A 57,671-nucleotide genomic window follows, 5' to 3' on the forward strand; every position below is an offset into this window, starting at 1 on the left:
GGTTTGCTTGATGTAATTTCTATTAAACATAACGCTCAGGGCCTCGATGTAGCTTGCTCCTTTAGCTACTTTCGAAGAATCCATGTCTTCTGGATTGATGATCAGATCTTTTCCGGTAAGAAGCTTGAAATTCTTCTTCGCCTTATCATACTTTCCATGGGCGACAAGCCATCTTGGCGATTCGATCAGAAAAATGCATCCCAGAATAAAAACGATGAACCCTGCCCCCCCGAGGAAGAAAATGATTCTCCAACCATAATCGAACATGGGGATGATAATTTTTGAAACCCATGCCGTTATCGGCGCACCGAGCAAGCCCACACCCAGCACGATCGAAAACCATTTGCCGCGTTGATTGGAAGGGGTAATTTCCGTGACATAACCAATTTCAGTCGAGATTAGCATGGCTATGCCGAAACCTGTAATTGTGCGGAAGATCAAGAAGGAATAATAATTCCAGGCCAGGCCATTGCAGATTGAAAAGATGGAAAAGATGAGGCAACCAGTCAACAGGGCGGTCTTGCGTCCGAAACGATCTGAGGCATACCCCCCGAAGAGACCGCCGAAGAGCATGGTGAAAATCATGATCGAGTTGATTGAGGCGAGTTCCCCCATGGTCATGCCCCAATTTTTCAGGAGTGCCGGGCCGACGAACGACATATTGTACAGGTCCATCTGATCGAAGAAAGTCCCCAAAACGATCAGAAAAAACATGAATTTATGCCTGCGGCTGAGCTTTAACCCGTCAAAATAGGTGGCGGTCGAAGGCTCTATGCCAACTGTCGCGGCGCAAGCTGGTCCGCAGCTAGAAGATGGAAAATCATTGTGGATGGGCATTGGATCGTTCTCCTTTTTGGTCGTGACAGCAAATAAGAATATGCGCTCTTTTCTTATGAAGATTTCTTCCTATATCTCTGATGTACTCCGAATGAATGGTGCGCCTCCCTCCCTTGCGTGGAGAGGGAAGCGCACCATTTTTGAGCAAGACAGGCCAACCAGTTTAGAATTCTTCCTCAAAAATCTGGTAGACCGGCGCACCTTCGCAGTGCTTGGGGAATCGTACTCCGCCCAAGGCGGCCGCGGTGGCAGCCACGTCGATTTGACGGATTATGCGATCGGTTTTGAAATTCTTCTTGATGCCCTTTCCTGCGGCGACAAAGAAGGGCGAGACAGAGGTGTCACTTTCACCCCAGGAGGTTGAGAGGCTATCGGCATGGTCCCACTGATAGCCTTCGGCCATAAAATAGACGATGTCGCCGCATTCAGGCCCGCCAAGACCGAAGTGAATGGCATCCTTGTTGCGAACGGCAAGGGCGATGACCCGCTTGCCAGTCTTGGGATGCCGGTAGCCGTAGAGCCGGCTCATGATCTCTTCCTCTACTTCGTACTTATCCTCGGGATCGACGATTCCGTGTTCATCGCGCCCCTTCAAATTGACGTAGATGTTCGTCTCTCTTTGGGCGATGGCGAGGGTGTTTTCCCAATCGATCTCGGGCAGACGATTGCCGTTTTCATCCCGCTTGCAGCGAGTGAGGCCGACTTCCTCCATCAAACCGACGTTGATGCCGAGTACATCGCCCATCAGGATGAAATCGTGCTTCGAACATACTTGCGCATGGTCGGAAACAAGCAGGATGCTCCAACCCTCGTCCAAATATTTCAGGAATTGTCCAAAATACCAGTCGGTCTGGATATAGATATCCTCCATGAATTTGTGGTATTCCTCGGGCGGCAGCTTGTTGTAGCCCTTGTCGGTCATGTAGCGAATGAACATATGCTCCTGAAGATCGATGGCATGGAAGTGCGAGAACACCACTTCAACCCCTTCATCGTCGATCAGGTGCTTGATTGCCTTGGCCTGCCAGTCGGCATTGACATACCAGCTGTTGAGCATGGCATCGTTGATCAGTTCCTTGCTCTGCTGCCCCAACATGGCGGTGGGCGGCGCATAGCCGGCCTGCTCGACAATTCCATCATAGATGCCGGCAGGATGGATACACTTGCGGATATCCTTCTCCATGGAGGCGGAAATCCAAATGCGCAGATTGGATCCGTCCGGTGCCAGCTCCAGCAGCTTCATGTTGCGAACGACCTCGACCCGCTTATCGTCCCGGATGCCCTCATCCTCGATACGATCGACGAATTTTCCCACAGGCAGAACCGCGACGGGCTCGGTTTCCTTCTTGGACTTATAGATGGCGACCCGGTCATAGTCGCCATTTTCGCTTTGAAGAACGAGGCAGGGGCGACGGAGCAAGCCGCCGGACAGCAACATGGTGATTTCCTTGGCACCCGCAGGAGCATTAGCCCAGCCGAAAGCATCGACAATGGGCGATTGGGCGATATTGATCGGCGCATCGGGAGTGGCCTGCGATCCATGAAATTTATCGATAATGATATTGTGATTTTCCATGGCCGCTGTTTTTTCCAGGATGTTATAGACATCCGCGTCGGGGATATCCATGCCCGTGATTGAACAGGGGGTGATGGCGCCTTCACTGACATTATTGAAGAACGTTGCCTCCGTGACCTTGGTATCGGCCCCAAGCACGGTATCGCCATCGAACTGGGCGAAACTCATGCCAACGGAACCGGGGCTGGTCCCATCGACAACAAGGAGATTCGGGCTGTCCGAAGATGGCGGCCAGGAAGAACCGGGCCAGTGCCAGACCAGGGTCTTTTTCCCTTCCTCGGCAAAGACGTTCCAGAGCTGTTCCGCCTTGCAGTTGCTTGAATCCAGACTGTAGCGAATCCAGTCGAGTCCCTTGGGAGAGGAAATGTCGAAACCGGTGATGCCATGCACGTTGGAGTAACAACCCGTGGCAAGGGTGGTCCACATCGGCGGGGTAACGGTGGGATGTCCACCCAGGAGCATCAGATCTTCGCGACAAGCTCCAGCATCGATAAATTTTTTAAGATTAGGCAACTTGCCTTCATCGATATATTTTTTTGCAAGCCGAGGATCGAATCCATCGCTACCAAGAACTAAAATTTTTTCAGAAACAGCAGGTCTTTTTACCTTTGACATGACAACTACTCCTGTAGTTTTTATTTTATGGATACATGATTACGATTCACACACCAGCTATTTTATTTTCTATTAAATTCTCCAGTTAAAACATTCCTCCTTCATTTTGTACTACTCGCAATTAACAAACAATTTTGTAGCAAATTCCTCGTTTATATCGGCATCAGTAACGATATTCTCGCCAGCGTTGACCTGCCCAAGCAAAGGGCGTGCCATTTTATATTTTGCAAAATTTATACGAAAGAACAGACAAAACGGACGGAACAACCCCAGGAGAATGCCGATTCGCTACCCTCCCGGCCCCAGCAGTTGATCAAATTCTGTACACGCTGTTCAGTTATTGATCAGACAAGTGGCCAATTTACGAGCACTCGACCAGTCGAATGTCGCAGGGAAAGCAGCTCGCGGGAACTTCCAGCCCGGCAGGCCGGAACAAGTGAAAGGAGAAAACAGCAACAAGAGACGTCTTCGCGCAAACAACGAGACGATGACGACACAAAGAGGAAAAGGGAAAAACAGGAGGTTGCGAACTAGATTGGCACCCTGAGAATGGCTGTCGGCAAGGACAGGCTCTCCGCGCGAACCATCCAACCAGGTACGGTTTATGCTAAAAACACATTGTCCGCCTCGCGCGTACCAAGGAGTCACCAGCAGCGCATACCGACGGCCATGGGCCGCAAGAACGGCACGATGCGCAAGGCGTGGGCGTGCATCGCAGGGTGCCGCACCGAAAGAAGAACGACCCGGGCTGCCCCCCTGCCGACAGGGAAGCAGCCCGTTGCACCCAAGGGCCACAGGGGCAACCCGAACCAGCATTGCCTCCTAATCCGATTAGGTATACTTTATCTTGAAAATCACGTGAAACTTTCCCGCGCCGCCTTGCCCGAAGGCAAATCTCGCGCGCGGCACCTTGACACAACAGCGACGATTGCCCCTTTGAGCCAGCGCCTATCACCACATATTTGCCCAACGACCCGGACACACCCTCCCTCTGGATGCACGAATGCCGCATAGAATAACCAACGAGTCACCCTGGCGTCGCAACCTCTGGTTGGCGCGCCTGATCCTGCTCCTATTGCTCCTGACACACGGTGCATGCACGACCCATGCGACTGAACACGAACACCTTGTGGTTGCCGGCCTGATCAAGGCTTATCCCTATTCGTACCTTGATGAAGATGGCGAACCGGCGGGCATCCATGTCGAACTCGCACAAGCTGTCGCCGAAGCTGCGGGGGTAAAGATAGAGATACGGCTGATGGAGTGGGACCAAGCCCTTCAGGCTCTTGAAAATGACCAGGCAGACGTTCTTTTAAGTGCGCTGTATGGCGAGAGTAAATCCTGGGAGTTGCTTTTTTCCGATGCGCATTCCACCATGGATATTTCTTTTTTTTCAAAGAAACAATCCACTTTTGCATATGAAAACATGACCCGAAGCCCGCATGACATGATTCAGGGCATATATTCTTTTATTTCTGATTACGAATCACTTAATTACATTCCGACATCATCGCGACTAAAAATATTAAAAATCAATGAACTTTTTAACAACCTAGAAGAAGATAAAATAGATGTTGCCATATGCCCTCGAGAGATAGGATTGGAATACATAAAAAATAACAAATTATCAGATATCAATATAAATAATTACCCCATAATAAGTAGAAAAGTTTGCTTCGCGTCAAAGAAAAATAATCAACAATTTATCGATAAATTAAATAATGGAATAAGAAAAATACAAAATACAAAAAAATATTACGATATAATAAAAACAAAATCAAAACCGATAGAATCGGAACACAAGTACGTATTCTCTGTTGGTAACTTTTTATTTCCTTTATTTTTGACTATTTTCCTCGTAACAGGTTCAATTTTTATAGAGAAGAAAAGGAAAATATTCGGCAGAGGACCTGGAGCAATCCTGCTAATAGTTTGTTTTTTTACTCAAATAGCCTTTATTATTTCAACATATTACAATGAAAGAAACGCAACGATTGAAAAAACATCCGACCAGATCCATACCATGGCCAATTTAAATGCAATGCTGCTTGTCAACCGCATTGACAGGGCCAAGGAAGGTGTCAAACACATACTCGCCGACCCCCTCTTCATCAATACGATTGCCTCACTCAAGGAAAACAACACCTTGCCGTTTGCCACGGATGATCAAATCGGAGGGCAGACCATTTATGCAATGAGACTCCGGCTCGTCGAACTAACAAGAGGATGGAGACGCAGCGAAGCCTCTCTCCTGGATAATGCCGGCCTGGTCTTGCTTTCTTCCAATCCAACGCAGGACGGCAGCGAATTGGGAGGCTTTACCGCACCACCGCAGAACAAGGGGGCCAAAGAGGGGCGGGTGCATGTCGACATCTATCGGCCCACTACAATAAAAGAGGCGTTTATCCAGCTCTATATGCCGCTGGACATGGGCGAGCAGGATTTCCCAGAGGAGAAAAGCCTCAACTTCGTGGTGCTGCGCATTCCGCTCAATGAATTTCTGGTGCCATTGCAATGGGAACTGCAGAGCATGGGCGGGTCGGGCGAGATCCTTTTGTTCCAGAATAACAAGGAAAAGCAGCGCTACGAGTGCATGAACGATGCCCGCTTGATCCCCGACGCACTTTCAGCTCTGCAGTATCCCTACCAGCCTTTGGCCGGGCTAAGCGCCCTGATCCAGAAGGCATTCCTCGGCAAAACCGGAGTCTCGCTGGCCGAGGATTACAGAGGCACCGAAGTGGTATGTGCATACCAACCCATCTCCTTCAATCAAAACGAGATACTCTGGGCGATGCTGGTGAAGCGGGATAAGCAGGAAATTCTTTTCCAGGAAAAACAATCGCTCCGGAACAGCATTATCCAAATCTTTTCTTTTGCACTGGCCGTTTCCCTTGTCGGCGTCCTGGTTGCCCGCTCCATGAACAGGAGGATCCAGAAGCTCGATGAGGTGGTGGCAAAAATAACCAAGGGAAACATCGAACTGGAGCCCACGATAGAAAAAAATGATGATTTGGCCCGCTTGGCGCGGTCGCTGAAGGAGTTGAACGCATACTGGAAAAAACGGTTTTCGTTCGCCAGCCACCTGTCCGGAATGGGGCAGTTTGCAGCCGGCATGGCCCATGAGGTGCGCACGCCATTGACATCGATAAAGGTGATTCTCCAATCACTTGAAATGCAGCTTTCGCTCGATGAGGACCAGAAAGAAGATTTCATTATCATGCAAAAAGAGATCAAACGGCTCAACGATTTGGTGACAAAATTTCTTATCCTGTCAAAACCTCCAGAATTACAGATAGGAACACTCGACCTGAACGCTTTGATGCAAAAAATAGTCAAGCTCATATATTCGAGAGCTGACAAAAATATTCATATTATTTTTAATCCATACCGTGAATCCATATTGATCAATGGTGATGAATCCCAGCTTTCCCAAGTTTTTTTGAATATATGCACCAATGCATTAGAGGCGATGGAAAATGGCGGCGTACTCAAGATTGATGTTATAGACTATACCAATGTCTGTGCCGAATTCAATCCGGAAAGAAGCGAGTCCGAACAGGATCAATTTATATTCCAAGGTTTCTGCGAGGTAGCAATTTCAGATACCGGATACGGTGTTCCCGAAGAAAATCAACTTGAGATTTTCAAACCTTTTTTTACCAACAAAAGAGGGGGAACCGGATTAGGGCTTGCCATTGCTTCGAATATAACAGAACGGCATGGCGGATTAATTCATGTTGAAAATAACCAGGATGGCGGGTGCACATTTAAAATAATGCTTCCATCGCAAACCAGGACAAAAGATGAGAAAAATATTAATCGTTGACGATGACAACATCTTGGCAAATTCACTGCGTAAGGCATTGTCCAAGCTGCATTATGACGCTGTCATCAGGGAAGGCGGCGAAGAGGCCTTGTCTTTTATTAAAAGCCAAGAGACCGATTTCATTCTTCTTGACAATAAATTGCCTGACATGACCGGACTTGAAGTTCTTTCGCATTTAAAAGAACTGAACGTGAAAGTTCCTGTTGTGATGATGACAGCATACGGCACCGAGGATACCGCGATTGAATCCATGAAGTTGGGAGCATATGATTACATAACCAAACCTTTCGACCTGAAAGAATTGGAAGGTATCATGGAAAGCGGATTCAACACCTATCGTCTCATGCAGAATATCGACGAAACGATCCCTTGCCTGGAAAAAGAATTTTGCGACGATCAACGAATGATCAGTGTCAGCAAAAAAATGCAAAAAATTTGCAAAATGATCGGCCAGATTGCAGAGACCGATCTCACTGTACTCATTCGCGGAGAGAGCGGGACGGGCAAGGAGTTGATAGCACAGTCGATTTATCAACACAGCCTGAGGAAAGATAAATATTTTCTTGCCGTCAACAGTGCGGCCATTCCGGAAGCACTACTGGAAAGCGAATTGTTGGGCCACGAGCAGGGAGCTTTCACGGGTGCCGTCAAAAGGAAAATCGGCAAATTCGAGCAATGCGACCAGGGGACACTCTTCCTGGACGAAATTGGCGACATGCCGCTTCCAATCCAGGCAAAGATTCTACGTGTTTTACAGTATGGTGAATTTGAACGCGTAGGCGGGACCGAGAAAATCAAAGTCGACGTAAGAATTATTGCCGCAACCAACAAACCCCTGGAAGAGTACATCCAGAAAGGCCTGTTCAGGGAAGATTTGTACTACCGGCTGGAAGCAGTAACAATCAACGTGCCACCACTCAGAGACAGAACCGAGGACATCAGACCTCTTACAGAATATTTTTTCAAGAAACATTCACAAAAAATAAATAACGGAGTAAAAAATATCCACAATACTGTTTTTAAGAAGCTGGAATCATACGGTTGGCCTGGAAATATAAGGGAACTTTCAAATACAATAAACAGAGCGGTTGCATTAACAAAAGGAGATATTTTAACAGATGAAAACATCATCCTTGGCGGATTAAAGTTAAACGATGACCATGTTGACTCGTCAACAAAATGGATAAATGAAATTGAAAACAAGATCAAACATGCCGTGGAAGCTGAGTTAAAATTATCAGAACACGATATAATGAATAAAATTCTACTCCCAATAGAAAAAATAATAATATACTTTGTGCTCGAAAAGTGTAACTGGAATCAGGTTCAAGCTGCAAAAATACTCGGGATGAGCAGAACAACCCTTCGAGAAAAAATTAAATTTTTTAAAAATTAGATTCTGATTTCAAAAGCAAATTATTCCTATGTCGATCTCGCCAATCGAACCCTGACGCAGCGACTATATTTGGTTTCTCTCATTTACTGTGCATTTGACATCCATGGCGCTCAACTTCATGCCTGCCAACAGGAACTGCATTGTCTCGTATCGATTTTTCCTTGTGGACACCTTCCCCCCGACAGATGAACGCTCTCGGCTTTGTGTTCGCTTTTGCCGTATCAGGCTTGAGACGTAATCCGAGGCACCCGCATTCACTGTTCGGCCGCCTCGAAGCGGCAGATCATGCCGGCCATGCCGGGACGGCAGCGCTTGCCGAACGCCCGGCGAAGGGCTTCGATCGCCGCCTCTCCGGTGCAGTGGCAGGGGACGATCCGGTCGGGCGCCAGCCGGTGCAGGGCGTCGGCGGTCTGTTCCAGCCGGTCGGAGCTCGCATTGAGCAGATGGAAACCGCCGATCACCGCCTGGATGCGCATGCCGTCGTTGAGGTGCTGTACCTGGCGCAGGGTATTGATCAGGCCGGCGTGGGCACAGCCGACGCAGACGATCAATCCGTCCCTGGCCCGCACCCACAGGGCCAGGTCGTCCTCGACCGGGTCGGGTCGGTGCCCGGCTCGATCGAGAAAAAAGGGGCCGCCGGCATCCTCGAAGATCGTTTCGCGGCCGATGGGACCGGTCAGACCCACGGTGGCACCGAGCCGCACGGGCTGCTGGACCCAGCGCAATTGCCCACGGGGAAAACGATCCAGGGCTTTCAGGGCCTCGGCGGGCATTTGCAGGGATTTGACCGTGCGGTTGCGGATGGAATAGCGAGGAGAGACCACGCCGGGATGGCAGTGGAGCGTACATCCCGGCCCCTGCTGCAGCAGCGACGCCAAACCGCCGCTGTGGTCGTAGTGGCCGTGGCTGAGCACGAGGTGATCCGCCCGGGTCGGCTCGATCCCCAGGATATGGGCGTTGGCCGGTAAAACCCCGCCCTGGCCGGTATCGAACAGGATGCGCCGGCCGTCGGTTTCCAGCCACAGGGCAAAACCGTGTTCGGCCTCAAGGCCCGCGCCGGCCTCGTTATCGACCAGGATGGTAATCCTGGTTTCCCCACCCACCGCATCCGAGTGCATATCCGCCTCCCGCCGCATGCCGCGCGTGTTGCCTTCGGCCTGAAGTTCCGGTGAAACGCCGCGGGCGGACCTGGGGAGGCAAGACAGGCGCTCCATCGGCCACAGCCCGGGCTCATGGCGAAGCGGCCGGTGCCCGGCACCGGCCTTGCCGTGGTACCCGATATCCTACCGCCACGATTTTATGCCTGCCACAAAAATGTCAGCATTTCGGTGGGTTCGCATTTTTTGCGGCAACGAACCGGCGGGCACTGGCGCGGCCGGTTCCGACCGGGCCGCCATACACGCGGTCAACGCGGCTTGATGTCGTAGGACCGACGGCCGAGGCGGCCGGCCGTGGCGTCGTCGACCTCGTCCTGCCAGCCGTTGCGGGTCGTGGCGACCCGATCGAACCGGGCGGTGTACGGCTTGATGTCCAACAGCGGCGTGCGGTCGAGGATGTCGACCCCGTTGAGGTGGAGAACAAGGCCCTCGACCGCGAGCAGTTCGACGATGCTCAAACCGATGGGGTTGGGCCGGCACGGGGCGCGGGTGGCAAAAACCCCGCGCTCGACATCCTGCAAGAAAGGCTTGACGCGCAGCCGCGCCGGTGCCGCCCGGTCGAAATGAAACAGCAGATAGAGATGGGAAAAACCCGCCAGGTCGCGCAACCCTTCGGCGAACTGGGGAAACAGCTCGACCCGCCCCGGACAGTCCCCGGCGTAGATCGGCTGGATCGGCGTCCGTCCGGCCTCTTGGTGTTCGCTGCGGATCATGCCGATGGGGGAAAAGACGATGCCCTGTTCCGCGATGTCCTTGTTGTCCCGCTCCACTGTCCCGTTGTCCCTGGTAGTCATTTCGTGCTCCCGATGATGCGGCTGGCGCGGCCAGACGTTGTGCAGCAAGGCCTGGCTCGCCTCTGCCCGCCCTTACCCGCCCTTGTCGGCCTTGAGCGCCGGCCGCGGCTGTTATTGATCCTTGTTCTTGCCATGCAGCATCGGCACCATTGCACCGCCTCCGCAACCGGGACGACAATTGCCCGCCCGCGTACCGGCCGATTGCCGGTCCATGGCACGTACGCCGATTGAAAAATCGCTGGAAAGACTTGAGCCCCAAGGCAAACTCTGGCAAGATGCGCAATCTTCTCGCACCTGATCCGACAGCCGCCGCCCAAGCCGGCGAAGACGGTTTCTGCCGCACGCTGCCGGGTTGCACCCTTGGTCGACACCGCAGGCCGCCATGATTCCATTCGATGTCCTTTTGCTGTTTACCACTGCCTCCGTGGCGCTGGCAATCGCGCCGGGCCCCGACAACATTTTCGTGCTCGCCCAGTCGGCCCTGCATGGCCGCAAGACCGGCTTGCTGATCACCTTGGGCCTGTGCACCGGGCTGCTGGTCCACATCGGCGCCGTGGCCCTGGGCGTGGCCGCCATCCTGCAAAAATCTGCGCTGGCCTTCAATGTGCTCAAGATGGTCGGCGCCGGCTATCTCCTCTATCTCGCCTGGCAGGCCTTCCGGGCCGGCGGCATCGAGCCGGACGGACGGGAAAATGGGCCCATGGGCAATTGGGCCCTGTATGCCCGAGGCATCGTCATGAACGTCACCAACCCCAAGGTGGCGATCTTCTTCCTGGCCTTCCTGCCTCAGTTCGCCGACCCGGCCCGTGGTCCGGTACCCTTGCAGATCGTCCTACTGGGCGCGGTCTTCATGGTCAGCGCCCTGGTGGTCTTCGGTTGCATCGCCTGGGCAGCGAGCCGCATTGGCGCATGGCTCCGGCGTTCGCAGCGCGCCCAACTGGCGATGAACCGGATCGCCGGCTCGGTGTTCCTGCTCCTGGCCGGCCGCCTGGCGCTGAGCAGGCAGTGAAGCTGCCGCGCCGCCGGGGAAGACGCTCGCCCACCAAATCGCCCATGCCGTCGGCCAAGGCGTGAGCGGCAACATCCATCCACTGAAACGCCATGTCCACCCCACTGTCGCAGAAATCCACCCTGGCTGAAATCGAACAACGCTTCGACCACGATGTCGACCGCTTTTCCAACCTGGACACCGGCCAAGTGGCGACCATCGACGCGCCCCTGGCCATGGAGCTGATCACCGCCGCCGCCCTGGCGGCCACGCCGGTTGTCACCCGCATCCTCGATATCGGCTGCGGCGCGGGCAACAATACGATCAAGCTGCTCCGCTGCCATGGCGGCAGTTTCGACTGCGACTTGAACGACCTCAGCATGCCCATGCTCATTCGGGCGCAACAAAGGGTCGGACGAGAGACCAGCGGCCGGGTCAACATCTTCCAGGGGGATTTCCGCACAGCTCCTTTTGCCGGCGAGGGCTACGACATCATCCTGGCAGCAGCGGTGCTCCACCATCTACGCGACGAACAGGACTGGCTGGCGGCTTTCGCCAGGATTCACAGCCTGCTCAGGCCGAAGGGTTCGTTCTGGGTGACCGATCTGGTCAGTCACGAAATCGAACCGGTGCAGCGGCTCATGTGGCGCCGTTACGGCGATTATCTCGAGGCCACCGGCGGCGAGGCGTATCGGGAAAAGGTGGTTCGCTATATCGACAGGGAAGATTCGCCCCGGCCAATCACCTTCCAGTTGGACCTGATGCGGCGTGTGGGATTCAGGTCCGTTGATCTTTTGCACAAAAATTCCTGCTTCGCGGCCTTCGGCGGCGTCAGGGAATAAGCCACGAAAAAAAAGCAAGCCGCTCCCCGGACCGTCCGGTACCGGGGAACTCCATCGACAATTATCACCATCCATGGCTATGCACAACCAAGCATCCGACAGCAAATACCTGGAAGCCGCCCGGCGGATTTTCACCCATGTAGCCGAAACAGCGGACGCTCGCATCAGTGTCCGCCTGTGGGACGGCTCCTTTGTCCGCCTGGGAGACAACGCCACCGAACAATGGCATATCGCGATCAAGGGCCCGGAGGTGCTGGGGACGATACTGCGGAAACCAACCCTGGAAAACCTGATCCGCCAGTACGCCTCGGGCAATATCGATTTCAATGGCGGCCCGCTCATCGATTTTTATGAAATGCTGCGCAGCCGCGGCCCGAGAACGCAGGGCGTGAGTTCCAGTCGGATCAAGAAACGCTTGAACAAATGGTACCTGTTTAAGCAGGCCCTGCCCCTCCTGCTCGCGCGCCAAGGCGACACCGCCATTACCCATCAATTCCGGGGCAACGACAGCGGGCGCGTCCAATCCGCCAGGGACGAGAAATCGTTCATCCAGTTCCATTACGACCTATCCAACGAGTTCTACCAGCTCTTCCTGGATCCTGAAATGCAATATTCCTGCGCCTACTTCACCTCCTGGACCGAGGAACTGGAGCAGGCCCAGCAGCACAAGCTGGACATGATCTGCCGCAAACTCCGCCTGCAGCCGGGCGACCGCTTCCTCGACATCGGCTGCGGCTGGGGCGGTTTGCTCTGCCACGCGGTTCAGCATTTCGACGTCGTCGGCCACGGGGTCACCCTGTCCCAAAAACAGTACGATTTCGCCGTGGAAAAAATACGACGACTGGGACTGGCAAATCGCATCACCGTTGAACTCCGCGACTATCGCGAGCTGAGCGGCGAGTACGACAAAATAGCCAGCATCGGCATGTACGAGCATATCGGTATCGCCAATTATACCGCCTATTTCAACAAGCTCTCTTCCCTGCTCCGCGACCGGGGCATCCTGCTCAACCATGGCATCACCCGGCGGGCCAAGCACAGCAAGTGGCAATTTGCGCGTATCACCCCGGGCAGGCGATTTATTCTCAAGTACATTTTCCCCGGCTCGGAGCTGGACCACATCGGACACACCCTCGCCAAGATGGAGGCCTGCGACTTTGAAGTACACGATGTCGAGGCATGGCGGGAACATTATGCCCTCACCACCAGACTGTGGTGCCAGCGCCTGGAGGCCAGGAAGGAGGAAGCGGTGCGGCTGGTGGGCGAGGAGCGCTTCCGGATGTGGATCGCCTATCTCGCCGGGGTTTCCTTCGCGTTCCAGGACGGCTCGCTGCGGATCTTCCAGACCGTGGCCACCAAGCACGACCGAAAAGGCCCCTCGACCATGCCGCTGACGCGGGAGCATCTCTACCTGTCCGCCCCCTGAACGCGCATCGCCCGCGGACCACTTTCTTCATGCCGGCCCACGGTTGCGGCCGAGGCCAAAAGCCGGGACAATCAACCGGAAAAAGTGGTTTTTTTGGTGGAAAGAGCCGGGAAAACACCGTCGCCCCGATCAAAAGTAATATCGAAATTGCACATCCTTACATGGAACCATCCGGAACTGCGGCGCACTCCGGCCCACCGCTTGGCACACCCCTGACATATAAATCGTTGCCCAATGAATCGATATTCAATAAAATCAAGAAAAATGACGCAGTTATAATGCGTCTTCGTCCGAAACAGACCAACCATCCCACACCGGGGCCGGGCCGGTATTGCCATGAAGGTCAAATCAACCATTTGCCTCAAGCTCTTTTTAAGCCATGTGCTCGCGGTGCTCATGGTATCGGGCAGTATTGGCACCTATTTCTACACCAGCGCGGCCAATACTTTAATGCACGGACTGAAAGAACGCCTTCAATCGAGCGCCGCCCTGATCAGCCAGATGATCGATGCCGAGGCCCTCGGCACCGTTGCCTCCCCGGCGGACGTGTCGCAGCGGGGATATATCGACACTCTGGAGAAATTGCGCTCCTTGAAGCGAATGAATCCGGACATCTCTTTTCTGTATGTCATGCGGCAGGCGGGCGAAGAAGTGTATTTCGTGGTCGATTCGGACGAAACCGCCAAACAGGCCCTGCCCGGCCAAAAATACGATCATACCTTCCCCAACCTGGTCGAGGGATTTACCAGCGTCACCGTCGACGAGGAGATCACCCTGGACGAATGGGGCGCCTTCTTGTCCGGCTATGCGCCCATCAAGAACGGCGGCAGCAGATATTTGGTGGGCATCGACATGCGGGCCGACCAGGTCTACGAAAAATACAAGGGCTTGCGCGTATCGGGGCTCATTTCCCTGCTCGCTTCGATTGCCCTGGCCTTTCTCTTTGCCAGATTTCTCTCGGCGAAATTCATTGCGCCCATCCGCTTGGCCATTGACCGGTGCACCGCCATTGCCGCGGGCAAGTTCGGCGAGCAGATCACCCTGCACACCCATGATGAACTCGATCAATTGCTCAAGGCCTTCAACGACATGTCGGCCGCGCTCGCCCACACCGAGTGCAAGCGCCGCGAGGCCTTCGTCGCCCTGCAGCGCGCCAAGGACGAACTCGAGATCCGGGTCAGGCAGCGGACCGCCGACTTGAAAGAAGTAAACAACCGGCTGAGCAATGAAATCGCCCAGCGCATCATTGCCCAGACCGCGCTCCAGGAAGCGGCAACCATCGACCCCCTGACCCGGCTCTACAACCGGCGGGCGATGATGGAGCATTTCGATCACGAGATTGGCCGCAACAAGCGCAATCATCTGCCGTTTTCAATTTTGTTCATCGATCTCGACCATTTCAAGAGGATCAACGATGCCAAGGGGCACGAAGCCGGCGACTGCGTGTTGATCGAGATCAGCATCCGCATGAAGAACATGCTTCGCAGCCAGGATTCCATCGCCCGCTGGGGCGGCGAGGAATTCGTGGTGCTCCTGCCGGAGGCCACCCTCGCCGAGGGCAAGATCGTGGCCGAAAAAATCCGGCGGGCCGTCGCCGACACCCCGTTTTATGCGCATGGCGAGGAGCTTTTTCTCACCGCGAGCTTTGGCGTGGCGGAATTCAGGCCGGGGTTGGACATCAGCCAGACCATCAAGGCGGCCGACGCGGCCGTCTATGCCGCCAAAATGAACGGCCGCAACCGGGTGGAGGTCGAGGGGGCGATCGCAAGGGGCAATCACCAGGATTAAGGGTGGATGCGGCCTGCCGTTTGGCTCTCCCCGTATGTTCCTCTCCGCGCTCCGCATCGTGCCGGTCTTTCGCGGCCGCCCCTGCTTCCGGCTGCGCGGCGCAAGCGACAGGTGTCCCGACCAGGCATTTGCAAAGTAAAGGTTACGGAAGTACCGTCCAGGAAGACAACCCGTTCAAGGAGGAGAGCCATGCCCAATCCCAACACGCCGTTTCATCCCATCATCTACGTGCGCGGCTATGCCATGACGGCCGAGGAAATCGAGGAGACGACCGCCGATCCCTTCTGTGGCTTCAACCTGGGTTCCACGGTGTTCCGGGCGGTGCCGGACAAAAAGCGGCCGCCCCGCAAGTTCATTTTCCAGTCGCCCGTGGTGCGACTCGCCTCGGATTTCAAGTACGAGAACGTCTACCAGAACGGATGCGACATCCTGGACGAGGAATGGGAAACCGATGCCACCGGCAAGCCCACCGGCAACCAGCTTTCCAGCCGCTCCATCATCATCTTCCGCTATTACGACCAGGCCTCGATGATGCTGGGGACCGGCAAGACGCCGCCCATCGAGGATTTTGCCCGCCAGTTGGGCGAGCTGATCCTGCGCGTGCGGGAGCTGGTCTGCAAAAACCCGGCAAACGGCGTGGGCGAAGAGGATTTCCGCTGCTACCTGGTGGCTCATTCCATGGGCGGCCTGGTCTGCCGGGCGTTCCTCCAGAATCCGGCCAACGACCCCAGGAAGGCCAGCCGCTACGTCGACAAGTTCTTCACCTACGCCACCCCCCACAACGGCATCGACATGGCCGGGGTGAACGTCCCCAAATGGTTCGGCGTGGACGACATCAACAACTTCAATCGCCAGCGGATGTCTCAATACCTGGGCTTGGCGGCGCTCAAAAACAAACTGCCGGACGACCGGGTGGACTGGCTGCCGGAAAACCGTTTTTCCCCGGACCGGGTCTTTTGCATGGTGGGGACCAACCGCATGGACTACGAGGTCGCCATGGGCCTGTCGCGGACCTTTGCCGGCCATGGCAGCGACGGGCTGGTGAAAATCGACAACGCCACCCTGCGCGGGCTCAAAAGCAACGGTCAGCCGGGCCAACCCTGCGCCAAGGCCTTTGCCTACCGCTCCCATTCGGGGCATTACGGGATCGTGAACAGCGAGGAGGCCTACCAGAACCTCACCCGCTTCCTGTTCGGCGACGTGCGTGCGGACATCTGGCTGGACATCGCGGACATCCGCCTGCCCGTCGAGGTGCAGAAGCAGCAGGACGCGGGCAAGCAGATCAACGCGCTCTATCAGTTCGAGATCCTGGCGTCCCCCCGGGGCAAGCTCTGGTATCTCACCCGGCGCACCGCCGTGGAGGATTCGGTCGCGTGCATGAGCCACGCCAACTGGCTGGCCTCGCCCAAGGAGAACGGCAGCCTGTACGTGTCCTCGGTGTTCCTTGCCAACCGGGCCAAGGTGAATCCCAATCGCGCCACCCTGGCCTACTGCCTGTCGCTCAACGTGCGCGTTCCGGACTATGAAGTCGAGAAAAAGCTCTGGATCAACGAGCATTACGAGGGAAGCTACCTGTTCCGCAACCAGATCCTGGTGGAACTGGCTCCGCCGGCCACCCCCGGCGCCAAATGGAAGATCAACTATGCCTGGCAGGGAACGTCCCTCAACCGCGAAACCACCGAGTTGGACGCCAAGGCCCTCAGGACTGGCAAGGTGGAAGTGAAGATTCCGCTCCCCTCCGACGGCATGACTCTTCCCCGCGTCGAGGGGCAGCTCCGCTTTGTGGTGTCGGCCTGGAACCCCGACGCAGAGATGGAGGAGTAGCGAACTGTTCGGATGTCCGGGCTCTTCGCCATGGGGCGCGGAGTCCGGACAATATACCCTTTTCCGGCGTGGCTGGCGGCCGGTTACAGGGCGGGGCCGGGGTCGCCGTCGATTTCGTTCATCAGGCGGACCGCCTCGGTCATCGCGTCGCCATCGTTGGCGGCGTCGAAATCGACGTTGAACCCATCGCGATGGATCAGGAGATATTCTTCCTCGGCAATGCAGACCAACTGCCAGTCAGCCCATCGCCGTACAATTCGTTGGCTGTTTTTCATCGCTCCTCCACCGGCAGTGAAGCCGGGTGTTACCGGGAACCGATTCGTTTCATGCCGGCAGGCACCATAGAAATTCCTCAGTATATCCCAGCGTAGAGTTACATCAAGCCTGCAAGCCTGTTGCCCGGCTTGTCCGCACCGCTGTCTTCTCGGCCACGCCCCCAGCGCTTTTCGCACCTGCCATACCGGGTGCGGCCCGGCCGCGATCAGGATCGGCAACGTTCCCCGAAGCGAGTGCTCCCGGTTTCAACAGAGCATTTCTCCGCATATACCAAGGCGTACACGTTCGCTTTCGTCGATCCCCGGGCGCGATTCCCATCCATCGGCCAGCACCTTGACGGACCGTCGGCAACTGGCTTTGTGATCGTTTTTTGCCTCGAAATCGCCGCAATGGAGGATAAATTACTTGCAAGCAAGAATCATTCTCTGTTTAGTAATGCGTACACCAGCACCCGCAAAACAACGCAGACCAACCCAATTTGGATCAGGAGGAGAGTTATGAAAAAGACCTATCTTGTCGCCCTCGTTTGTACCCTCGCCGGCAGCGTTGCCGGATATGCCGCGGAAAAGGAAGACACCCTGCTCAAGGATGCCCAGGCCACCTTCCGCCCCATTCCGGACAAAGCGCCGGCCATCAAGGACAACGAAGCCACCCCGGACAAGATCGAACTGGGCAAGATGCTCTATTTTGACCCCCGACTCTCCAAAAGCGGCCTGATCAGCTGCAACACCTGTCACAATGTCGGCCTCGGCGGCGCGGACTATCAACAGACCTCCACCGGCCACGGCTGGAAACGCGGCCCGCGCAACGCCCCCACCGTGCTCAACTCGGTGTTCAATGTTGCCCAGTTCTGGGATGGCCGCGCCAAGGACCTGGCCGAGCAGGCCAAGGGGCCGGTCCAGGCCGGAGTGGAGATGAACAACACCCCGGACAACGTGGTCAAAACCCTCAACAGCATGCCCGAGTACGTGGAGTTGTTCAAGAAAACCTTTCCCGGCCAGGCCACCCCGGTGACCTTCGACAATATGGCCAAGGCTATCGAGGTCTTCGAGGCCACCCTTATCACCCCGGACTCCAAATTCGACCTCTTTCTCAAGGGCAACGCCCAGGCAATGAACCAGCAGGAAAAAGAGGGACTGAAGCTGTTCATGGAACACGGCTGCGTCTCCTGTCACGGCGGCACCAACATGGGCGGGGACGGCTACTACGAGCTGGGCGTGGTCAAGAAACCGAGCGATGCCATCCTGGCCGGCGACAAGGGCCGTTTCGCCGTCACCCAGGCCAAGAATGACGAATTTTCCTTTAAATCTCCGTCGCTGCGCAATATCGAACTCACCCCGCCCTACTTCCATTCCGGTGTGGTCTGGGATCTGAAGGAAGCGGTCTCGGTGATGAACGACTCGCAGCTCGGCGCCGACCTGAAGGCGGGCGATATCGACAAGATCGTCACCTTCCTCAAATCGACCACCGGCAAGCAACCGCAGGTGTTGTACCCGATTCTCCCGGCGCCCACCAACGCAACCCTCAAGCCGTCCCTAGAATGATCCGTTAGCGTCGACCGGCTGCCCTCGTTCCCGCCCAAACCGTTCCTCGCCGGGACGGGCCGCCGGTCGATGCCCCTTCCTCAAGACCCGCACAAATCGCCTGCCTCGCGTGCAGGAGTCCGACATGCTGATCCGTGAATTTGCATGTGCGATGCGCAATGATCAAGGGCTTGCAAAACACCATCTGCAAGCCCTTGATCTTTTTGCTCCTTGTCATTTGAGACGGATTTGATGGCATATGGGGGCTAAATCCTCCCCAAATGACTAGAGAATACAGTTTTCGATCAAAACGATTATCCGTGAAGTACCGCAACCAGTTGCGCTGAAATGGAAGAAAAAAGAGAAACTCGTCCCGAGATGAACTTGAACATTGGGAGAAAGAAATAGACCAAATCCAATGCACCCAATGGATACGGAGCCAGATTTAGAGCTTTGTCTCAATCTTTACGATGTGAAAAAAATACATCTAGACACCCATTGTCAAAAGTAGCATAATTTTATCTAAACACAAAAATATCAGAATTTTTTAACAAATTTTCTGAAGTGGAAATCTCTCCTGTTTCGCCACACCAAAATTGTAATAGAAAATCCGTACTCATAGTTCCGAAAAAGAATAGCGATGAATGACAATAAGGTTATTCTCACCTATTCACCAGGGAAAGATTTTCAGGTTTACACAGTACAAAAAAATATCGATCAGAAATAGAACTCACAGCAGCTTATTTATCGAGCCACAACGGAGCAAAGTCGACACATGGAAGCAATTCGTTTTTTGAAAAAATTGATCAACGAGAATGGCAACTCCGAGACACTCAAGGAGCACCTCGAAATCCTATCTGCTCAATTATCTAAAATCGAAAGTAAAGTACGAGATCTTGAAACTGAAAATGCGGAACTCAAAAAACATCTTGATGAACAAAAAGACCGTGCCGAATCGTTTTCGAGCAATCAGCATCATTCAAGCCATTGTGGTCATTGCGGAAGCGCTTTGCTCAAAAAGATCGAAAATTCGGGCAGCCCGGCCTTCAGCGAAGCGGGCATAAAGGATACCACATACCAGTGCTCAGCTTGTGGTGAAAAAGTCGCCTTTTAACTGAAAATTGAGCGATTATACAATAAAAGCGGAAGAAGACTATGAATATGTAAAACCGAGGAGATAACAAAAGTTACCATGCAAATACAAGTAAACTACACAATTTAACACTTCAACACAGCGAATGAAAATATAACATGAACATTCCATTATATATCATATGGAGCGAAGAAAACAATTTAGGAATACCAATAGTAGACGAACAGCACAGAGCGATCATATCAACCATTAATACATTACATTATTTCATGCGCAATAAAAATGGAACGATGATCACATCATCAACAGTTACAATTTTAAATGAATACACAAAATTTCATTTTATTACAGAGGAAGGGATAATTAAAAATTGGAAATATCCAGAAGCCGAATCCCATATAAAATTACACAATGAATTGTACATAAAGACTATTGACATGACTTCAAAGTTAAGAATTCACAACGACAACAGTGAATTGTTGCAATTTTTAAAAAATTGGTGGATCAGGCATATATGCATCGAAGATAAAAAATACGCCTCATTCATATTGAGACGCTCGTTAACTGACGTTGATGCCGATCGCAATGAATAACCTGAAACGTGGTCTTGCCGGGACCGAGTGGAACCGGCAAGACGCACCTGGCGATTGCCTTGGGCTACCGGGCGACACAAACCGGGGTCAAGGTCCAATTCATCTCGGCGGCCGACCTGATGCTGCATCTGGAAAGCGCCCAGCGCCAGGGACGCTACAAAGAGGTCCTGCGGCGGAGCGTGCTTGGCCCGAGATTGTTGATCATCGATGAGATCGGCTACCTGCCGTTCAGCGACACCCAGGCCAATCTCTTTTTCCAGGTGATCGCCAAACGCTATGAATCCGGCTCGGTGATTTTGACCTCGAACCTGAGCTTTGGTGAATGGGAGCAGGCTTTCGGCGGCAACACCGCCCTGACCTCGGCCATGCTCGACCGGCTGTTGCACCATGCCCATGTGGTCCAGATCAGAGGCGACAGCTATGATAATGCAAGTTCATGCAAGCGAACAAAAAAAGGGTTTACAGGGGTGAACCTGTAAACCCTTGTTTTTACTGGTGCCGGAGGTCGGAATCGAACCGACATGGGGTTGCCCCCGCTGGATTTTGAGTCCAGTGCGTCTACCAGTTTCACCACTCCGGCGTGATGAGGGTTCCTTTTACCGTATCGTCCTTTTTGCTGTCAAGGGGAAAGCAAGGGCCAGGAGAGCGCCACCATTCGAAAAAAACGTTGCAATTGATGGCAGGCATGGCAGAGTGCGGCCAGGATGGCGATTGCCTCGAGTCCTTTTATTTCGCCAAAGATTCCGCGATATTTCCCGCCAAACCGTCACCGCATCGCCATGGCCCCCTCCCCGCCGCATCCCACGCCCCGCGCCGCCGCAGTCGAAATCCTCTGCTTGTGGGCCACGACTCACAACTCCGTCGATATCCTTTTTCATGCGGCAATCGAGCGTCTAGCCGACCTCGACCGAGGCTTGGTCAAGACCCTGGTCTACGGGGTGCTGCGACAGAAAGACTATCTCGACCATATCCTCCGGTCCTTTGCCCAGCATCCGTTGCGCAAGATGAAGCCGCGCACCCTGATGACCCTGCGGATCGGGGTGTACCAGTTGCTCTTCCTCAGCCGCATGCCCGAATCCGCGGCGGTCAACGCCACGGTCAACACCCTCAAGGAGGCCGGCCAGCCCCCCTGGCTGATCGGCTTTGTCAACGGCATCCTCAGGGCCGTGGCCCGCGGCCGGGCGTCGCTGCCCACGGCGGACCAACTGGCCGCGGCCGAACCGCCGCTACTCAATCACCCGGCCTGGATGATCGAGCGCTGGCAGGCCCGTTTCGGCCGGGAAACGGCCCGAGCAATCTGCCGGATCAACAATGACGAACCATCGCTCACCCTGCGGGTCAACACCCGCCGCACCGGCCGCGCCCTGTTACTCGAGGCCCTGGCCAAAACCGGTATCGCCGCCCGCAAGGGGGTGTACGCCCCGGCGAGTCTGGTCGTCGACGCCTTCCCCGGCTCCATCGCCTCCCTGCCCGGCTACGAGGCGGGCCATTTCCAGGTCCAGGACGAGGCGGCCCAATTGGCCTCCCTGCTGACCGGCCCGCTGCCAAGCCGCTGCCGAGTGCTTGACGGCTGCGCCGGCCTGGGCGGCAAGACCTCGCATCTGGCCGAAATGCTGCCGCCGGACGGGAGCATCGTCGCCGTCGAGCCGGACCCGCGCCGCTACCGCCTGCTCCGCGACAACCTCCGCCGCCTGGGCCACGGTCAGGCCGTGCTGCCGGTGCGGACCGATCTGCGCGGCTATGCCGCCGGACGGCCCCAGTCGTTCGATGTCATCCTTATCGACGCCCCCTGCTCGGGAACCGGCGTCATCCGCCGCCAGCCGGACATCCGCTGGAACCGCCGGCCCGAGGATCTGGCAACCTATCGGCAAACCCAGGTCCACCTGCTGGAAATCGGCGCCACCCTGCTCAAACCGGGCGGCGTGCTCATCTACGCCACCTGTTCACTGGAACCCGAGGAAAACCAGGAGGCGATCCGGCTGTTTATCGAACGCTGCCCCCGTTTTGCCGTGGAAAACGCCGCCCCCTTCCTTCCCGAAGCCGCGCGCCGGCTGGTCGACGGCTCGGGATATTTCAGTCCCAACCCGGCCGACGGCCTCGACGGCTTCTTCGCCGCCCGCCTGATCGATGGCCGCGGCTTGTAGTTTGCGTCGACAATGTTTATAGTCGCAAGCCACAGCGATCATCCCAACCCACCAAGGAGAACCCGTTCATGGCAGGAATCAAGTCAACCATGGATCTGGTCATGGAGCGTGCCGCCCGCATGGGCGTTGCCACCCCGGACGAGATGCGCCACGAGGAAAACCTGAAAAAAGGCATGCACTGCACCGCCGCATTTCTCAACGGCACCCAACCTTCCCTGCTTGCCCTGCTGGAAGAACAGGAGCCGGCGCAGCGGGCCGCCATCCGCAAGGGCATGCTGGCCTCCCTGCTGCGCAACCTCTTCCTGCCCCGCGACGAAGACGGCACCGGCCGGCTGGGCAAGGCCGTCCAGGGCATCGTCGAGCTCAACCGGGATTCCGCCGACATCTCCGCCCTGTGCCGAGAACTGCAAACCATTGCCTCCCAATACGGCCAGCACCGCACCCAGCTGTACGAACAGCTCAAGGAACAGATGCGGATGCAGATCGAGCAGGTGCTCATGCGCAAGGGCATGAAGGCCGACGGGATGAGGATCGACCCCACCATGGAGCCCCAGTTTAAGGACCAATGGGCCCGGCTGGAAATGGACCTTGACCGCCAGTACGGTCAGGCCCTGGAGCAATTTAAGGCCCAATTGCAGGAATGGACCGAGGCCTGACCATGGGCGGGGATTTTTATGCCGACCGGCTTGCCCGTCTCCAGGCCTATCTGCGCCGGAAAAAAATCGAGGCCCTGTTGGTTTCGCAGCCGCACAACCGCCGCTACCTGAGCGGCTACACCGCCCCGGACCACGGCATCCAAGAAACCAGCGGCTTTCTGCTCATCCCCTGCGAAGGCCAGCCCTATCTCCTCACCGATTCCCGCTTCACCCTGCAGGCCGAGGACGAGGCGCCGCTGTACCGGGTGGAGCTGTATGCCAAGGGCCTCATCAACCTGCTGGAGCGGCTGCAGAAAAAAATCGGTTTCCGCACCCTGGCCTTTGAAAGCGACTATTTGCTCCATTCGACCTTCATCCGCCTGGCCGGCTTCTGTGCCGGCAACGATTTGGTCCTCCACCCGGTCAGCGGACTGGTCGAACAGATGCGGGTGATCAAGGACGAGCACGAACTCCGCCTGCTGCGCCAATCGACCGCCCTGAACGAAAAAGTCTTCCAGTCGGTGCACCGGACCATCGAGCCGGGCATGACCGAGCGGGAAATCGCCCTGGCCATCGACCTGACCATGCGGGAAATGGGCGCCGAGGGACCGAGTTTCGACACCATCGTCGCCTTCGGCACCAATGCCGCCCGGCCGCACGCCGTGCCCACCGACCGCGAACTGCAGGCCGGCGACCTGGTGATGATCGACATGGGGCTGGTTTTCCGGGGATACTGCTCCGACATGACCCGCACCTTCGTGTTCGGCAAGCCGGACCAAACCTATATCGACCGCCACCGGCTGGTGCGACAAGCCATGCTGGCCGGCATCGGCGCCATCCGCGCCGGCGTGACCGGGGCGGCGGTCGACCGGGCCGCACGCCAGGTGCTGGCCGACGGAGGATACGGCAATGCCTTCGGTCACGGCTTGGGTCACGGGGTGGGCATCGCCGTCCACGAGGAACCCCGCCTGTCGCCGCGCTGGCGCAAGCAATTGCACGCCGGCATGGTGGTAACCGTGGAACCGGGGCTCTATCTGGCCGATTGGGGCGGCATCCGCCTAGAAAACATGGTGGTGGTCACCGAAGAGGGCTGCGAAGTCCTCAACCGCGACACCACCGGTCTCGATCTCTGATCTCCCGCATCCCAGCAAACCCAACCTGCAAAAAAACGCATGTCCGACAAGTTCTTCGTTCTCGACACCAACGTTCTTCTCCATAACAGCGAGTCCATCACCAGTTTTGGCGACAACACCGTAGTCCTGCCGATGACGGTGATCGAGGAATTGGACAAATTCAAAAAGAACAACGACGAGTTGGGCCGCAACGCCCGCGGGGTCATCCGCAACCTCGACCGGCTGCGCGGCCAGGGCAGCCTCGGCCAGGGGGTGCGGACCGACGACGGCGGCGTGGTGTGGATCACCATGGAAAAGGAAGGGGATTGCGGCACCTGCATCGACCTGGACATTCCGGACAACCGCATCATTGCCACCGCCTTCCGGCTTTTTCGCGAAGGCAAACGGGTGATCTTCGTCTCCAAGGACATCAACGCCCGCCTCAAGGCCGATGCCCTGGGCATCGAAGTCCAGGACTTTGAGAGAGAAAAGGCCGACTTCGACCAGCTGTACACCGGTTGGCGAACCATGATGGTCGAGCGTGCCGTGATCGACAGCCTGCACCGGGACAAGGAGGTGGAACTGGCGGACGAGTCCTTCCAGCCCAACGAATTCGTCCTGCTGAGGGAGCTCGGCAACGAGCGGCACACCAAGGTCGGCCGAGCGGTGGGCGCCTCTCGGCTGCGCGCCCTCGATCCCCGCTACGACAGCGCCTTCAAGCTCCGCCCCCGCAGCCTGGAACAGCGAGCCGCTCTGGAGCTGCTGCTCAACCCGGACATCTCCCTGGTATCGCTCATCGGCCAGGCCGGAACCGGCAAGACCCTGCTGGCTCTGGCCGCCGGCATGGCCACCACCCTGAAGTCCGATCAGTACGAAAAACTGCTGGTTTCCCGCCCGATCATCCCCCTGGGACGAGACATCGGCTATCTGCCCGGCACCAAGGACGAAAAGATGAAGCTGTGGATGCAGCCGATCTTCGACAACCTTTCCTATTTGATGGGCCTGACCAACGGCGGCAAGCAGGACGCGGCCGCCGAGCTGGGCATCAAGCGGCTGCTCCGCGAAGACCGGATCGAACTCGAAGCCCTCACCTACATCCGCGGCCGCTCGATCTCGCGCCAGTACGTCATTGTCGACGAAGCCCAGAACCTGACCCCGCACGAGGTCAAGACCATCGTCAGCCGGGCCGGCGAGGGCACCAAGATGATTCTCACCGGCGATCCGGAACAGATCGACAACCCGTACCTCGACGCCAGCAGCAACGGCTTGAGCTACACGGTGGAACGGCTCAAGGGCCAGGAGGCCTGCGGCCACATCACCCTGACCCGCTCCGAACGCAGCCATCTGGCCTCGCTTGCCGCCGAATACCTGTAAGCCAGCTGTTTTTGCGCCACACCAAGGATCACGCCCATGCGCCAATACCTGATCGACGAGATCTCCTTTCTCGAACGCGACAATCTCGACAGCTACCTCAAGCGGACCCTCAAACCGGGCGGCCTGGAAGGGGTGTTCTTCCTGACCATCCCGCCGGATCTGCTCGGCGCCGAGCAGTTGGGGCACGAGGACTGCGGACCCTTCTATGGCACGGTGCTGCTGGAACCGACCTCGATCCGCTTTGAATTTCTGATCCGCAGCGCCAGCAACATGCACTGCTCCTGCATTGCCCAGGCCACTCCGGCCCAGCGCCAGTTCATCCTCGATTTCGCCGACCGCATGCTGGCCGAGGAGATGATCAGGGCATGAAAACGCATCCCATTCCCTTGGCAGAGCGCATCATCTTCGCCCTCGACCTAGCCGATCCCCGCCAGGCCCTGGAGCTGGTGGACCGGCTGGCCGGCCGCATCCGCTTCTTCAAGGTCGGGTTGCAGTTGTTTTTTGCCGGTGGCTGGCCGGTGGTGGACGCCATTGTGGCCAAGGACTGCAAGGTGATGCTCGACCTCAAACTCCACGACATTCCGGCCACGGTGCGGCTGGCGGTCCGCCAGTTCGCCGACCGGGGCGTCACCTTTGCCACGGTGCACGGCTACGGCCCGGTGGTGGAAGCGGCACTGGCAGCCGATACCGGCGTGCGGATTCTGGCGGTGACCGTGCTCACCAGTTTTGGCCCGGAACAGGTCAGCGAGTTGAATTTCCAAGGCTCGGTGGACGATCTGGTGCTGCAGCGGGCCACGACCTCGCTGCAGGCCGGCGCCCATGGCGTGGTATGCTCGGCCCGGGAAGCGGGCCTGCTCCGCAGCCGCCTGGGCAAGGACTTCGTCGTGGTCACCCCCGGCATCCGTCCGGCGGGCGGCGACCCCGGCGACCAACAACGCGTGGCCACCCCCGGCCGGGCCATCGCCGACGGGGCCGATTATCTGGTCGTCGGCCGTCCCATCCGCGACGCAGCCGATCCCGATGCCGTCATCGCCGCCATGCACCGGGAAATAGCCACGGCCCTGACCTGAACGAACCCTTTTACCCCAAGGAGGCCTTGCATGCTGATCGATCTCTTGCGTACCCGCCGAAGCATCCGCAAATTCACCGCCCAGCCGATCGAACCGAAAACCGTCGATCTTCTCCTGGAGGCGGCACTGCGCTCGCCTTCGTCCAAGGGCACCAATCCCTGGGAACTGATCGTGGTCACCGCCCCGGAGACGATACAGCAACTGGCGGTGGCCAAGGCCCACGGCGCCACCTTCCTCAAGGGCGCGCCGCTGGCGATCGTGGTCTGCGCCGACCCGGCCAAGAGCGACGTCTGGGTGGAGGATGCCTCCATCGTCGCCACCCTCCTCCACCTGGAAGCCGCCGATCTCGGCCTGGGCAGCTGCTGGGTCCAGATTCGCCTGCGGCAACGCGGCGACGGCAGCGATTCGCAGGCTTTTCTCGCCGATCTCCTCGGCCTGCCCGAAGGCCTGGAGGTGCTGGCCATCGTCGGCATCGGCCATCCGGCGGACACCAAGAGCGGACATCCTCACGCATCCCTGCCATTTGATCGGGTCAGCTACGAACGGTTCGGCCGGCGCGAGTAGCCCCATAACCTCCGTCCGTCTTTGACGATCGAGCCGTTCGCCGACGCGGGAATTTTGAGGTTGCTGCGATATTTTTGGTTCGCATCTTGATTTTCTCTTTTTTTCTATGCGATAATGGGTGCACCCTTCGAGCGCCGCACCTATTTTGCGCGCCCGGTATTGTTCGACTTTCTTTACGAATAAGGCGAAAATTATGCGTTGCCCCAAATGCGGCTTTACCTCCTTCGACCACCTGGAAACGTGCAAAAAGTGCCACAAATATCTCGGCGACCTCTGCACCGAACTCAACGGCACGGCGTATGACGCTTCTCCTCCCCTGTTTTTGACCTTTGCGGTCAACGAGGAAGAAGAGATTCCCGTTTCCGACCAGTTCGCCGGGGAACAGGACGAATCTTCCCTGTCCGAGAGCGCGACCTTGTTTTCCATGGAAGAGGTGGAGGCGGGCGAGAAAGCATCGGAAGAAGAGGAAGAGCAGCCGCAGGAGGCCGAACGGTACGAAATCGAGTTTGCCGGCTTTGGCGATGAAATGGAGGAGATGGACGAGGAAAAGGCCGCCGAAACGCCGGGTGACGAGGAATTCATGCTCGAAGAGGAGGAGCCGGCCGAAGAACCTCGGTCCGTCATGCCTTCCGTGGATTTCGGTGAACTCGATATTTCCGATCTGGCGCCGCCGGTAACAGAACAAGCCGAGCCCATCCGCTTCGAGCAGCAGCCGACGCTGGCCGATCTGGACCCCGTGGCCGCCCTTTCCTCCACTCCGCCGCCAACACCACCGGCGCCTTCCGCCGGCAAGGGGCAGGGAGGTCTTGAAGACCTCAACATCAGTGGCCTGGACCTCGAGGCCCCGGCCAAGCTGGTCACCGGCAGCGCCGCTGGCAAGCGGTTTCTCCCCTCGGTGAAAACCGGAACCGCCCTCGACAAGTTCGACATCGATCTCGGAGATCTTTTCACCGACAACAAAAAATAAAAAAATGTTGACAATAAACCTGCATTTTTGCTAAGTATGCAGGCCTTCAAATTTGGGTGCCGAGATAGCTCAGTCGGTAGAGCAACGGACTGAAAATCCGTGTGTCCCTGGTTCAAATCCTGGTCTCGGCACCAACACAAGCAAAGGGTTGCGGCGTATCGCTGCAACCCTTTTTTTGTGCGCCGGCAGCGGCGGCCACGCCCATCTTTTGATGAAGGAGCGTTCGGCATGATGACCGGATATACATGGCTGATCGTCATGGCCGGCGGCGGCCTGGGAGCGGCCAGCCGCTACGGCGTCGGCCTGCTCACCGCCCGGCTGTGGGGAACCTCGTTCCCCTACGGCACCCTGGTGGTGAACCTGGCGGGCTGCTTTGTCATCGGCCTGCTCTTCGGCTTGGCCGACCGCTCCCGCCTGCTCACCCCCGAGATGCGGTTGTTTTTGATCACCGGCTACCTGGGCGCCCTGACCACCTTTTCCTCCTTTTCCCTGGAAACTGTCACTGCCGGCAGAGTCGGCCTGATCCAGCAGGCCGTGGCCAATATCCTGCTCAACAACCTGGGGGGCCTGGCGCTCACCTATCTGGGCCTGCGCCTGGGCGGACTGCGCTAGAAAGCCGCGATGCTCGACTACAAAACGATAGAGATTTTCACCAACGAGGAGGCCCGCCACCAAGGTCGGCCGAGCGCCGACGCGGTGATCCAGTACGTTCGCGGCCTGAAAATCGCCGCCCGCTGCATGGTCTTTCGGGGCATCGCCGGCTGCGATGAAAGCGGGGAGGTCGCCACCAGCCGGCTGGAATTGCTCTCGTTCAATCTGCCGATCCGCATCGCCATCGTCCTGCCGGCCGCTGGCGCCGCCCAGGTGCTGGCCGGATTGACCCCCTTGATCGACAGTGGCATCGTTGCCGTCCACGATCTCACCGTGGCCAGCCACAAGGCCGCCACCGCCTTTTTCCCCCGGCAGCTCGCGGTGCGGCACGTGATGACCGCATCACCGGCCAGCATCACCGCCGAACGCCCCGCCAGCGAAGCCGCCCGCCTGCTCCTTTCCTCGATCTTCACCGGCCTGCCGGTGATGGACGACAACGGCCGTTTCCAAGGGATGATCAGCCGGGATTCGCTGCTCCGGACCGGATTCGGGCAGATGCGCCACCGGACCTGAACGCGCGCGCCTTGCTCCTTGCTATTGTTGTGCACCTGGTTTTTCCCTGGGCAAAAAAACAAAAAAATGCTTGACCCCAAAATATTGCCGCATTATAAAGATAAGATTTACTAAATTCTGGCACAATTAAGCTTATCCGCTTCACCTGACGACCCGAGAAAAGGATGCGGACAAGCTTTTTCCGAGCAAGAAGATTCCCTTTCCTTGCCACCCGTTGCCAGCTCACAGCATAACGCATGGAGTTGCAGAATCTGCTGTAACTCCTTTTTTTATTTACAGTTGAAAAGAGGCTCCGCGTCACAGTGCAACACGGGGCGGGCGACCAGCAAGCGGTTCGAGGAACGCGTCATGAAAAAAGATTTGACCAAAGTGCGGAATATCGGCATCAGCGCCCATATCGATTCGGGCAAGACCACACTGACGGAACGTATTCTGTTCTTCACCCAACGGATTCACGCCATCCATGAGGTCCGGGGCAAGGACGGCGTCGGCGCCACCATGGATTCCATGGATCTGGAGAGAGAGCGCGGCATCACCATCCAATCGGCCGCCACCTACTGCACCTGGAAGGATTACGATGTCAACATCATCGACACGCCCGGCCACGTCGACTTCACCATCGAGGTCGAGCGTGCCCTGCGCGTGCTGGACGGGGCGGTGCTGATCCTCTGCTCGGTGGGCGGCGTCCAATCGCAGTCGATCACGGTCAACCGGCAGATGACCCGCTACAAGGTCCCACGCATCGCCTTTGTCAACAAATGCGACCGCACCGGCGCCAACCCCTTTCGGGTGACCCAGCAGTTGCGCGACAAGCTCGACCTCAACGCGATCATGCTCCAGCTCCCCATCGGCCTGGAAAGCGACCTGCAGGGCATGATCGACCTGGTCAGCATGAAGGCGATCTATTTCGAAGGCGACCAGGGCAACGATATGCGGCAGACCGAGATTCCGCCAGAATTGAGGGAAGAGGCCGACGCCAAGCGGGAAGAGCTGCTGGATGCGGTTTCGATGTTTTCCGACGAGTTGATGGAAGCCATGCTGGAGGAAGGCGAGATTCCGGAAGCCATGATCCACGACGCCATTCGCAAGGGCACCCTGAGCCTGGAACTGACCCCGGTCATGATCGGATCGGCCTACAAGAACAAGGGGATCCAGCTGCTGCTCGACGCGGTCACCTCCTACCTGCCGTGCCCGACCGACATCGAGAACACCGCCCTGGACCTCAACCAGAACGAAAGCGAGGTGGTGGTCAGCAACGATCCTGCCGATCCGCTGGTCGCCTTGGCCTTCAAGCTGGAAGACGGCCGCTACGGCCAACTGACCTACATCCGCACCTATCAAGGCGTGATCCAGAAGGGTGACACCATCATCAACAGCCGCACCGGCAAGAAGGCCAAGATCGGGCGTCTGGTCCGGATGCATGCCAACGAAATGGAAGAGATCGAGAGTGCCGGCGCCGGCGACATCGTGGCCCTGTTCGGCATCGATTGCGCCTCGGGCGACACCTTCTGCAGTCCGGGGCTCAACTGGTCGATGAGTTCGATGCACGTGCCGGCACCGGTCATTTCCCTGGCGATCAACCCGGTGGACAACAAGGCCCAGATCAACATGTCCAAGGCCCTGAACCGCTTCACCAAGGAAGACCCCACCTTCAAGACCTACGTCGATCACGAGACCAACGAGACCATCATCTCGGGCATGGGCGAGTTGCACCTTGAAGTGTATATCGAGCGGATGAAGCGCGAATACAAGGCCGAGGTCGAGGTGGGCGCGCCGCAGGTGGCCTACCGCGAGACCATCACCCAGCGCGCCGAGTTCGACTACACCCACAAGAAGCAGACCGGCGGTTCCGGCCAGTACGGCCGGGTGGCCGGTTTCATCGAGCCGCTGCCCGAGGGCGAATACGAATTTGTCGACCAGATCGTCGGCGGCGTGATTCCCCGCGAATATATCCCCTCCTGCGACAAGGGCTTCCAAAAATCCCTGGAGAAAGGTACGCTGACCGGAGCGCCGATCACCGGCGTACGGGTGGCCATCAACGACGGCTCCTTTCATGCGGTCGACTCCTCGGATATCGCTTTCCAGGTGGCCGCCATCGGCGCCTTCAAGCAAGGATACGCCAAGGCCTCACCGGTGATCATGGAGCCGATCATGAAGGTGGCGGTGGAAGGCCCCTCCGAGTTCCAGGGGTCGGTCATGGGCAGTCTGAACCAACGCCGCGGCGTGATCATCGGCACTTTCGAAGAAGGCAACTACACCGTGGTCGAGGCGGAAATGCCGCTGGCCGAGATGTTCGGCTACTCCACCACCCTGCGCTCCCTGACCCAGGGTAAGGCCGAATTCACCATGGAATTCGCCACCTACAAGCAGGTGCCCAAGGGGGTTGCCGACGAATTGATCAAGGCCTTCGCGGCCCAGAAGAAGGACGCGTGAGCCGCGCCACCGGTTGCCTTCAACACAGAACAGCATGAACCGAACGAGGTGAGTTATGGGATACGAACCACTGGTACAACAAAACCCGCTGCGGGTGCTCAACATGAGCCGGGAGAACAATCAGCTGGGCCTGGTCATGGCCCGGGCCGGACTCGGCAAGACCGCGCTCCTGGTGCAGATCGCCCTGGATGCCATCCTCCGGGGCAAAAACGTCATCCATGTCAGCATCGGCGAAACCATCGACAAGACCAAGAAATGGTACGACGACATCCTCTCGACCATTCTCCAGGGGCATAGCGTCACCCGGCCGCATGAGCTGGTCGACATGGTCGCCCAACACCGGATGATAATGACCTTCAAGGTGGCCGCCTTTACCCGCTCGCGCCTGGAAGAACGCCTGAACGACCTGGTGCTGCAGGATATCTTCCGGCCGAACTGCCTGATCGTCGACGGCTTCAATTTCGACCAGACGGACCGGGAAGCCTTGGAAGACCTCAAGAACCTGATGGAAACCATGGACATGCAAGCTTGGTTCTCGGCCATCTGCCATCGCGGCGACGACCGGGTTTCGCCTGCAGGCGTGCCCGCACCCTGCCACGAAGTCGACGACCTGTTCGACATGATCATCCTGCTCAAGCCCGAGCACGATGCCACCATCCAACTCGACATCATCCGCAATTCCGGCGAGCTGGTCACGGACGGCAAGGGCCTGCGCCTTGACCCCACCACGATGATGGTCAAGGAAATGTAATCCGTTCGCACCACCGGGGGCTGCCGATTCGGTCAGCCCCCTTTTTCTTGTGTACCCCGCATGCGCTTCCGCCCCTGCATCGATCTCCACCAAGGCAAGGTCAAACAGATTGTCGGCTCCACCCTGGTTGACGATCCGGCCTCGGTGCGCACCAACTTTGCCTCCGACCTGCCTCCCTCCCATTATGCCGCCATGTACCGTCGGGACGAATTGCCCGGAGGGCATGTCATCATGCTCGGCCCGGGCAACGAAGCGGCCGCGGCCGATGCCCTGGCCGCGTGGCCCGGCGGCATGCAGGTGGGGGGCGGGATCACCGCGGACAATGCGCTCCACTGGCTGGAAAAAGGGGCCTCGCACCTCATCGTCACCTCCCATGTCTTCCACGACGGCGTGCTGGACCGGGAGCGGCTAACCCGGCTGACCCAACTGGTCGGCAGAAAGCGATTGGTCCTCGACCTGAGCTGCCGCTGGCGGCAGGACGGGTACTACGTCGTCACCGACCGGTGGCAGAAATTCACCACCCTGCGGATCAGCCCGGAAACCCTCGACGATCTGGGCACCTACTGCGACGAATTCCTGGTCCATGCCGTCGATGTCGAGGGCAAGTGCATGGGGATCGACGTCCGCCTGCTCAACCTGCTGGCCGCTTCGGTGCCGGTGCCCACCACCTATGCCGGCGGGGTCGCCTCCCTTGCCGACCTGGAACTGATCCGGAGCGGCGGCCGCCAGCGGATCGATGTGACCGTGGGATCGGCCCTCGATATCTTCGGCGGCTCGGGGCTGCGCTACCAGGAGGTGGTGGCCTACCATGCCCGACTCGCCTCCGCCTCCTGAAACAGGCCCGCCGGAGTTGGCCGAATTGAAGCTGTTGGTTGCGGCCGATCTGTACCGGGCCTTCCAGCGCTGCCTGTGGACCCGAGTCCATGAGGCCGGCCAGACGCCGCTGCAGGTCATGGACGAGGTGATCCGCGATTTTCTTAAAAAACACGGTTGTTAATCAACTTGGCAAAAACAGCACCGTCTGCTTGACCTCCCCCCCGCCTTCATTTATTATAGCCCGAACTCAAGCCCCCCGGTGTTCCGGGTACCCCGCCCTTTTTTTGCGTGTCGTGTCGATGAGCGAACGGAAGACAAAACTGGAAAAGATCCGAGCTTTTGTTGACAAAATGCCGAGTCTGTCGACCACGGTCAGCAAAGTCCTCGAGATCTGCAGCCGAACCGACACTTCTCCCAACGATCTCAACAAGGTCATTTCCCTCGACCCTGTCTTGACCGGCCAGGTCCTCAAGCTGATCAATTCCGCCTATTATTCCCTGGTCAACAAGGTTACCTCCCTGACCCGGGCGATCATCATGCTGGGACTGAACACGGTGAAGAACCTGGCCCTGTCGACTGCCGTTATCCGCTGCGTCGGCCAGGTCAAGAAGTCCAAAGCCCTGCCGATCAAGGATTTCTGGGCCCATTCCATCGGGGTCGGCGTCATGGCCAAACTGCTGGCCGCCGAGCGCGGCCTGCCCCTGGCGGAGCGGGAGGAGTATTTCGTGGCCGGCCTGCTCCACGATCTCGGCAAGATTCCCTTTGGCGACGAATACATCGAGGTTTTGGCCCAGGCGAAGAATGAGCAGCTGCCGCTGATCCACCTGGAAAAGCAACATCTGGAGATCGACCACGAAGAGGTCGGCGAGATGATTGCCTCGAACTGGCGGCTCAACCCGGTGATCACCGACGCCATCTGCCACCACCATTCCCCCGAGCAGGCGTCGCCGGAGCATCAGGCCCTGGTGGCCACGGTGGCGCTGGCCGATTTTTACATCTGCCTGTTCGACATCGGCAATGCCGGCAACCGCTATCCCGATGGGGAACAGTTGCCAACATTGCTCGCCATGTGCGATTTGGAATGGTCGGCCGTGGTCGGCCTTTCCGAGCTTGTTGACGAGGAAATCCAGAAGGCGGAAATTTTTCTCCAGGTCTGAGCGGCCCGGCCGCACGCGTGCGCAAGGAGCAATATGATTCAAGTCAAATTTTGGGGGGTGCGCGGCTCGATCCCCTGTCCAGGTCCGCGCACCATGAAATACGGCGGCAATACCGCCTGCATCGAACTGCGCTTTCCGGAAGTCAACCGGCACATCATCATCGACGCCGGCTCCGGCATCCGCGAACTGGCCAACTACATGCTGGCCAACGACCTGCCCAAGGGACCGATTTCCACCGAGATCTATCTTTCCCACACCCATTGGGACCACATCATGGGGTTTCCCTTTTTCGTGCCGGCCTATATCCCCGGCACCCGCCTCAAGGTCTTCGGCCCGGTAACCTATGAGGACGAACCCCTGGAAGCCGTGGTCGGTGGCCAGATGAAGTACCGCTATTTTCCGGTCAACATGGGTGAGCTGGCCGGCAACATCGAGTATCTGCGGTTGAAAGAGGAGCCGCTCATCGATCTGGGCGACGGCATCACCTTGGCGACCGCGATCATCAACCATCCCATCACCACCTTGGGCTACCGTTTCAGCTTTCGCGGCGCCGTTTTCTGCACCGCATACGACACCGAACCGTTCCGCAACCTTTTCGTTACCGATCCCGATCATCCCTCCTACGACGAATTGATGGCGCAGGAAGGCGAGGAAGCGGCCCGGGAGCAGAACCAGGTGCTGGAAAATTTTTTCAGGGGCGCCGACCTGCTGGTGCACGATGCCCAGTACACCCGGCAGGAATACGAGAAGGGCAAGGTCGGTTGGGGTCACACGCCGATCGAGGATGCCATCGCCGCCGCCAAACGGGCGGAAGTCAAGCAGCTAGCCTTGTTCCACCACGACCCGGAGCGCAGCGACGACCAGCTCGACCAGATGGCCCTCACCTACTGCGCGGCCGAGCATTGCGGTTCCATGCAAGTCTTTTTTGCCCGGGAAGGGCAGGAAATCATTCTGTAAGCGCTTGGCTCGCCGGCGGTTTCGCGGCGGGCAGGGCAAGGAGTTTTCCATGTCCCACATCACGCTCGATTGCATCGGCCTTCCCTGCCCCCAGCCGGTTTTGCGTGTCAAGGACGCCCTGGAGCAGGGCGCACACCAGCTTGAAATCCTGGTCGACAACGAGGCGTCGAAAAACAATGTCCTCCGTTTCGCCCAAAACCAGGGGCACACGGCGGCCAGCACCGACCGGCCCGGAGGCTGTTTTGCAATCCTCGTCACCGCAGCCGAAACTCCGGTCCGGCAAGCCGACGATCCAGATATGTACCGGTGCGCCCCTCCGGCGGCAACCCGGCTGGTGTACGTCATCTCCTCCGACTCCATGGGCCGGGGCAGCGAAGAGTTGGGCTGGGCCCTGCTGCAGACCTACATCCAGACCATCAAGGAGATCAAGCCGCTGCCCGACAAAATCCTTTTCTACAACAGCGGCGTCAAGCTGGTGACCGCCGCCTCCGGTGCCCTCGATGCCCTCAAGCAGCTGCAGGACCAGGGGGTGGAAATCCTCGCCTGCGGGACCTGCCTGGATTTCTTCCAATTGAAATCAGCCATGCGGGTTGGCCAGATATCCAACATGTATGCCATCATGGATGCCATGGCCAGCGCCGACAAGCTTGTCAGTCCTTTCTGACGCACCACCAACCATTTTCCGACACCGTGAACGCCCCATGGCTTTCATCCACCCTCCGGATTTGACCTGCCAACCGTTATGACACTGCCCACCCGACTTTCCTTTCGGCGCCCGTGGCTCTTCGCAGCCGCCTCTTTTCTGCTCGTCCTGACCCTGACCGCCCCGTGCCAGGCCAAAAAGGCTGCTCCCGAGGAGTTCAACGCCGAGCGCAACCAACTGATCGCCCTGATGCTCAGCCAGCAGCTTCCGGCCCAGCATTTCAGCCATCATCCGCTGGACGACGCCCTTTCCCGCCGGGCTTTCGACCTCTATCTCCGGCAGCTCGATCCGCGCAAGCGGTTTCTGCTCCAAGCCGACGCCAAGCAACTCCAGGCCTTTGCCGACCACATCGACGAAGAACTGTCCAGGGGCAAGATCGTACTGGCCGACGCCGGCATGACCCTGCTCAACGACCGGATCGATCAGGTGGACAAGATGATCGATCCGATCCTCAACCAGGGCTTTGACTTTGACCTGAAGGAATCGCTCGAAATCGAGCCCAAGAAACTGGAGTTTGCCGAAAACATTGAAAAATTAAAGGAGCGCTGGCACCTGGCCCTGAAAATGCAGGTTTTGGAGGCCTATTTCGACCTGTTGGAGACCAAGGGCAAGCAACAGCCCGATATCCTGAAAAATATCCATCCCAAACAACATCCGGCCGAGATCCAGGAAGCGATCAAAAAGGTGCGCGAATCCACCCATCGGGCCTTGAGCCGGTTGGCGCATCAGTCCCGCCAGGATCACTTCGACCGCTATTTCGACGCGGTGGCACGGGCCTTCGACCCCCACAGCGACTACATGGCGCCCACTTCCAAGGAGGATTTCGACATCCAGATGAGCGGCTCGCTCGAAGGCATCGGCGCCCTGCTGCGGGAAGACGAGGGCTTGATCAAGGTGGTCCGGATCATTCCCGGCAGCGCGGCCGAGAAGCAGGGAAAACTCCAGGCCGAGGACACCATCCTGGCCGTGGCCGAGAAGGACGGCGAACCGGTCGATATTTCCGAAATGCGCATCCGGGAAGCGGTCAGCCTCATCCGTGGGCCCAAGGGGACCGAGGTCCGCCTGACCGTGCAGAAGCCCGACGGGACCAAGCGGGTCATTCCCATCATCCGCGACGTGGTCCGGATCGAGGAAACCTATGCCAAGTCGACGACGATCAAAAATGGCAAGACCACCATCGGCTACCTGCGCATCCCCAGTTTCTACCGGGATTTCACGGCCCAGAGCAACGGCAAGGAGAGCCGCAATGTCAGCGATGACACCCTGGCCGAACTGATCAAACTGAAAAAACAGAAAATCGGCGGCCTGATCGTCGACCTGCGCAACAACGGCGGAGGAGCCCTGGCCGACGCGGTCCAGATTTCAGGACTTTTCCTGCCCGGCGGTCCGATTGTCCAAGTCAAGGATTCGCAGGGCTCCATCCGGGTACTCGAGGACGAGGACCGCGATGTCGCCTATGGCGGTCCGCTGATCATCCTGGTCAACCAATTCAGCGCCTCTGCTTCGGAAATCGTCGCCGCCGCCCTCCAGGATTACGGCCGGGCCTTCATCATCGGCAGCGAACACACCCATGGCAAGGGAACGGTGCAGGCCATGATGGACATGAACAAGAATCTGCCGCTCCTGCATTTGCAGGATTACGACGATCTCGGCGCCCTCAAGCTCACCATCCAGAAGTTCTACCGGGTCAACGGCGGCTCCACCCAGTTCAAGGGCGTCGAACCGGATCTGGTCGTGCCTTCGATCTTCGATTATCTCGAAACCGGCGAGAAATACATGGACTATTCCCTGCCCTGGGATCAGGTGGACCGGGTGGATTATGCCCGATGGCGCGGCAACCGCATTCCCCAGGATCAGATGTGGCTTGCAGGAAAACAATGGATCGATAACAGCGCCGCCTTCAAGAAGATCAAGGAGGAAACGCAAAAAACCAAGATCCGGGCCAAGCAGACCACCGTGACCGTGGCCCTCGATGCCATGTGGAAGGAACGGGAAGAGGTCAAGGCCACCCGCAAGGAGGCCAAGGCCGCGGGACTGATGCAGGAAGACGGTGAAGACGACGAGAGTAAGCAGGAGCCGCCGGAGCAGAAGCTCGACAAGCAGGTCGCCACCGATCCCTACATCCAACTAGCCGTGTTTCTGTTAAAAGAAGGCCGCAACGGCGGCGGGTCCGCCGGAGCGGTTCGCTAACTTTTATCTTGAAACAAATCGGTAATCGTGCTAGAGCATGCGGTGCATGAATCGTCATTCATTTTTCACGAGTGAGAGATGATTGATATACTGACAGAATTGCATTGGCTGCTCCGGTCCGCTCGCGGGCTTGAGAGCCGTTTTGACCGTAAGCGATGGAAGCAGTAAACGAAGCACTGGCCCGCAAAAAGCGGGAGATCCTTTCCCTGTGGATCGAGCGCACCCTTGACAGCTATGTCGCGCCCGGTTTTTTCAAAACGGCCAAGGATCCTTTCGCCAATCCGGTGGGCAGCAATATCACGACCGGGCTAACGGCCCTCTTTGATCTGCTGCTGGCCGACGCCGAACTCCAAGCTTTTGACAAACCGTTGGACCAGGTGGTCCGGATTCGTGCGGTCCAAGAATTCACCCCGGCGCAGGCCGTGGCCCCGTTTCTGGAGTTGAAATGGGTGGTGAAGCAGGTGTTTTCCGGCGAACAAAGCCTCAAGCCGCTGATGGGCGAGCTGGATGAACTGGATTGCCGGATCGACCGAATGGCGCTGACCGCCTTCAATATATACAGCGAATGCCGGGAGCAGCTGTACCGCAACCGAATTCGCGAGCTCAAAAGCGGCAGTTCCATACTCACCGATGCAGCCTGCCCTTCCTCCCTCATACGTCGGGCGCGGCAGGGGGAGAGCGCCGAGCTGGAAACATGAACGCGTGTGACCCGCCGGAGGCTTCAAAGCAGGATTGGAGCACACTCCGGCTTTTATCGTAACTTTTATCAAAGTTATCGTTAACCTGAATGCGAAGGAGTGATCGATGAAGTACGCCTTCCCTTTGGCGGCAGTAATTGCCCTGGTGTTGTGTGCGCTGATTCTGGTGCAGATACCGGGAATGCAATACCTTTTTGGCGTTGTCATTCCGTATCTGGCCATGGCGCTGTTTTTAGGCGGTTTTTGTTACAAGGTCATCCTTTGGGGCAAATCGCCGGTGCCATTCAAGATTCCCACCACCTGCGGCCAGGGGTATTCGCTGCCCTGGATCAAGCATGACAAACTCGAGGCACCGGTCAATGCCGCCCAGGTCGTGGCCAGGATGTTTCTTGAAATCGTCCTCTTTCGTTCGCTTTGGCGCAACACCAAGGCCACCGTCTACGCCGGGCCGAAACTGACCTACGAGTCCAGCAAGTGGCTGTGGCTCTTCGGCATCATGTTCCATTACAGCTTCCTGCTGATCGTCATCCGCCACATGCGGCTGTTCCTCGATCCGGTGCCGGGGCTGGTCTCCTTCGTGGAAATCGGCGATTCGCTCCTGCAAATCGGCGCTCCGGCCATGTACATGACGGACGTGACCATCGTCCTCGCCCTGCTGTTCCTGTTCGGCCGCCGCCTGACCAATCCTCAGGTGCGCTACATCTCCCTGACGAACGACTACTTCCCGCTGTTCCTGATCCTGGGCATCGTGCTGACCGGCATCCTGATGCGCTTCTTCCTCCGGGCCGACGTGGACATCAACGCCATCAAGGAACTGGCCGTGGGCTTGGTCACCTTCTCGCCGACCATCACCGTCAAGATCAGTTCCCTCTTCTATGTCCACCTCTTTTTGGTGTGCACTCTGCTTGCGTACTTTCCCTTCAGCAAGCTTATGCATATGGGCGGCGTCTTCCTCAGCCCGACCCGGAATCTGGCAAACGATTCCCGGATGAAACGCCACATCAACCCCTGGAACCCGGAAATCAAGCCGCATTCCTATGCCGCCTATGAGGACGAGTTCCGCGAGGATATGGTCGAGCAGGGCATTCCCGTCGAGAAAGAGTTGCCGTCGCAAGGCTAATGACTAACGCTGGATAATTCAAGAGGACAAGGACAGAGCAATGGCAGTAGTAAAGGTAGATAAGCTGGCACGGAGCGTTGCCGAGGGACCTTCGCTGATGACGGGCTCCATCCCGACCAAGAATTGGATGGATGTACCTGCCGTTTTCAAGCCCGGAAATTACGCCTACCCGGCCAAGGCTGAGGTTATCAGATATCTGGACAGCCAGAAGGGCGTCAGTTTTCCCAATGCCCGCGAATGGAATCCGGAAGACGACGATTGGAAACTTCCCGAAAATTGGAAGGAAATCATTCTCAAGGGCTTGGCGGACCGGCTCGATCGTTTCCGCTCCCTGAAGATATTCATGGATTGCTGCGTCCGTTGCGGCGCCTGCGCCGACAAATGCCACTTCTTCATCGGCACCGGCGACCCCAAGAACATGCCGGTGTTGCGCGCCGAGCTGCTGCGGTCCGTGTACCGCAAGGAGTTCACACGGGCCGGCAAGATTTTGGGCAAGATGGTCGGCGCCCGCGAGATGACAGCAGGCGTGCTCAAGGAATGGTTCATGTACGCCTACCAGTGTACGGAATGCCGGCGTTGCTCGGTCTTCTGTCCCTACGGCATCGACACCGCCGAGATCACCATGATGCTGCGCGAGCTGCTCCACATGGTCGGCGTGGGCATCAACTGGGCCATGGAGCCGGTCTCCAACTCCAACCGGACCGGTAACCACATGGGCCTGACCCCCCAGGCCTTCAAGGGCAATGTCGAGTTCCTTTGCGAGGATATCGAGAATCTCACCGGCGTCCGGGTCAACCCGACCTTCAACCGCAAGGGCGCCGAGGTGCTGTTCGTCACCCCCTCGGCCGATGTCTTCGCCGAGCCGGGCATCTTCACCTGCATGGGCTACCTGCTGCTGTTCGAGGCCATCGGCCTCGACTACACCTGGTCGACCTACGCCTCCGAGGGCGGCAACTTCGGTCTCTTCACCTCCAACGAGATGATGAAGAAGCTCAACGGCAAGATATACGCCGAAGCCAAGCGTCTGGGCGTCCGCTGGATTCTGGGCGGCGAGTGCGGCCACATGTGGCGTGTCCTCCATCAGTACATGGATACCATGAACGGTCCGGCCGACTTCCTCGAGGTTCCGCGCTCGCCGATCACCGGCACGGTGTTCGACAACGCCGCCTCCACCAAGATGGTCCACATCTCCGAATTCACCGCCGACCTCATCAAGAACAATAAAATCAAGCTCGACAAGAGCCGCAACGCCCATGTCGTCGCGACCTTCCACGATTCCTGCAACCCCTCGCGTGCCATGGGCCTGCTGGACGAACCGCGCTATGTTCTTGACAATGTGGTCGACAACTGGTTCGAAATGCCGCCCAACACCATCCGCGAGCAAACCTTCTGCTGCGGCTCGGGCACGGCGCTCAACACCGACGAAATCATGGAGTTGCGCATGCGCTCGGGGCTGCCGCGGGCCAATGCCGTCCGCTATGTCCACGAGAAGCATGGGGTCAACACCCTCGGCTGTGTATGCGCGATCGACCGGGCCACCTTGACAACCCTCATGAACTACTGGGTACCCGAGGTTCAGGTGGCCGGTTTGAGCGAGCTTGTCGGCAACGCATTGGTGATCGAAGGTGAACAACGACAAGACCTGACCGAAGGGCTCAGGACCTTGGTTTAACTGACCCGCAGGAAGGGAGGAAGAGCGATGTATGACAGCGGTAAAATAATTCCGGGACTGATCATTTTCGTCCTGTTCATCACCATACCCATCTGGTACAACCGCGGCGGTGGGACTGAACCACCCAAGCCCGTGTTACCCAAGGATGCCAAAGCCTGCGTGCTGCCGGCGGCCGAAATCCGCGCCGAGCACATGAAACTGTTGAACGTCTGGCGCGACGAAGTCCTGCGGGACGGCCAGCGTGGAACCGTGACCGTGGACGGCAAGGAATACCCCAAGAGCCTGATGCTGAACTGCATGAAATGCCACACCAGCAAGAAGCAGTTCTGTGACACCTGTCATACCTACGCATCGGTTCGTCCCTATTGCTGGGACTGCCACTTGGCCCCTGTTGAGTGAACGGCGAAGGAGGAAAAAACAAATGGATACCAACAGAAGAAATTTCCTCAAGGTTGCCGGCCTTTCAACCCTGGCGGGCCTTGGTGGAACTGCAGTAGTCGATCGTTTGGTTGCGGGTGCCGGGATGGCGCAGGCCAACACCGGTGAGAACCAGGGCGCTGCCGGCGCCGTTCCGGGCAAGCCGGGTGCCATTCGCTACGGCATGATCATCGATATCAAGAAATTCTATCAAGATCCCGGACTGGGCGAAAAAGCGGTCCACGCTTGCCACCAGTTTCACAACGTGCCCAATTTTCCTGAAAAGCGCGATGAGATCAAATGGATCTGGATGACCAAGTTCGAAAATGCCTTTCCCGAACGACCCAACCTGTATCCCGATGAGGAGAGCGCCAGCAAGAAGTTGCCGATCCTGTGCAACCACTGCGACAATCCGCCCTGTGTCCGCGCCTGCCCGACCAAGGCCACCTTCCGCTATGACGATGGCATCATCGGCATGGATTACCACCGCTGCATCGGCTGCCGTTTCTGCATGGCCGCCTGCCCCTATGGCAGCCGCAGCTTCAACTGGCGCGATCCTCGGCCGTTCATCGCCCATATCAACCACGATTATCCTACTCGCACGCGCGGTGTCGTGGAAAAATGCAATTTCTGCGTGGAACTGGTTCAAGCCGGTAAAATGCCAGCCTGTGTCGAGGCCGTCGCCGACAGCAAGGCGCTCGTCTTCGGCAATCTCAACGACCCGAACTCCGAGATCCGGAAGATTCTGAAGGAGAACCACACCATTCAGCGCAATCCTTCCCTCGGAACCTTACCTTCAGTCTTTTATATCGTGTGAGGCCCCCATGTTTGAAAAAGCATTAAAAGGAAATAATTACTACTGGATGTGGCTGGCCTTCCTCGGCTTTTTTATCGCGGTGGCGGCTGTCTGCTATCTTCGCCAGTACTTCTACGGTCTTGGTATCACCGGCATGACCCGCGACGTTTCCTGGGGAATCTACATTTCCCAGTTCACCTTCCTGGTCGGCGTGGCCGCGGGAGGTGTCATGCTGGTGCTGCCGTATTATATCCATAACTTCAAGGCATTCGGCAGGATTACCATTTTGGGCGAATTCCTGGCCATCGCCTCGCTGCTGATGTGCATGATGTTCATCATGGCCGACCTCGGCCAGCCGTTGCGCGGCTTGAACGTCCTGTTCTTCGCCACTCCCCATTCCATGCTGTTCTGGGATATGTGCGTACTGTGGGGTTACCTGATCCTTAACGTTCTGTGCGGCTGGGTCATCCTGACCGCGGAGCGCAAGCAGATGCATCCGCCCAAATGGATCTACTTTTTCGTTTATCTTTCGATTCCCTTTGCCTTCTCCATCCACACCGTCACCGCCATGCTCTACTGCGGTCTGCCCGGCCGCCATTTCTGGCTGTCGGCGATCGTCGCTCCCCGCTTCCTGGCCTCGGCTTTCGCCGCCGGTCCTGCGTTGATCGTGGTCATGGCCCTGATCCTGAAGCGAGTCGCCAACTTCGATGCCGGCAAAGAGGCCATCGACAAAATGGTGACCATCATCACCTATGCGGCCATCGCCAACATGTTCTTCGTCGGCCTGGAGTTTTTCGTCGGCTTCTATTCAAGCATCCCGGGTCACAAGCACACCCTGCAATACCTGTTCTTCGGGCTGGAGCACCATGGCCATGTCTACAATAACCTGGTGCCCTTCATGTGGGGCTTCGTGGCGCTCTTCGTCGCTGGCATTGCCCTGATCACCCATCCCTACACCAGAAGGAAAAGCGATCTCTGGCTGGGACTCGGTTGCGCTTCTATCTTCCTGGCCTTTTGGCTGGACAAGGGCATCGGCTTTGTGTTGGGCGGCTTCGTTCCCACGCCGACCGAAGAAATCGTCGAATACTACCCGACACTCAACGAAATCTTCATCACCATCGGCGTCTGGGCTGCCGGCTTCTTCATCCTCACCATCCTCTACAAAATAGCCATAGGGGTGGAACACGAAGTAGAAGCGTAAGCCACCTGCCTATCCACAAAAAAAACCCCGAGATTTTCTCGGGGTTTTTTTTTGCCTGCAAATCGAGTTACAGCAGGCCGGTGTAGGTCAGGTACAAACGCCACAGCAGGTTGATCTGTTCCTGAAGGAAGAGATAGGAAAGGGCGGCAAGTGCCAGAAAGGGGCCGAAGGGGATGCGAGTCAGGCCGCCTTTTTTTTGCTTGAACATGGCGGCTACCCCGACCACGCTGCCGGCCAGGGAGCTGGCAAAAACCACGAAGAGCAAGCTCTGCCAGCCGAGGAAGGCACCGATCATGGCCAGCAGCTTGATATCGCCGCCGCCCAGCCCGTCACGGCCGGTCAAGGCATAGTAGCCGTAGGCGATCGCGTAGAGCAAGCCGCCGCCCAGCAGGATGCCGAGCCCGGATTGCTGCCAGGTCACGGTGTGGACGAAAAAGGAACCGATGAAACCGATGACAATGCCGGACAGGCTGATTTGGTCGGGAATTATTTGATGATGGATGTCGATAAATATGATAACCAGCAGGGCAGCACAAAAAAGAAAATAGAGCAGCGACTCGACCCCGAGACCGAATCGGTGCGCCACCAGAACCGACAAAACCGCCATGGCCAACTCGACCAGCGGATACTGCCAGGAGATGGCCGTCTTGCAAGACCGGCACCGCCCCCGCAAGACCAGGAAACTGAGTAGGGGGATGTTCTCGTACCAGGCCAGGGGATGCAGGCAACGGGGGCAATGGGACGCGGGGAAAACAATGGACTCCCCCTCTTTCGGCAGCCTGAGGATGACCACGTTGAGAAACGAACCCACCACGGCGCCGAGCACCGCAGCCACGATGAGCAAAGCTGATTGCACCATTGATAACCACCTGTTGATTTTTCAAAAAACGCGGTTGACCCGTGATCTGTTGTATCGCTTTCCATGCCCGAGTACCAGGAAAATTCTATAATCGACTCGATCGACCGGCTGGCCGAAAGCTTCTATCGGCTGAGCTTGCGCGCGCCGCGGATCGCCTCCGCCGCCCGGCCCGGACAGTTTGTCATGGTGTCCTGCGGCCCCTTTCTCGATCCCCTGCTTCGGCGACCCTTTTCCATCCACCGGTGCAACGGGTCCGATACCCTTCAGCTCCTGATCCGGGTGGTGGGCCGGGGCACCGAGTTGTTGGCCCGCTGCCGTCCCGGCCAGAACCTGAATCTGATCGGGCCGCTGGGACACGGATTCAACCCTCCGGCGGCCAAGACCCCCATCTGCCTGATCGGCGGCGGCATCGGCATTGCCCCCCTGCTTTTCTGGGCCGAACGGCTGGAACCACCCGAACGCTGTACGGTCCTCCTGGGCTCGCGCACCGGTGAAGAACTGATCCAGCTGGCGGCGGGATTCCGCGACTTGGGTTGCAGGGTCGAAATCGCCACCGACGACGGCTCGCTCGGCCACCATGGCCTGGTGACCGATCTGCTTGCCGCCCACCTGCCAGCCACGGCCAAAGCCTATGCCTGCGGGCCGATGCCGATGATGGCGGCGGTGGCTCAGATCTGCCGGGATGCCAAGGTTGCCTGCGAGGTCTCGCTGGAAGCGCACATGGCCTGCGGCCTGGGTGCTTGCCTGGGCTGCACCGTCCATGGCACCGGCAACCGCTATCTCCATGTCTGCAAAAACGGGCCGGTGGTGAACGCCGAGGAGGTTGCATGGCAGCGGTGAACCACCCCATCGACCTTTCGGTCTCGCTGGGACCGCTGGCACTGGCCAATCCGGTCCTGACCGCTTCCGGCACCTTCGGCTATGCCGCCGAATTTGCCAATCTGGCTCCGCTTGCCCGTCTGGGTGGAGTGGTGGTCAAGGGCATTTCGCTGGCTCCCCGGCCGGGCAATCCGCCGCCGCGCATCGTCGAGACGCCCTGCGGCATGCTCAATGCCATTGGCCTGGAAAACGTCGGCGTTGATCGCTTCATCACCGACAAAATGCCTTTTTTGCGCACCTGCGACTGTCGGGTGATCGTCAATATTTTGGGCGACTCCAGCGAAGAGTATGCCGCCCTGGCGGCGAGGCTGACCGGCGTGGCCGGAATCGACGCCCTGGAAGTCAATATTTCCTGCCCCAACGTCAAGAAAGGCGGCGTTGCCTTCGGCACTGTCCCGGAAATGGCGGCAACGGTCACCCAGGCGGTCAAGGCGGCCACCGACCTGCCGGTTATTGTCAAACTGTCGCCCAATGTCACCGACATCGTCGCCATGGCCCGGGCGGTCGAAACCGCCGGCGCCGACGCGATCTCCCTGATCAACACCCTGATCGGCATGGCCATCGACGCCCGTAGCAGACGGCCCAGGCTGGCCAACGTGATCGGCGGCTTGTCCGGCCCGGCGATCAAGCCCGTGGCCCTGCGCATGGTCTGGCAGGTAGCCTCCGCGGTCAGCATCCCGGTGATCGGCATTGGCGGTATCGCCACCGCCGAGGACGCGGTCGAGTTTCTTCTCGCCGGGGCCACCGCGATCCAGGTGGGCACCGCCAATTTTTTCAATCCAGCGACAACCGGCCAGATTGTCGACGGCATCGAAGCGTACCTGCGGCAGCAGGGCGAATCCTCGGTCCGGGGCATTGTCGGCTCCCTGCGCCTGGACGCATAAGCCATGACCGCGACGAAGGGATTGATCTGCGTCTCGGTGCTGGCCGAGAGCAACGAGGCGGTGCTGGCCGCGATTGCGCCGGTGGCCGGGCTGGCCGATGTGGTCGAGATCCGGCTCGACGGCCTGCGCGAGCCGCTTACCCCCGCCTGCATCGCCGCCCTCGGCAAACCGGTGCTGGCGACCAACCGACCGATCTGGGAAGGAGGCCGGTTTGCCGGCAGCGAACCGGAGCGCATCGCCTGCCTTGAGGCGGCCCTGAGAGACGGCGCCCGTCTGGTCGACATCGAGCTGCGGACCGCGCCGGAGTTCCGCGACCGGCTGCTGGCAACGGCCCGCTCCGGCGGTGCGCAGGTGCTCGTCTCCAGCCACGATTTCGCCGCGACCCCCGCCGCCGGCCACTTAAGCGCCATTCTTGGCCAAATGGTTGCCAGCGGCGCCGACATCGGCAAGATCGTCACCACCGCCGCTTCGCCGACCGACGCGCTGCGCGTCCTGTCTCTCCAACAGGAAGCCGCGGCCGCCGCCTTTCCCCTCTGCGCCTTTGCCATGGGCAAGGCCGGGGCGATCAGCCGGCTGGCCACCCTCTACCTCGGCGGCCACATGACCTACGCCGCTTTAAGCCCGGAACAGGCAACCGCGCCGGGCCAGATCACGATCCATAACCTCCATCGGCTGCTCGCCCTGCTCGATTGCCCCCAATGATCGACGGACACACCCAACTTTTCGGTATCATAGGCGATCCGGTCGAGCATTCCCTGAGTCCGGCCATGCACAACGCCGCCCTGGCCCACCTGGGACTCAACGGCGTCTATGTGCCGATGCGCCCGGCGGATTTGGCCGAGGCCTTTCACGGGCTGCGCAGCCTCGGATTCGTCGGTGTGTCGGTCACCGTGCCGTTCAAGGTGGCGATCATGGACCTGCTCGATGCCATCGATCCCGTTGCCCGCAAGATCGGCGCGGTCAACACCCTGGTGTTCGAACGGACCGGCACCGCTGTCCGCTGCACCGGCCACAACACCGATTGGCTTGGATCCAACCGGGCGCTGGCCGAGGTCATCGACCCTGCCGGCCGCACCGTCCTGCTGGTCGGCGCCGGCGGCGCGGCCCGGGCCGTGGGTTTCGGCTTGATCGAGGCCGGGGCCCAGATCCTGCTCACCAACCGCACCGAAGCCAAGGGCCGCCATCTGGCCGGGCAGCTGGGCTGCCCGTTCATCCCGGCTACCGACTTGGCCGGAATCCGGGCCGATGCCCTGATCAACACCACCTCGGCGGGCATGGCCCCTCACATCGAGGCCATGCCGATCGCCCCGGAATTGCTGCCCCATTTTCCCGTGGTCATGGACATCGTCTACGCGCCCCTGGAGACGCGGTTGCTGCGCGAGGCCACTGCCCGCGGCTGCCGCGCCATCGACGGCCTGACCATGCTCCAGTATCAGGGTGCGGCCCAGTTCACCCTCTGGACCGGCCGCGAAGCCCCCCACCCGGCCATGCGCCAGGCCCTGCTTGCCGCCCTGCACGGCCGGCATTCCTAACATTTTGCTTGATGCCCAGAGATGATCGCCATTACCCCCGTCCGCACCCTTGACGCCGTGGTCACGGTTCCCGGCTCCAAAAGCCTGACCCAGCGCGCCCTGATCGCCGCCGCCCTGGCCGAGAGCCCTTCGCAACTGCTCGGACCGCTGGCCAGCGAAGACACCCGCTACACCATCGACGCCCTGCGGGCCATGGGCATCGACTGCGACGACAGTGCGCCTGACTGCTGGCAGGTCCGGGGTACCGGCGGCCGGATCGAACCGCCCGCCGCCGACATCTTCCTCGGCAACAACGGCACCGCCACCCGTTTTCTCGCCTCGGTGGCGGCGCTGGGCCATGGCCGTTTCCGCATCACCGGCAGCAAGCGCATGGCAAAGCGGCCGATCCTGCCCCTGATGGAGGCCCTGCGCGGTTGGCAGGTGGCCATCGACAGCGATGCCGGCACCGGCTGCCCGCCCCTGACCATTCTCGCCCAAGGGCTGGCCGGCGGCCGCACCGTGCTGCCGGAGGGCAAATCGAGCCAGTACCTCTCTTCCCTGCTCCTGGTGGCGCCCTATGCCGCAGCCCCGGCCGAGCTGGAGGTACGCGGCGAGATCCTCTCCCAACCCTATGTGGAAATGACCCTGGCGGTGATGGCCGATTTCGGCATCCGGGCCGAGGCCGCGCCAACCTTAAATTTCTTCCGCATTCCCCAAGGCCGCTACCAGGGCCGGAGCTACGCCATCGAGGGCGACGCCTCGGGCGCCTCCTACTTCTGGGCCGCGGCCGCGGTCACCGGCGGCCGGGTGGTGGTGGCCAACGTGCCGGTCCCTTCCCTGCAGGGCGATGCCAGGCTCCTGCCCTATCTGGCCCGCATGGGCTGCCGGATCGACCAGACCGAGGCGGGCATCGCCGTCACCGGCCCGGAAACCCTGACAGGCATCGAATTGGACATGGGCGACATGCCCGACGTGGCCCCGACCCTGGCGGTAGTGGCCGCCTTTGCCGAAGGCACGACCGTGATCGACAATATCGCCCACCTGCGGATCAAAGAGTGCGACCGGCTGTCCGCGGTGGTCAACGAACTGCGCCGAATGGGGGCCGAGGTGGAGGAAGAGCCAGCCCGGATGATCATCCACGGCAAAAAGGGCGGCAGCAACCTGCACGGCGCCGCCATTGCCACCTACGACGACCACCGCATGGCCATGAGCTTTGCTGTGGCCGGCCTGCGCATCCCCGGAGTGGCTATTGCCGACGAACAATGCGTGGCCAAATCCTTTCCCGATTTCTGGAAGCGGTTCGGCCGAATGGCCGGATCGTGAACGGCAAACGATGCAAGCGGGCAAGGCCGCGAGGCCGAACCTAAGATGAGCGACAACAAGTAAGGAGAAAAAGATGTTACGGAGAAGTAAGCAATGGCTTGGCGGCATTGCCGGCGGTCTGGCACTGCTGACAGGATTGAGCGGCACCGGTTGGGCGGCAACCCCGGGCTCGCATTATAACTACGGAGTCGAGGGAGTGATGGCGGCCACGGCGCCGCCGCCGGGCTGGCACTACCGCATGTACAACCTCTGGTACAACCCGACCGAATACAAGAACAACAGCGGCAACACCGTGCCGGGAAAATTCGACCTCAACGTCTTCGCCTCGGCCCAACGCGTGATCCATGTCACCGACATCAAGATTTTGGGCGCCGACTATTTCTACGATTTCGTCGTGCCCCTGGTCGACCAGGAATTCACCCAGGGTACCTTTTCCGACAGCCATTCCTTCACAATCGGCGACATCGAGATCGAGCCCTTTGCCCTGGCCTGGCACCGGCCCCGCTGGGATGCCGCGCTGGCCCTGGCGGTGATCGTCCCCACCGGCCACTACGAGGCCAACGAACCCGCCTCGCCCGGCTTGGGCTACTGGTCCGGCCGCCTGACCCTGGGCGGCACCTATTATTTCGACGAGCAGAAAACCTGGTCCGTCAGCGCCCTGACCAGGGTGTTGATCAACAGCGAACAGGAAGACACCGACGTCAGGCCCGGTTCCGAGTTTGTCGCCGAATACGGCATCGGCAAGGAATTCCGGTTCAATAACTGGATGATCCGCCCCGGTCTGGCCGGCGCCTCCTACTGGCAGGTGTCCGACGACAGCGACGACAACCTGGCCTACGGCATCGTGTCCGATCAGCACAAGCAGGCCCATGCCGTCGGCCCGGAACTCAACGTGCTCTACCTGCCCATGCTGTTCCAGGTGAATCTGCGCTATCTCCAGGAGTACGGGGTTGAAAACGGCCCGGAAGAATCGCGCATCATCGCCACCCTGACCAAATCCTTCTAAACACTCTTCCGCATGCGCCGGCTTTCCCCAACCACGGGGAAGCCGGCTTTTTCTTTTTCGACCCGCTGATCAGGGCGTGAACTGCCCGAGATTGCCTTGCTCGGAAAACACCCTGGCCAGGCCGTTGTCGATGACGTAGATGCAGATCTCCTTGGCGCCCTGGCGGGTGTAGCCGAATTTCTTCTGCAGGTTCTTCATCATGAAGCGGATGTCGCTCTGGATCTTCTGGTCGTAGGCCTTGAACGATTCCTGGTCGAATTCCTTGACCGCCCGCCGGAAATTCTCGTTTTCCAGGAAGGGATCGAGCACCTTTTCCTTCAGGGTGTGGATATAGCGTTCGTAGAGGTGCTGGTAGAGCCCGGTCTCGGTGACCGCAAGATTGTCACGCAAGATCTCCTGGGTCAGGGCCGAGCTGGTGTAGGCCTTCTGCACGCTGGCGCGGAAGGCGGCGGCACCGCCGGCAGCGATCATCAGGCGCGATTCGATCCGTTGGAAGAAGGCCTCGTTGATCTCCAGCCGTTCGCCGGTGAACCGGCAGGTCGCCACGGTTCCCGGTTCGAAGTTGACCGCAAACATGTAGTTCTGGATATCCCGGGCAATCTGCTCCTCGTTGTAGTCGTACAAGGCTTCCTTGACCGACTGCAACACCGAGTAATTGTACATGCGCTGCAGGGAATCGAGGAAGCCCATGGGCAGGATGCTTTTGTCCTTCTTGCAGTATTTGCGGAAGAACTTGCCGAGCATCGACATGTCGATCAGTTTGTCTTCCCGGGCGTAGATCGAATAGAACTCGTTGAACATCCGGATGGAATCGCGTCCGGACAGCCCCCGCCAACCGTCCTGTTCCGATTCGGCGATGATCTTCAGCCGCCGCTTGGAGGTGAATCGCTCCACGTCTTCCTCGGCCAGCCAGGCCGGAATGTGGCCGGTGTAGATCTCCATCTTGAGCAGTTGCAGGTTGTGATCGCAGTACAACTCGTACTTGTCGGGGTCCTGAATCCATTCGAGCATGGCGTCCGACTTGGTCGGCAACCGGGTGGCCACGATCACCCGGGCGAAGTTATGCAGAACGCGCGGCAGAAAGCTGTCGTCGATATGGGCGCCGAACACCTCCCGGTATATCTCAACTTCTGTTTTTATATCGAGAACATAGGGAATATTGACATACTCGATCCGGTCGGCGAAGGCGGCCAGGTCGGTGAGCACCCGCTTGTCTTCCGGGTTCATCAGGGCAAAAAAGAGGCTGTTGACCCGCTCCTCGACGTGGTCGACCTTGTGCACGCCGTCGCTGACGATGTTGTGCAAATCCATCAGCCGCTCGGTGTTGTGCGACTTGACGTCCATCAAGGCATAGATGCCGTTGTTGATCTTGGCATAGCCGGAATAGAGATAGGGCACCTTGCCGGCGGGCGAGAACAGGCCGTTGAGAATGCGCTGCACCTCGTCGTCGGTGCGGACGTTGCGCTGCGAACGACGGTCGCCGGGGTTGAACACCGAAATCCCGGCCCCCAGCCGCCGGTTGAACACATAGGGCCGGGCAAAGACCGACTCCAGCACCTTGAGGGGATCGCCCTCTTTTTTCAGCAGCTCCTGATAGAGCGACAGGCAGATGGTGCACGGCTCCTCGCGGAACACCCATTCGTAGCGCTTCTCGTGAAACAGCTGGGCCTTGAACTGGTCGTTGTCCAGCAATTCGTCGAGGAACTGCCGGCGGATCGCCTTGGGAACGATCAGCAGGGGATGGTCGTGGCTCGGACAGGGCAGGGTCAGCCAATTGGCGACTATCCCCTTTTCTTCGCCGCCGGGCTCGGCATCGTCCGCCCGGCTCTCCTCCTCGCTCAGCAACTGCGGCAGCTTGCCGATCAGGTTGAGCAGCTGGACGTTGCCGGCCAGTTCGGGCACCTGCAGCCGCCACACCAGCTCGTAGCGGGTGCCTTCCGGGGTGTTGGCGTACTCCTCGAACTTGCGCAGCAGGTTGTTGAGAAAGGTCGACTTGCCGCTGCCGTGCGGGCCGTCGAAGATATAGATCTTGTTCTGCTGGTCGCCGACCGACAACGATTCCACGTGGCGAATCAAGCGATTGGCGAACAGGCGGTCGGCAAAAAACGGCCGGTCCGATCCTTCGACGAACAGGTTGCAGCAGTTGTAGTTGAGATAGCTGATCGATTCCGGGTCGCCCGGATACTCGTCGCCGCCGGCGGTGACATAGTGGTGGACCATGTCGGCATAGACCTGGGTGACGTTGCGGATGTTCCGTTCGGGCCGTTCGACCACCTCGCCGAGGAACTCGGTGAAGCAGAGCTCGTCCTGCCGATGCCGGTCTTCCTTGTACTGCTTGAGGGTTGCCAAGGCCTTGGTGAGTGCGCCCATCCTGTCGTCTCCCTGTTGTACGCTTGTCGCGCCCTGCCGTCATTCCGCCAGGGTGCGCGACAGCGTCCTGTCCTTCATGGAATAGCGGAACCGCTTCCACTGAATGGTCCGTTTGGGCATCTCCTCCCGGGCCTGGTCGTCGCTCTCCCGGTTCGACTTCACCGGAATCGGCACCCTGGTGTAGAGATGCACCTCGCCGCCCCAGAGGTATTCCAGGCCCAGCATCACGCCGGGGATAAGATCGCGCAGCAGCGGCTTACCCTCGAACTGATGGTCGAGAACCAGGACATTGTTTCCGTCCACCCTGACCTCGACCCGGGGCGGATGATAGAGGCTGTCGGCCACCATCTGTTTGTAGTCGGCGGCCTTGCGGCTGCGGACATAGTATTGCCAGGTCATCCGTTCCTTGTTCAGCCGCTTGCCGACCACGAACAACCGGTGCTGATCGACGAAATCCTGGTCGATGAACTGGTTGACGAACATCGAGTCGCAGTAATTCTCGCGGAGGTGAAAGATGAAGTCCCGCCCCTGGCCAGTGGCCCGGTCGAACCGCCGCCGCTCCTGCCGGTCGCGGGTCTGAAAGTAGGCCAGACCGGTACGGCCGCGATCGGCCCGCTGCTCCAGATATTGGAAGAGCCGCATGCCGAGCGCGTAGGGATTGAGCCCGACCCGGGGCATGGAGGTCACCTTGGCGTTGACGATGGCGTAGTCGACTTCGTGGCCCTTGATGCGGTCGTCGCCTAAGAACAGGGTGTCGTGCCAGTAGGAGGCCCAGCCCTCGTTGAGGATCTTGGTGCGGATCTGGGGCTGGAAATAGAGCGAGGTCGAGCGGATCACCTCCAGAACCATCAGCATCCAACGGTTCTCTTCCCGGTTGAGGAAGGGCGAGTGCGCCATCAAAAATTGCAGCGGATCGGTCCGGCCGACCTGCTTTTTCTCCCGCAGTTTCTTGGCGTACAGGGTCTCCAGCTCCCGGTGCTTCTCGGTCACGCTCTTGAGAAACCGCAGCTCGCCGTCCTCGGGAAACTCCCGGCACATCCGGTTGTAGCGCTCTATCTCGCCGGCATAGAGACTCACCCCCGATTTGATCCCGCGCTGGAGAAAGACATCGAAGTAATAATCGAGCAGGCTCAAGGACCGTTCGCCCCCGGATTCGCCGCTTTCGGCCAGCAGGTCGAAATAGCCCACCAGGTTGTCGATGGTCCGGGCGAATTCGATCACGTAGTCGAGCCAGCGGCCCTTTTCCGAACGCAGCCGGGCGAACAGCCGCTTGTCGGCCAGGGCCCGGCCGGCGAAATCGTAGTCCCAGGTGTGCCGGAAGAAGAGGTTGTTCTGGAACAGATCGATGTGGCCGATGACGTGATAGAAGATCATCACGTTGAGCCAGTCGGGATTGTTGTCGTTGTAGTAGGAAATCGGCGGCCGGGTGTTGATCACCGTTTCGTAGGGATTGCTGGGATAGAGTTCGTAGCGTCCCTGGTCCCGCAGCACCTCGACATCCTGCACCCAGTAGTCGTAGAGGGTGGGGATCATCACCTTGGGGCCCAGGGCCACCAGGTCGCGGTTGGTGACGACGTATTCCAGGGTTTCGTCCCCGAAACGCAAACCGGCCTGCCGGGCGCGCTCCTTGCACCCTTCCATGATCCGCTTGGCATGCTGACTGATCAGTTCCATTATCGCACCGGCGGCGGGCGTTCAGCCCGGCGTTAAGAAATCAGACGTTTTATTCCCTCGATGACCCTGGCCTCGGTGCTGTCCTTGGACATCACGTCCATCCGCAGCAACTCCTTCTTGGTTTCCAGCAGGCCCGACTTGGTCAGGTACTTCTCCACCTCGCTGCGGCGGGAGCCCTCCAGGCCGTTCTCGGCCACGGTGATCCCGACCCGGCTGGCGTAGACCAGCATCTTTTCCAACTCGGGCAGGGTTTCCTCGCCGTAGGTGTCCCAGTCGTCGCCATCGGTGCCGTGGAAGATGTAAATCGAATAATCGCGGGTCAATTCTTCCTCGTCCACGATCCGGTTGACCAGCCGGTAGGCCGAGGCCACCTGGGTGCCGCCGGCCACCTGCATCTGGTAATAGGCCTGGAAATTCTCCACTTCCCTGGCCTCGGTGTCGTGGAGGATGAAGCGGGTCTCGACCTGGTTCTGGTACTGGTAGCTCAGCCAGGCGTAGATCAGCACATGCTGGTTGACCACCAACTCGGTCGGCTTGCCGGCCATGGAGCCGGAATAGTCGCGCACGAAAAAGACCACGGCCTGGGATTCGTAATCCTTTTCCCGGGAAAGGATGCGGTAGACCCGGTCGTCGGGCGAAACCATCAGGCCGCCGGCGTCGATCGGCGCCCCGGCCCGCACCCGCCCGAGGGCGATATTGGTTTGCAGCACCCGCCGCAAGGTCGCTTTTTTGTCGAGGATCTGGCCGAAGCCGCGGTTCTTGTCGGTGAGGTCGTAGGCGAAACGGGTGAGCGAGCGTTTCTTGCCCTTGTCGCGCAGGTTGGGCAGGGCAAACTGCTCGGTCAGCACCCGGCCCAGGTCGTAGACCGTGGATTCCAGTTCATGGGAACCGCCCTGGCCCTGGCCGGCTCCGCTGCCGCCACCCTGCTCCTCACGCACCGGCTGTTCGCCGATGACCTCGCCCTCCTCGCCTTCGCCGGCTCCGCCCTCGCCCGGCTCCTGGCCTTCGCCGTCCTCGCCTTCCTCGTCCTCGGGGACGCTGTCGTGGATCAGCTTCTCCTCCACCGTGGTGGGGATTACCACCACCTTGTCGTCGCCGTCGCGGCCGGGCTTGACCAGCTTGCCGATACGGATCTTGCGGGGAAAACCGTCCTGCTCGCGCTGGAGGTCGCGTTGGAGGAGGTGGTCGAGCGACTGCGCCGCCACCAGCGACAGCACCGGCGAAGGCAGCCCCTGGGCGAACAATTCCGGATCGGCGTAGCTGTAGAGGGAACGGGCCGCGGGCGCCTGGCCGAATCGGTGGATGAACTCGGGGTTGCCGCCCTGTTCGGCCTGGGCGAGCTCAAACTCGATCACCCGCCGCTGCTCCTCGGTCAGCCCCCTGGCCTTAAGCCGTCGATACAGTTGCCGCAACCTGTGCATGGCCGCCTCCGCAGCTTTGTGGTCCATCCCGTCAATTCTCGTCCACCTGGGTGCAGAAATACTCGATGGTCTTCTGGGCGCAGGTGAGGCAGTAGCCGAGCTTGTTGAGCATGGTGTCGATCATCCGGTCGTAGAGCTTCTGGTTCTCCTCGTTGGTCCTGTTGGCCAGGGCGCCGATCAGGCTGCCGGCGCCGGCGATGTCCGACTTGAGGCGCACGTCGGTCACCGCCTTGACCAGCTCCAGGTTATCCATGAAGTCGTAGTCCGGGTTGACCGAGATCTTCTGGCCGTAGATCTTGCGGATCGAGGTGCGGAACGAGTCCTTCTGCTCGCGGACCTTCAGGCCCAGGCCGGCCTCCACCGAATCGATGTAGCGTTCGTCGATCTTCAGCGCCACCAGCTCGCCGGTCTGCGGATTCTTGTATTTCCACATCCGGTCCACTCCCAGGTTCTCGGCGTCGATGCCGATGATCATGTTGACGTAGTTGAGCACGTCCTTGCGGATGGCCAGGGGCTCGTCCATGTAGGCGTTGAACATCTCGGTCATGATCCGCTCGCGGTAGAGCCCCTTGGCGATCTTGAGATCGTCCAGGAACTTGGCCCGGTCGGCGGCCTCGGAAACATAGTCGAGGATCACCCGCTCCAGGGCGGTGAACACGTCGTAGGCGAACATGCACCTGCCCTCGTTGGTTTCCGAACTTTCCAGCATCAACTGCATGGTGCGCCCCAGGTTGCGCTGGCCCAGGCCCTTCTGGCCGAAACGCTTGGTGATGTCGTGTTCCTGGTTGAGGGTGTCGATCACCTCGGACAGGGTTTTCAGGCTTTTTTCGCCGGCCACCTCGCCGGCCGCCAGCTTCATGGTCTCGACCGGGGTCAGCTTCTCCGAGCGGGGCAGGCGGGTCAGGACCACTCCCACCGAGGCGGCGTAGTTGAGGTTCGGATCCTGGTGCATGGTGTTGCCGGTGAGCGTGGTCTTGGCCTCGTTGCCGATGGCATAGGCGGTCAGGTCGCGCTGCTGGCGGTAATCGGTGTTGTGGGAAACATAGCAGATGCGGCAGCGGTCGACGATCGGCGCCTCTTCCTTTTCAGCCAGGAACCGGTTGAATTCCGAGTTGTTGCTGGTGGCGACGATCAGGGTGTCGATCGGCCAGCGATAGCCGTCGATCTCGATGGTCCGGTTCTGGATGATGCCCAGGTACACCTGCACCAGATCCTTCTTGTTCTTGTAGATCTCGTCGCTGAAGTGGAT

50 protein-coding genes, 2 tRNA genes and 1 pseudogene (2 of these 53 cut by a window edge) are annotated in these 57,671 nt (G+C 58.7%); 42 read left to right on the forward strand and 11 right to left on the reverse strand.

What is annotated here, in order from left to right; translation table 11 throughout:
- Together RMR13_RS10705 and RMR13_RS10710 are read right to left on the reverse strand one after the other, a co-directional pair.
- On the reverse strand, positions 1-837 hold the 5' portion of the coding sequence (locus RMR13_RS10705; RefSeq protein WP_310600625.1) for an MFS transporter. The gene continues 606 nt to the left of window position 1, outside the view; only the first 837 of its 1,443 coding nucleotides appear in the window; it begins with the start codon at positions 835-837; the stop codon falls past the left edge of the window.
- A 163-nt stretch (positions 838-1,000) separates the two neighbouring features.
- Entirely contained in the window at positions 1,001-3,028 is a 2,028-nt protein-coding gene (locus RMR13_RS10710) for an alkaline phosphatase family protein (RefSeq protein ID WP_310600626.1), read from the reverse strand.
- Positions 3,029-4,031: 1,003 nt separating this feature from the next.
- On the opposite strand from RMR13_RS10710, the gene RMR13_RS10715 reads away from it, so the two are divergent.
- Positions 4,032-6,854, forward strand: a complete 2,823-nt coding sequence (locus tag RMR13_RS10715) for a transporter substrate-binding domain-containing protein (protein ID WP_310600627.1) — start codon at positions 4,032-4,034, stop codon at positions 6,852-6,854.
- Positions 6,832-8,250, forward strand: a complete 1,419-nt coding sequence (locus RMR13_RS10720) for a sigma-54 dependent transcriptional regulator (protein WP_310600628.1) — start codon at positions 6,832-6,834, stop codon at positions 8,248-8,250. The genes RMR13_RS10715 and RMR13_RS10720 overlap by 23 nt, the downstream gene beginning before the upstream one ends.
- Positions 8,251-8,504: 254 nt before the next feature.
- Here the strand turns inward: RMR13_RS10720 and RMR13_RS10725 are convergent, their stop codons facing one another.
- Both RMR13_RS10725 and tsaA read right to left on the reverse strand, forming a co-directional pair.
- Positions 8,505-9,368, reverse strand: a complete 864-nt coding sequence (locus RMR13_RS10725) for an MBL fold metallo-hydrolase (RefSeq protein WP_310600629.1) — start codon at positions 9,366-9,368, stop codon at positions 8,505-8,507.
- A gap of 287 nt (positions 9,369-9,655) precedes the next feature.
- Positions 9,656-10,201 (reverse strand): tRNA (N6-threonylcarbamoyladenosine(37)-N6)-methyltransferase TrmO, encoded by a 546-nt coding sequence (tsaA, locus tag RMR13_RS10730; protein WP_310600630.1) that lies wholly within the window; start codon positions 10,199-10,201, stop codon positions 9,656-9,658.
- Between the two features lie 382 nt (positions 10,202-10,583).
- Here tsaA and RMR13_RS10735 point away from each other — a divergent pair, with 382 nt between their 5' ends.
- From RMR13_RS10735 to RMR13_RS10755, 5 genes are all read left to right on the forward strand, one after another.
- The gene (locus tag RMR13_RS10735) at positions 10,584-11,210 is read left to right on the forward strand and encodes a LysE family translocator (RefSeq protein WP_310600631.1); all 627 of its coding nucleotides are present in this window, start codon (positions 10,584-10,586) and stop codon (positions 11,208-11,210) included.
- A gap of 92 nt (positions 11,211-11,302) precedes the next feature.
- The gene (locus RMR13_RS10740) at positions 11,303-12,031 is read left to right on the forward strand and encodes a class I SAM-dependent methyltransferase (RefSeq protein ID WP_310600632.1); all 729 of its coding nucleotides are present in this window, start codon (positions 11,303-11,305) and stop codon (positions 12,029-12,031) included.
- Between the two features lie 79 nt (positions 12,032-12,110).
- Positions 12,111-13,457 (forward strand): cyclopropane-fatty-acyl-phospholipid synthase family protein, encoded by a 1,347-nt coding sequence (locus RMR13_RS10745; protein ID WP_310600633.1) that lies wholly within the window; start codon positions 12,111-12,113, stop codon positions 13,455-13,457.
- A 336-nt stretch (positions 13,458-13,793) separates the two neighbouring features.
- The gene (locus RMR13_RS10750; protein ID WP_310600634.1) at positions 13,794-15,245 is read left to right on the forward strand and encodes a diguanylate cyclase; all 1,452 of its coding nucleotides are present in this window, start codon (positions 13,794-13,796) and stop codon (positions 15,243-15,245) included.
- 189 nt (positions 15,246-15,434) lie between these two features.
- On the forward strand, positions 15,435-17,069 hold the full coding sequence (locus tag RMR13_RS10755; protein WP_310600635.1) for a hypothetical protein: 1,635 nt from the start codon (positions 15,435-15,437) through the stop codon (positions 17,067-17,069).
- 83 nt (positions 17,070-17,152) lie between these two features.
- Here the strand turns inward: RMR13_RS10755 and RMR13_RS10760 are convergent, their stop codons facing one another.
- Positions 17,153-17,344 (reverse strand): hypothetical protein, encoded by a 192-nt coding sequence (locus RMR13_RS10760; RefSeq protein WP_310600636.1) that lies wholly within the window; start codon positions 17,342-17,344, stop codon positions 17,153-17,155.
- A gap of 498 nt (positions 17,345-17,842) precedes the next feature.
- Between RMR13_RS10760 and RMR13_RS10765 the strand changes: the two genes are divergently transcribed.
- The 4 genes and pseudogenes from RMR13_RS10765 to RMR13_RS10780 all read left to right on the forward strand — a co-directional run.
- Positions 17,843-18,889 (forward strand): cytochrome-c peroxidase, encoded by a 1,047-nt coding sequence (locus RMR13_RS10765; protein ID WP_310600637.1) that lies wholly within the window; start codon positions 17,843-17,845, stop codon positions 18,887-18,889.
- Between the two features lie 754 nt (positions 18,890-19,643).
- Complete coding sequence (locus RMR13_RS10770; RefSeq protein WP_310600638.1) at positions 19,644-19,982, forward strand: hypothetical protein; 339 nt, start codon at positions 19,644-19,646, stop codon at positions 19,980-19,982.
- A gap of 137 nt (positions 19,983-20,119) precedes the next feature.
- Positions 20,120-20,554, forward strand: a complete 435-nt coding sequence (locus tag RMR13_RS10775; RefSeq protein WP_310600639.1) for a bacteriohemerythrin — start codon at positions 20,120-20,122, stop codon at positions 20,552-20,554.
- Between the two features lie 5 nt (positions 20,555-20,559).
- Positions 20,560-21,033, forward strand: a pseudogene (locus RMR13_RS10780) (ATP-binding protein); the annotation flags it as partial.
- Positions 21,034-21,047: 14 nt separating this feature from the next.
- Here RMR13_RS10780 and RMR13_RS10785 read toward each other — a convergent pair.
- A tRNA-Leu gene (locus tag RMR13_RS10785) sits at positions 21,048-21,134 on the reverse strand.
- 199 nt (positions 21,135-21,333) lie between these two features.
- On the opposite strand from RMR13_RS10785, the gene rsmB reads away from it, so the two are divergent.
- The 25 genes from rsmB (at position 21,334) to dsrP (ending at position 44,495) form a co-directional block, all read left to right on the forward strand.
- Positions 21,334-22,698 (forward strand): 16S rRNA (cytosine(967)-C(5))-methyltransferase RsmB, encoded by a 1,365-nt coding sequence (gene rsmB / locus RMR13_RS10790; RefSeq protein ID WP_310600640.1) that lies wholly within the window; start codon positions 21,334-21,336, stop codon positions 22,696-22,698.
- 68 nt (positions 22,699-22,766) lie between these two features.
- Positions 22,767-23,354 carry a DUF6657 family protein gene (locus tag RMR13_RS10795; protein ID WP_310600641.1) on the forward strand — a complete coding sequence of 196 codons (588 nt, stop codon included), beginning with the start codon at positions 22,767-22,769 and terminating at the stop codon, positions 23,352-23,354.
- Complete coding sequence (locus tag RMR13_RS10800; RefSeq protein WP_310600642.1) at positions 23,339-24,466, forward strand: Xaa-Pro peptidase family protein; 1,128 nt, start codon at positions 23,339-23,341, stop codon at positions 24,464-24,466. Before RMR13_RS10795 ends, RMR13_RS10800 begins: the two co-directional genes overlap by 16 nt.
- A gap of 39 nt (positions 24,467-24,505) precedes the next feature.
- Positions 24,506-25,819, forward strand: coding sequence for a PhoH family protein (locus RMR13_RS10805; protein ID WP_310600643.1), 1,314 nt, complete (start codon positions 24,506-24,508; stop codon positions 25,817-25,819).
- Positions 25,820-25,855: 36 nt separating this feature from the next.
- Positions 25,856-26,188 (forward strand): hypothetical protein, encoded by a 333-nt coding sequence (locus RMR13_RS10810; RefSeq protein WP_310600644.1) that lies wholly within the window; start codon positions 25,856-25,858, stop codon positions 26,186-26,188.
- Positions 26,185-26,889: an orotidine-5'-phosphate decarboxylase gene (gene pyrF / locus RMR13_RS10815; RefSeq protein WP_310600645.1), complete on the forward strand. Its 705-nt coding sequence runs from the start codon at positions 26,185-26,187 to the stop codon at positions 26,887-26,889. Before RMR13_RS10810 ends, pyrF begins: the two co-directional genes overlap by 4 nt.
- A gap of 30 nt (positions 26,890-26,919) precedes the next feature.
- Positions 26,920-27,453, forward strand: coding sequence for a nitroreductase family protein (locus tag RMR13_RS10820; protein ID WP_310600646.1), 534 nt, complete (start codon positions 26,920-26,922; stop codon positions 27,451-27,453).
- A gap of 193 nt (positions 27,454-27,646) precedes the next feature.
- Positions 27,647-28,420, forward strand: coding sequence for a hypothetical protein (locus tag RMR13_RS10825; protein ID WP_310600647.1), 774 nt, complete (start codon positions 27,647-27,649; stop codon positions 28,418-28,420).
- A gap of 58 nt (positions 28,421-28,478) precedes the next feature.
- A tRNA-Phe gene (locus RMR13_RS10830) sits at positions 28,479-28,554 on the forward strand.
- A gap of 94 nt (positions 28,555-28,648) precedes the next feature.
- Entirely contained in the window at positions 28,649-29,032 is a 384-nt protein-coding gene (crcB, locus tag RMR13_RS10835) for a fluoride efflux transporter CrcB (RefSeq protein ID WP_310600648.1), read from the forward strand.
- Positions 29,033-29,041: 9 nt separating this feature from the next.
- On the forward strand, positions 29,042-29,584 hold the full coding sequence (locus RMR13_RS10840; RefSeq protein WP_310600649.1) for a DUF190 domain-containing protein: 543 nt from the start codon (positions 29,042-29,044) through the stop codon (positions 29,582-29,584).
- 348 nt (positions 29,585-29,932) lie between these two features.
- On the forward strand, positions 29,933-32,017 hold the full coding sequence (gene fusA, locus RMR13_RS10845; RefSeq protein ID WP_310600650.1) for an elongation factor G: 2,085 nt from the start codon (positions 29,933-29,935) through the stop codon (positions 32,015-32,017).
- Between the two features lie 55 nt (positions 32,018-32,072).
- Entirely contained in the window at positions 32,073-32,768 is a 696-nt protein-coding gene (locus RMR13_RS10850; RefSeq protein ID WP_310600651.1) for a hypothetical protein, read from the forward strand.
- 60 nt (positions 32,769-32,828) lie between these two features.
- Positions 32,829-33,602, forward strand: coding sequence for a phosphoribosylformimino-5-aminoimidazole carboxamide ribotide isomerase (hisA, locus tag RMR13_RS10855; RefSeq protein WP_310600652.1), 774 nt, complete (start codon positions 32,829-32,831; stop codon positions 33,600-33,602).
- Positions 33,577-33,765 (forward strand): hypothetical protein, encoded by a 189-nt coding sequence (locus RMR13_RS10860; protein ID WP_310600653.1) that lies wholly within the window; start codon positions 33,577-33,579, stop codon positions 33,763-33,765. Before hisA ends, RMR13_RS10860 begins: the two co-directional genes overlap by 26 nt.
- A gap of 169 nt (positions 33,766-33,934) precedes the next feature.
- Positions 33,935-34,741 carry an HDOD domain-containing protein gene (locus tag RMR13_RS10865; protein ID WP_310600654.1) on the forward strand — a complete coding sequence of 269 codons (807 nt, stop codon included), beginning with the start codon at positions 33,935-33,937 and terminating at the stop codon, positions 34,739-34,741.
- A 33-nt stretch (positions 34,742-34,774) separates the two neighbouring features.
- A complete protein-coding gene (locus RMR13_RS10870; protein WP_310600655.1) occupies positions 34,775-35,698 on the forward strand; it encodes an MBL fold metallo-hydrolase in 924 nt (307 codons plus the stop codon).
- 49 nt (positions 35,699-35,747) lie between these two features.
- Positions 35,748-36,362, forward strand: a complete 615-nt coding sequence (gene yedF / locus RMR13_RS10875) for a sulfurtransferase-like selenium metabolism protein YedF (RefSeq protein WP_310600656.1) — start codon at positions 35,748-35,750, stop codon at positions 36,360-36,362.
- Between the two features lie 78 nt (positions 36,363-36,440).
- The gene (locus tag RMR13_RS10880) at positions 36,441-38,591 is read left to right on the forward strand and encodes a carboxy terminal-processing peptidase (RefSeq protein ID WP_310600657.1); all 2,151 of its coding nucleotides are present in this window, start codon (positions 36,441-36,443) and stop codon (positions 38,589-38,591) included.
- A gap of 155 nt (positions 38,592-38,746) precedes the next feature.
- Positions 38,747-39,289 (forward strand): RsbRD N-terminal domain-containing protein, encoded by a 543-nt coding sequence (locus RMR13_RS10885; protein WP_310600658.1) that lies wholly within the window; start codon positions 38,747-38,749, stop codon positions 39,287-39,289.
- A 106-nt stretch (positions 39,290-39,395) separates the two neighbouring features.
- Positions 39,396-40,409, forward strand: coding sequence for a sulfate reduction electron transfer complex DsrMKJOP subunit DsrM (dsrM, locus tag RMR13_RS10890; protein WP_310600659.1), 1,014 nt, complete (start codon positions 39,396-39,398; stop codon positions 40,407-40,409).
- A 40-nt stretch (positions 40,410-40,449) separates the two neighbouring features.
- A complete protein-coding gene (gene dsrK / locus RMR13_RS10895; protein ID WP_310600660.1) occupies positions 40,450-42,081 on the forward strand; it encodes a sulfate reduction electron transfer complex DsrMKJOP subunit DsrK in 1,632 nt (543 codons plus the stop codon).
- 27 nt (positions 42,082-42,108) lie between these two features.
- Positions 42,109-42,480, forward strand: coding sequence for a sulfate reduction electron transfer complex DsrMKJOP subunit DsrJ (dsrJ, locus tag RMR13_RS10900; protein WP_309411428.1), 372 nt, complete (start codon positions 42,109-42,111; stop codon positions 42,478-42,480).
- Positions 42,481-42,502: 22 nt separating this feature from the next.
- Complete coding sequence (gene dsrO, locus RMR13_RS10905; RefSeq protein ID WP_310600661.1) at positions 42,503-43,315, forward strand: sulfate reduction electron transfer complex DsrMKJOP subunit DsrO; 813 nt, start codon at positions 42,503-42,505, stop codon at positions 43,313-43,315.
- Between the two features lie 7 nt (positions 43,316-43,322).
- A complete protein-coding gene (gene dsrP, locus RMR13_RS10910; RefSeq protein WP_310600662.1) occupies positions 43,323-44,495 on the forward strand; it encodes a sulfate reduction electron transfer complex DsrMKJOP subunit DsrP in 1,173 nt (390 codons plus the stop codon).
- Positions 44,496-44,562: 67 nt separating this feature from the next.
- Here dsrP and RMR13_RS10915 read toward each other — a convergent pair whose 3' ends face one another.
- A complete protein-coding gene (locus RMR13_RS10915) occupies positions 44,563-45,354 on the reverse strand; it encodes a prepilin peptidase (protein WP_310600663.1) in 792 nt (263 codons plus the stop codon).
- A gap of 63 nt (positions 45,355-45,417) precedes the next feature.
- Here RMR13_RS10915 and RMR13_RS10920 point away from each other — a divergent pair, with 63 nt between their 5' ends.
- The 6 genes from RMR13_RS10920 to RMR13_RS10945 all read left to right on the forward strand — a co-directional run bounded on the left by RMR13_RS10920 (position 45,418) and on the right by RMR13_RS10945 (position 50,957).
- Positions 45,418-46,194, forward strand: coding sequence for a dihydroorotate dehydrogenase electron transfer subunit (locus RMR13_RS10920; protein ID WP_310600664.1), 777 nt, complete (start codon positions 45,418-45,420; stop codon positions 46,192-46,194).
- Positions 46,182-47,117 carry a dihydroorotate dehydrogenase gene (locus tag RMR13_RS10925; protein WP_310600665.1) on the forward strand — a complete coding sequence of 312 codons (936 nt, stop codon included), beginning with the start codon at positions 46,182-46,184 and terminating at the stop codon, positions 47,115-47,117. Before RMR13_RS10920 ends, RMR13_RS10925 begins: the two co-directional genes overlap by 13 nt.
- Before the next feature lie 3 nt (positions 47,118-47,120).
- On the forward strand, positions 47,121-47,819 hold the full coding sequence (aroD, locus tag RMR13_RS10930) for a type I 3-dehydroquinate dehydratase (RefSeq protein ID WP_310600666.1): 699 nt from the start codon (positions 47,121-47,123) through the stop codon (positions 47,817-47,819).
- The gene (locus RMR13_RS10935) at positions 47,816-48,649 is read left to right on the forward strand and encodes a shikimate dehydrogenase (RefSeq protein WP_310600667.1); all 834 of its coding nucleotides are present in this window, start codon (positions 47,816-47,818) and stop codon (positions 48,647-48,649) included. Before aroD ends, RMR13_RS10935 begins: the two co-directional genes overlap by 4 nt.
- 21 nt (positions 48,650-48,670) lie before the next feature.
- Complete coding sequence (gene aroA / locus RMR13_RS10940) at positions 48,671-49,951, forward strand: 3-phosphoshikimate 1-carboxyvinyltransferase (protein ID WP_310600668.1); 1,281 nt, start codon at positions 48,671-48,673, stop codon at positions 49,949-49,951.
- A gap of 73 nt (positions 49,952-50,024) precedes the next feature.
- Complete coding sequence (locus RMR13_RS10945) at positions 50,025-50,957, forward strand: transporter (protein ID WP_310600669.1); 933 nt, start codon at positions 50,025-50,027, stop codon at positions 50,955-50,957.
- 69 nt (positions 50,958-51,026) lie between these two features.
- On the opposite strand, the gene RMR13_RS10950 is transcribed toward RMR13_RS10945, so the two are convergent.
- The 4 genes in view from RMR13_RS10950 to RMR13_RS10965 are tightly spaced (at most 39 nt apart) and all read right to left on the reverse strand, a layout consistent with a single transcriptional unit that may run on beyond the window.
- Positions 51,027-53,327, reverse strand: a complete 2,301-nt coding sequence (locus RMR13_RS10950) for a serine protein kinase PrkA (protein ID WP_310600670.1) — start codon at positions 53,325-53,327, stop codon at positions 51,027-51,029.
- A 39-nt stretch (positions 53,328-53,366) separates the two neighbouring features.
- The gene (locus RMR13_RS10955) at positions 53,367-55,001 is read right to left on the reverse strand and encodes a SpoVR family protein (protein ID WP_310600671.1); all 1,635 of its coding nucleotides are present in this window, start codon (positions 54,999-55,001) and stop codon (positions 53,367-53,369) included.
- A 32-nt stretch (positions 55,002-55,033) separates the two neighbouring features.
- Positions 55,034-56,422, reverse strand: a complete 1,389-nt coding sequence (locus tag RMR13_RS10960) for a DUF444 family protein (protein WP_409070286.1) — start codon at positions 56,420-56,422, stop codon at positions 55,034-55,036.
- Between the two features lie 31 nt (positions 56,423-56,453).
- Positions 56,454-57,671, reverse strand: the 3' portion of a protein-coding gene (locus RMR13_RS10965) for a serine protein kinase PrkA (RefSeq protein ID WP_310600673.1). It continues 843 nt past the right edge of the window; the window shows 1,218 of its 2,061 coding nt (coding positions 844-2,061); the start codon falls outside the window, past its right edge; the stop codon is at positions 56,454-56,456.

Source organism: Desulfobulbus sp., assembly GCF_031547805.1.
In the GTDB taxonomy this organism is placed as follows: Bacteria; Desulfobacterota; Desulfobulbia; order Desulfobulbales; family Desulfobulbaceae; genus Desulfobulbus.

Coding starts and splice junctions, on each gene's coding strand:
- RMR13_RS10710 (WP_310600626.1), bottom strand. CDS start 3,028: ATGTCAAAGGTAAAAAGACCTGCTGTTTCTGAAAAAATTTTAGTTCTT.
- RMR13_RS10715 (WP_310600627.1), top strand. CDS start 4,032: ATGCCGCATAGAATAACCAACGAGTCACCCTGGCGTCGCAACCTCTGG.
- RMR13_RS10720 (WP_310600628.1), top strand. CDS start 6,832: ATGAGAAAAATATTAATCGTTGACGATGACAACATCTTGGCAAATTCA.
- RMR13_RS10725 (WP_310600629.1), bottom strand. CDS start 9,368: ATGCACTCGGATGCGGTGGGTGGGGAAACCAGGATTACCATCCTGGTC.
- tsaA (WP_310600630.1), bottom strand. CDS start 10,201: ATGACTACCAGGGACAACGGGACAGTGGAGCGGGACAACAAGGACATC.
- RMR13_RS10735 (WP_310600631.1), top strand. CDS start 10,584: ATGATTCCATTCGATGTCCTTTTGCTGTTTACCACTGCCTCCGTGGCG.
- RMR13_RS10740 (WP_310600632.1), top strand. CDS start 11,303: ATGTCCACCCCACTGTCGCAGAAATCCACCCTGGCTGAAATCGAACAA.
- RMR13_RS10745 (WP_310600633.1), top strand. CDS start 12,111: ATGCACAACCAAGCATCCGACAGCAAATACCTGGAAGCCGCCCGGCGG.
- RMR13_RS10750 (WP_310600634.1), top strand. CDS start 13,794: ATGAAGGTCAAATCAACCATTTGCCTCAAGCTCTTTTTAAGCCATGTG.
- RMR13_RS10755 (WP_310600635.1), top strand. CDS start 15,435: ATGCCCAATCCCAACACGCCGTTTCATCCCATCATCTACGTGCGCGGC.
- RMR13_RS10760 (WP_310600636.1), bottom strand. CDS start 17,344: ATGAAAAACAGCCAACGAATTGTACGGCGATGGGCTGACTGGCAGTTG.
- RMR13_RS10765 (WP_310600637.1), top strand. CDS start 17,843: ATGAAAAAGACCTATCTTGTCGCCCTCGTTTGTACCCTCGCCGGCAGC.
- RMR13_RS10770 (WP_310600638.1), top strand. CDS start 19,644: ATGGAAGCAATTCGTTTTTTGAAAAAATTGATCAACGAGAATGGCAAC.
- RMR13_RS10775 (WP_310600639.1), top strand. CDS start 20,120: ATGAACATTCCATTATATATCATATGGAGCGAAGAAAACAATTTAGGA.
- rsmB (WP_310600640.1), top strand. CDS start 21,334: ATGGCCCCCTCCCCGCCGCATCCCACGCCCCGCGCCGCCGCAGTCGAA.
- RMR13_RS10795 (WP_310600641.1), top strand. CDS start 22,767: ATGGCAGGAATCAAGTCAACCATGGATCTGGTCATGGAGCGTGCCGCC.
- RMR13_RS10800 (WP_310600642.1), top strand. CDS start 23,339: ATGGACCGAGGCCTGACCATGGGCGGGGATTTTTATGCCGACCGGCTT.
- RMR13_RS10805 (WP_310600643.1), top strand. CDS start 24,506: ATGTCCGACAAGTTCTTCGTTCTCGACACCAACGTTCTTCTCCATAAC.
- RMR13_RS10810 (WP_310600644.1), top strand. CDS start 25,856: ATGCGCCAATACCTGATCGACGAGATCTCCTTTCTCGAACGCGACAAT.
- pyrF (WP_310600645.1), top strand. CDS start 26,185: ATGAAAACGCATCCCATTCCCTTGGCAGAGCGCATCATCTTCGCCCTC.
- RMR13_RS10820 (WP_310600646.1), top strand. CDS start 26,920: ATGCTGATCGATCTCTTGCGTACCCGCCGAAGCATCCGCAAATTCACC.
- RMR13_RS10825 (WP_310600647.1), top strand. CDS start 27,647: ATGCGTTGCCCCAAATGCGGCTTTACCTCCTTCGACCACCTGGAAACG.
- crcB (WP_310600648.1), top strand. CDS start 28,649: ATGATGACCGGATATACATGGCTGATCGTCATGGCCGGCGGCGGCCTG.
- RMR13_RS10840 (WP_310600649.1), top strand. CDS start 29,042: ATGCTCGACTACAAAACGATAGAGATTTTCACCAACGAGGAGGCCCGC.
- fusA (WP_310600650.1), top strand. CDS start 29,933: ATGAAAAAAGATTTGACCAAAGTGCGGAATATCGGCATCAGCGCCCAT.
- RMR13_RS10850 (WP_310600651.1), top strand. CDS start 32,073: ATGGGATACGAACCACTGGTACAACAAAACCCGCTGCGGGTGCTCAAC.
- hisA (WP_310600652.1), top strand. CDS start 32,829: ATGCGCTTCCGCCCCTGCATCGATCTCCACCAAGGCAAGGTCAAACAG.
- RMR13_RS10860 (WP_310600653.1), top strand. CDS start 33,577: ATGCCCGACTCGCCTCCGCCTCCTGAAACAGGCCCGCCGGAGTTGGCC.
- RMR13_RS10865 (WP_310600654.1), top strand. CDS start 33,935: ATGCCGAGTCTGTCGACCACGGTCAGCAAAGTCCTCGAGATCTGCAGC.
- RMR13_RS10870 (WP_310600655.1), top strand. CDS start 34,775: ATGATTCAAGTCAAATTTTGGGGGGTGCGCGGCTCGATCCCCTGTCCA.
- yedF (WP_310600656.1), top strand. CDS start 35,748: ATGTCCCACATCACGCTCGATTGCATCGGCCTTCCCTGCCCCCAGCCG.
- RMR13_RS10880 (WP_310600657.1), top strand. CDS start 36,441: ATGACACTGCCCACCCGACTTTCCTTTCGGCGCCCGTGGCTCTTCGCA.
- RMR13_RS10885 (WP_310600658.1), top strand. CDS start 38,747: ATGGAAGCAGTAAACGAAGCACTGGCCCGCAAAAAGCGGGAGATCCTT.
- dsrM (WP_310600659.1), top strand. CDS start 39,396: ATGAAGTACGCCTTCCCTTTGGCGGCAGTAATTGCCCTGGTGTTGTGT.
- dsrK (WP_310600660.1), top strand. CDS start 40,450: ATGGCAGTAGTAAAGGTAGATAAGCTGGCACGGAGCGTTGCCGAGGGA.
- dsrJ (WP_309411428.1), top strand. CDS start 42,109: ATGTATGACAGCGGTAAAATAATTCCGGGACTGATCATTTTCGTCCTG.
- dsrO (WP_310600661.1), top strand. CDS start 42,503: ATGGATACCAACAGAAGAAATTTCCTCAAGGTTGCCGGCCTTTCAACC.
- dsrP (WP_310600662.1), top strand. CDS start 43,323: ATGTTTGAAAAAGCATTAAAAGGAAATAATTACTACTGGATGTGGCTG.
- RMR13_RS10915 (WP_310600663.1), bottom strand. CDS start 45,354: ATGGTGCAATCAGCTTTGCTCATCGTGGCTGCGGTGCTCGGCGCCGTG.
- RMR13_RS10920 (WP_310600664.1), top strand. CDS start 45,418: ATGCCCGAGTACCAGGAAAATTCTATAATCGACTCGATCGACCGGCTG.
- RMR13_RS10925 (WP_310600665.1), top strand. CDS start 46,182: ATGGCAGCGGTGAACCACCCCATCGACCTTTCGGTCTCGCTGGGACCG.
- aroD (WP_310600666.1), top strand. CDS start 47,121: ATGACCGCGACGAAGGGATTGATCTGCGTCTCGGTGCTGGCCGAGAGC.
- RMR13_RS10935 (WP_310600667.1), top strand. CDS start 47,816: ATGATCGACGGACACACCCAACTTTTCGGTATCATAGGCGATCCGGTC.
- aroA (WP_310600668.1), top strand. CDS start 48,671: ATGATCGCCATTACCCCCGTCCGCACCCTTGACGCCGTGGTCACGGTT.
- RMR13_RS10945 (WP_310600669.1), top strand. CDS start 50,025: ATGTTACGGAGAAGTAAGCAATGGCTTGGCGGCATTGCCGGCGGTCTG.
- RMR13_RS10950 (WP_310600670.1), bottom strand. CDS start 53,327: ATGGGCGCACTCACCAAGGCCTTGGCAACCCTCAAGCAGTACAAGGAA.
- RMR13_RS10955 (WP_310600671.1), bottom strand. CDS start 55,001: ATGGAACTGATCAGTCAGCATGCCAAGCGGATCATGGAAGGGTGCAAG.
- RMR13_RS10960 (WP_409070286.1), bottom strand. CDS start 56,422: ATGCACAGGTTGCGGCAACTGTATCGACGGCTTAAGGCCAGGGGGCTG.